Genomic DNA, 57,671 nt, shown 5'->3' with positions numbered 1-57,671 from the left:
CGCAACCTGGTGTGCAGCGGTACCAGCGACTTTGGTGATCTGGACGAGGCCTTCGCCCAGAGCGACATCGTCTTTGAGCGCACCTACAACAGCCAGGCCACGCAGACCGCGCCCATGGAGACTTTCCGCGCCTTCGCGACGACCGACGCGTTTGGGCGCATCTCGGTGACCACCTCTACGCAGGTGCCCTTCCACGTGCGCCGCATGGTCGCTCAGTCGCTCGATATTCCGCAGTCGCAGGTGCAGGTCATTAAGCCGCGCATCGGCGGCGGCTTTGGCTCCAAGCAGACGGGCTGCTGCGAGATCTTCGTGGCATTCGTTACCCAGCAGACCGGCCGTCCGAGCTATTGCTGCTACACCCGCGAGGAGACCATCACCGCGGGCAACTCGCGCCACCAGATGCAGATGACCGTTAAGCTGGGCGCCATGAACGACGGCACCATTACGGCCATCGATCTGCACACGCTGTCCAACGCCGGCGCGTACGGCGAGCACGCTACCACGACGATCGGCCTTTCGGGCCACAAGAGCCTGCCGATCTACAACCATGTGAAGGCGAGCCGCTTTAGGTGGGACGCCGTCTACACCAACACCAACCGCGGCGGCGCGTATCGCGGCTACGGTGCCACCCAGGGCCAGTTTGCCGTGGAGAGCGCCGTCAACGAGCTCGCCGACATGCTGCACATGGACCCCGCCGACCTGCGCCTTAAGAACATCGTGCGCGAGGGCGAGATCATGCCGCAGTACTACAACGAGAAGCTCAACGCCTGCGCGCTCGACCGCTGCCTGCTGCGCGCGATGGACATGATCGGTTGGCGCGACAAGCCGCTAGCCGTCGACCTGGGCGACCGTGTGCGTGCTCTGGGCTGTGCGCTCACCATGCAGGGCTCGGGCATCTCCAACGTGGATATCGCCGGCATCGACATGCGCTTGGAAGAGGACGGCTTCATTACCATCGGCACCGGCGCCACCGATAACGGCATGGGCGTCGACACGATCCTGGCGCAGATTGCCGCCGAGGAGCTGGGTGTGGAGAGCTCGCTCATTGTGGTGCGCGGCGTGGACACCGACGTGTCGCCGTTCGATGCCGGCTCGTACGCGAGCTCGGGTACGTACGTGACGGGCCTGGCAGCCAAGAACGCCGCGACCGAGCTGCGCGAGAAGATCTGCGCTAAGGCCGCCCAGATGTGGGACGTGGACGCCGCCGACGTGGTCTTTGATGGCCAGTACGTGCGCCTGTCCGACGAGCGTGCCGCGCGCGAGCAGAACCGCTACCTCACGCTGCGTGACTTTGCCAACCTGTGCGTCAAGAACATCGCGGGAGGCGACGCGCTGACCTCGCATGCCTCTGCCTGCCTGCCCGTTTCGCCTCCGCCGTTTATGGCCGGCATTGCCGAGGTCGAGGTCGACAAGGCCACCGGCAAGGTGACTGTGGTGGACTATGCGGCGGCCGTCGACTGCGGCACCGTGATCAACGAGGCGCTCGCGCGCGTCCAGGCCGAGGGCGGCATTGCCCAGGGCATCGGCCACGCGCTCTACGAGATTGTCGAGCACGACGACCGCGGCCGTCTGCGCACCGGCAACTTTATGAGCTACAAGCTGCCCACGCGCCTGGATATCGGCAGTATTCGCGTGGCCTTTGAGCCGAGCTACGAGCCTACGGGCCCGTTTGGCGCCAAGTCGATCGGCGAGGTCGTCATCAACACGCCGCTCGCCGCCGTGGCCTCGGCCGTGGCACACGCCACCGGCCACCAGGTGCGCTCGCTGCCCATCACACCGGAGAAGGCCCTGCTGGGGGAGTAGCGGGTCGGCGAACAAGTCGTAATGGGCGGGGCGGGGCAACTCGCCCCGCCTTTCGCACTCGTGGTGAGGTCGTGAGCCTGTAAAACGTGTGCGTGCGCTTGTCGTTCGTATCTGCTATCATTCCTAGTCTGTGCGCTCATGCGGGCGTGGCGGAATTGGTAGACGCGCCAGATTTAGGTTCTGGTGGGATTCCCGTGAAGGTTCGAGTCCTTTCGCCCGCACCAACGCATCTGCGTCGGCTTCGGCCGTCGCGACTCTTTGTTGCATAAAGGTACCAGCACCTCAGATAAGCTGGGCAGTATGAGGAGGAACGTGTTGAACATCACCGCTTCTGACGTCAAGGACGCCAAGCTCACCGCTACGGTCACCATCCCGGCCGCCGACGTCGACGCCGCGATCAAGAAGGCCTACAAGGACACCGCCAAGAAGTACCGCTTCCCGGGCTTCCGTGCCGGCAAGGCTCCCCGTCCGGTCATCGATTCCGCTCTTGGCGCCGAGGCTACCCTCGCTCAGGCCACCAACGACCTGATCGCCGCCAACGAGCCCGCCGTCCTCAACGAGCTGGACATCGTCCCCACCAAGAGCGGTGACTACAAGGAGCTCGACCTCGCCAAGGATCACGAGGACTACACCTACACCGTCGAGTTCTCCCTGCGTCCCGCCGCTGAGCTCTCCTCCTTCGACGCTGTCGAGATCGAGATGCCCCCTGCGGAGGTCACCGAGTCCGAGATCAACAACCAGGTCGAGATGCTCCTCAACTACCGTGCCACCTTCGAGGACGTCGAGGGCCGCGCTGTCGAGTCCGAGGACTACGTTACCGTCGACCTCAAGGCCGTCGAGAACGCCGACAACTTTGCCGCCGAGGGCCGTATGCTCATCGCCGGTAGCGACAGCAACCCCGCCGAGTTCAACGAGGCTCTGATCGGCGCCAACGTTGACGACGTCAAGTCCGTCACCTGGACCGACGAGGCCGAGGAGGGCGAGGAGGCCGAGACCCACACCGTCGAGGTCACCGTCAAGGGCATCAAGGTCCGCAACACCCCCGAGCTCACCGACGAGCTCGTCAAGTCTGACTTTGGCTTCGACAGCATCGACGCTATGCGCGACGCCATCAAGATCGAGATCGAGCAGGACAAGGCTTCCCGCCTCCCGGCCGAGAAGGAGAACCGCTGCGTCACCGCTCTCGCCGAGCGTCTGCAGCTCGAGGAGATGGACGCCGACTACGAGCAGTCCGTCTTTGAGGAGCTTGGCCAGAACTTCCTGTCCAACCTCGCTGCCCGCGGCATGACCCTGGACACTTGGCTGCCCGCTTCCGGTCTGACCATGGAGCAGTTCATCGGCGACCTGCACAAGCAGGCCAACGACGTTGCCCGTGAGTCCCTGGCTCTCGACGCCCTCGCACGTGAGCTCAAGATCGAGGTCACTGAGGATGACATCAACGCCGAGTTCGAGAAGGCCGGCGTCAAGGACGTCGAGGCTTCCAAGGCCGAGTTCATCGCCGATGGCCGCATGCCTGCCGTCCGCGAGTCCATCCGTCGCTCCAAGGCCGTCGACCACCTGGTCGAGAACGCCAAGGTGACCGAGGTCGACGAGACCGCCAAGGACGCCGAGTAATTCTCGCCACCTTGCCCGCGAGCGCATGTGTGCGCCCGTGATGGGGTAAAGTTATAAGCCGGTTATCCGGTTGCTTCGTACGGTGCCAGCCAATGCATAGCATGCGGGCACCGTACGTTTATCTAGAACCAATTTGGTCCGCAAGAGAGAAATGGAGATGCGTATGATCGCCAAGTTCGATTCCGCCCTCGTGCCATACGTTATCGAGCAGACGCCGCGCGGCGAGCGCAGCTACGATATCTATTCGCGCCTGCTCAACGACCGCATCATCTTCTTGGGCGAGGAGATCAACTCCGTCAGCGCCAACCTGGTCGTTGCCCAGCTGCTGCATCTTGAGAGCCAGGATGCCGAGAAGGATATCTCGCTCTACATCAATTCACCCGGTGGTGAGGTCTACTCCGGCCTGGCGATTCTGGACACCATGAACTTTATCAAGCCGCAGGTCTCCACCATTTGCGTGGGCATGGCCGCGTCCATGGCCGCCGTGCTGCTTTCGGCCGGCGCCAAGGGCAAGCGCTTCTGCCTGCCGCACTCCAAGGTCATGATTCACCAGCCCAGCGGTGGTGCCCAGGGTCAGCAGACCGAGATCGAGATCGTGGCCGAGGAGATCAAGAAGACTCGCCGCGAGCTCAACCAGATTCTGTCCGATGCCTCGGGCCAGCCGATCGAGAAGGTCCAGGTCGATACCGAGCGCGACAACTACCTGACCGCTGCCGAGGCCCTCGACTACGGCCTGATCGACCGTATCGTCACCTCGCGCGATCTCGCCGCGAAGGACGCCTAGGATGGCCGGTAACATGCAGGACAACTTTGACGAGAACGGCAACCCCATCCGCTGTTCCTTCTGCGGAAAAGAGCAGGGTCAGGTTCGCCGCCTTGTTAAGGGCCCGACCAACATCTTTATCTGTGACGAGTGCGTCGCCGCCTGCTCCGAAATCCTTGAGGAGTCGCTGGCTTCGGACTTTATGGACGCCGCCCGCAACGGCAAGCTGCCGGGTTTCCTCAACGATCACGGCCAGGCTGCGTCCCAGCCTGCCGTTGACCCCGAGGCCGAGGGCTTTGAGCTCGAGGACGACCGTCAGGTCATCACGCACGTGCCGACGCCGCACGAGATCTATGACGAGCTTTCGGCCTATGTTATGGGCCAGGAGGACGCCAAGCGCGCCATGTCGGTGGCCGTGTACAACCACTACCGTCGCGTGATCGAGGGCGGCGCCGCGCTTTCGGCCTTTGATGACGGCCTGGACTCGCAGCTCGACGACGATATGGACGAGGTAGAGCTCGCCAAGTCCAACATCCTGCTGCTCGGCCCCACCGGTACCGGTAAGACCCTGCTCGCCCAGACGCTCGCGCGCATCCTCGAGGTGCCGTTTGCCATCGCCGACGCCACCGCACTCACCGAAGCCGGTTACGTGGGCGAGGACGTGGAGAACATCCTGCTCAAGCTCATCAACGCCGCTGATGGCGATATTGAGCGCGCTCAGGTGGGCATTATCTACGTGGACGAGATTGACAAGATCGCCCGCAAGGCCGAGAACCTCTCCATCACCCGCGATGTTTCGGGCGAGGGCGTTCAGCAGGCACTGCTGAAGATTCTTGAGGGCACGGTGGCAAGCGTTCCGCCCACCGGCGGCCGCAAGCATCCCCAGCAGGAGCTGCTGCAGATCGACACGACGAACATCCTGTTCATCTGCGGCGGTGCCTTTGTGGGTCTGGACAAGATCATTGCCGATCGCGTGGGCAACAAGGGCGTGGGCTTTAACTCCGAGATCGCCGGCCCCACCTCGGTCGACGAGAACGACCTGCTGCGCCAGGTGCTCCCGCAGGACCTCAACGCCTTTGGCATGATCCCCGAGTTCGTGGGCCGTACGCCCGTCGTCACCCAGACGCAGGCGCTCGATGAGGACGACCTGGTGTCGATCCTGACCGAGCCCAAGAACGCCGTGGTGCGCCAGTACCGCAAGATGTTCCAGCTCGAGGATGTCGATCTTGAGTTTGAGGACGCGGCCCTGCACGAGATCGCCCGCATGGCGCTCGCCCGCAAGACCGGCGCCCGCGGCCTGCGCGCCATCTGCGAGGACGTGCTGCAGCAGACGATGTTCGACCTCCCCAGCGAGGAAGGCGTCACCAAGGTCATCGTAACCGAAGCCTCCGTAAAAGGCACCGAACAGCCCCAACGCATCTACGGGTAAACCAGCCTAAAACGTGTTTCTAAATAGCCTCCGACCATCCACGGTCGGAGGCTATTTTATATATACGCAATAACCCCAACTACCTGTGTTATTCTGTGTGTTTGTTTAAGCCTCAGCGAAGTCATTCAGACTGAAGTAATCGATACCTAAGGGGAGGAATGTAGGCCCGATTTTCGTAGATTCCGCACGAGCCGAAGACCACGTAATGTGGTCTTCGAGCGAGCCCAGGATCTGACCGAGCAAAAATCGGGCCTACATTCCTCCCCGGTGGGACAGGGAGAGATATATGGAAGAAATGCCCAAGAACTACGATCCGTCGACCAACGAGCCGGCGATTCTGCAGAAGTGGCTCGACGGCGGCTACTACAAGCGCCGTGAGGGCGTGGGCGACTGCACCGTCACCATTCCGCCTCCCAACGTGACCGGCAAGCTCCACATGGGTCACGCCACCGACGACTCCATCCAGGACGCCATCATCCGTATGGCTCGCATGCGCGGCAAGTCTACGCGCTGGGTGCTCGGTACCGATCACGCCGGTATCGCCACGCAGACCAAGGTCGACAAGAAGCTCAAGAGCGAGGGCATCAGCCGCCTGGAGATCGGTCGCGACAAGTTTGTCGACGCCTGCTGGGATTGGACCCACGAGTACGGCGGCATCATCGTCGAGCAGATCAAGCGCATGGGCTGCTCCGTCGACTTCGATAACGAGCGCTTCACCATGGACGAGGATTACGCCCAGGCCGTGCGTAAGGTCTTCTGCGACTGGTACCACGACGGCCTGATCTATCGCGGCAAGCGCATCGTCAACTGGTGTCCCAACTGCACCACCGCTATCTCGGACGACGAGGCCGAGTACAAGGACGAGAAGGGCCACCTGTGGCACCTGCGCTACCCGCTGACCGAGCCGGTTAACGGCCAGGACTACATCGTCGTCGCCACCACGCGCCCCGAGACCATGCTCGGCGATACGGGCGTCGCCGTCTCCCCGAAGGATCCCGAGAAGGCCGCCTTCGTGGGTAAGACCGTCAAGCTCCCCATCGTCGACCGCGAGATTCCCATCTTTGAGGATTGGCATGTCGACGCCAACTTTGGTTCCGGTTTTGTCAAGGTCACCCCGGCCCACGACCCCAACGATTACGCCATGGGTCAGGCTCATGACCTGCCGCAGATCAATATCTTTGATGAGCACGCGGTGGTCGTCGAGGGCTACGGCGAGTTTACCGGCATGAACCGCGACGAGTGCCGCGAGGCCGTCATCAAGTGGTTTGAGGAGCACGGCCTGCTCGACCACGTCGAGGAGCACGACCACTCCGTCATGCACTGCTACCGTTGCGACGCCGCGCTGGAGCCGTGGCTGTCCGAGCAGTGGTTTGTGGCCGTCGATAAGCTCAAGGGGCCGGCGCTCGACGCCGTCAATTCCGGCAAGGTCACCTTCCACCCCGCGCGCTGGACGCAGACCTACACCACTTGGATGGAGAACCTTAAGGACTGGTGCATCAGCCGTCAGCTGTGGTGGGGCCACCGCATCCCCGTGTTCTACTGCGAGGACTGCGGCTGGGAGGACGCCCTCACCGAGGACACCGACGTGTGCCCCAAGTGTGGCGGCCATCACGTGCATCAGGACGAGAACGTGCTGGACACTTGGTTCAGCTCGCAGCTGTGGACCTTCGCCACGCAGGGCTGGCCGCAAAAGCCGGAGCTGCTCGAGGGCCATCACCCCACGACGGCGCTCGTCACCGCACGCGACATCATCGCGCTGTGGGTCGCCCGCATGGTCATGAGTTCGCTGTACTTCCTGGACGAGGTGCCGTTTAAGGACGTCGTCATCTACCCGACGATTCTGGCCAAGGACGGCAGCCGCATGTCCAAGTCCAAGGGCAACGGTGTTGATCCCATGGACCTCATTGGCATGTACGGCGCCGACGCCATGCGCTTCAACCTGCTCACGCTGTGCACCAACAACCAGGACGTCAAGTTTGACGCGAACATCGACAAGAAGACCAAGAAGCTCATCGACAGCCCGCGTACCGACCAGGCCAAGAGCTTTGTGACCAAGATCTGGAACGCCAGCCGCTTCCTCCTCATGAACATGGAGGGCTACACGCCCGGCGAGCCCGTCGTGGAGATGCCGGCTGACGCCTGGATGTTCAGCCGCCTGGCCAAGGCCGTGAAGATGGTCACCGAGGGCATCGAGAACTACACCTTTGGCGACATGGCCCGCGGCGTGCAGCAGTTCTTCTGGAACGAGGTCTGCGACTGGTACGTCGAGGTCACCAAGGCTCGCCTGAAGGGCGAGGGCCGTCTGCAGGCGCAGCGCAACTTGATCTTTGTGCTCGACACCTCCATTCGCCTGATGCACCCGCTCATGCCGTTTGTCACCGAGGAGATCTGGGACAACATGCCGGCGAGCGTGCTCGACCTGGACGCCGAGGGCAACGTGGATCGCGCCGAGGCACTCATGATCGCCAAGTGGCCTGAGCCCGCCGACTACGCCAAGTACGTCGACGAGCCCGCCGAGCGCGCGTTTGAGCTGTGCCGTGCCGTCGTGTCTGCCGCCCGTGCCACCCGTTCGCGTTATCGCTTAAGCCCCAAGGCGGAGCTCGACGTTGTCGTGCGCGCCGGCGCCGAGGATATCGAGAAGCTCGAGAGCCTGCGCTCGACCATCGAGCCGCTGGCCAACACCGCCTCGCTGGTTATGGGTACCGACGTCGAGAAGCCGGCTGCGAGCATCGCCGTGGTCGATAGCGGTGTCGAGGTCTTTGTGGTGCTCGAGGGCAAGGTTGATCTTTCGGCCGAGAAGGCGCGCCTGGAGAAGGAGATCGCCGCTGCGCAGAAGGAGCTCGCCGGCTGCGAGAAGACCCTGGCCAACGAGGGCTTTGTGGCCAAGGCCGCGCCCGCGGTGGTCCAGAAGAAGAGGGACCGTGCAGCTGAGCTCAAGGAGATCCTTGCGGCGCTGACCTCGCAGGTTGCTGACTTCTCGTAGGGCTTACTGAGGGGTGCGTCCCGATGCTTTGCTCTCCGCTGCGGACACCTATTCCGCCGTTCTAACGAACGGCGGCTGACTCGACGCTGCAAACGCCTCTGATGGCCAATCTGCCGTTCAACTTCGGGCGCATGGGCATAAGCCCTATGCGCCCTTGTTTCACGGCACCTTGGCTCATCAGAGGCGTTTTCGCTGACTATCCTCAACCTATACTGTTTTATTTTTCTATGAATGGCGGTTTTAAAAATGCCTAAGCGTTCTGGCTTGTATACCGTTCCTTTTGAGTTTGATTTGCTTTCATTTGATGAGGCTGTTGGGCTGGCTGCTGATACGGGGCGGATTTCTGGGGATGCTGGGCCTCTGCTTGAGACGGTTGTCGATATGCTTGATGAGCTGGGACGTCCGGACGAGTATTTCGATTGCATTCAGGTCGCCGGTACCAATGGCAAGACTTCGACTACGCGTTTTTCGGCTGCCATTCTTCATGGTGAGGGGCTCAAGACCGCGCTGTATACGTCGCCACAGCTGGTACGCTATCCCGAGCGCATGGAAGTCGATGGATGCGTCGTGAGCGATGAGGCATTCGCCCGTGGCGTTTCGGCCGCTGTTGAGGCGGGGCATCGAGTGAATGCCCGTCGTGTGGCGGCGGGGGAGCGCGCCTATACCATCACGCCGTTTGACCTTTTGACGGCTGCTGCACTTGTGGTGTTTGCCGAGGCCGCGGTGGATGTTGCCGTGCTCGAGGTTGGCATGGGCGGGCGTTGGGACGCCACGAGCGCGACCGATCCCGTTGCCGTTGCCATTACGGGCATTGGGCTCGATCACACACGTATTTTGGGCGATACGCTCGAGGCCATTGCGGGGGAGAAGGCTGCGGTCATTAAGCCCGGACGCCTGGTTGTACTGGGCGAGGGCACGCATGAGGCGAGCGTTCAGCGCGTGATGGATGCCCGTTGTCGCGAGTGCGGCGTCGTGCCGCTGGTGGTGAACCATGCCACGACCAAGGTGCCGGCGCATGTGGGCGATACGGTTGAGTTTAGCTGCACTACGCCGCGTGCGATTTATACGTCGAGCATGGTCAAGCCGGCGTATCAGCCGCAGAATGCTGCGTGCGCGATTATGCTTTGCGAGGGGTATCTGGCTCGCGAGCTCGATCATGATGCGCTCGATGCTTCGCTTATGGGTTGCCCCACACCGGGTCGTTTTGACGTGCTGGGGACCGATCCGCTCAAGCTGATTGATGCCTGCCATAACCCCCAAAGCTGCGAGAACTTTGTGAGCGCACTGGACGAGATCGATTTGTGCGTAGAGAATCGCCCCACGCTGCTGTGCGCCGCGCTGGCCGATAAGGACGTGGCGGGTATCGTTGACGTTCTGGTTCCGGCGTTCCCCCACGCGGTCGTAACCCAGACCGATTCCGATCGCGCCCTGCCGGCAGAGGAGCTCGCTGCCCTGGTGGGTGCCGATAAGCTCGTGGGCGTATACCCGAGCGTGTCCGAGGCCCTCGCTGCCTTCGATGCCGCGGGCGAGTCCTTCGTTGCCGCCGGTACCATCACCCTAGCCGGCGAAGTAGCAGGCCTGTTGCGCTAACCCATCCCCTCATCAGTTGCGGTGAAATACGGACTGTTTTACAAGCCAGAAGCCTCAAACGGTCCGTATATCACTGCAGCTCAAAAGCAGTCAATTTGGGACGGGGCTTTTTGGCTGCCCTGTGCCCCGAGTTGACTCGCTTGCCACGAAATGGGCCTATCTACTACGTTTTAGCGAATACCCCCGACCACACCGAGAATTGCAAAATTAAAACCGCAGGTAGACGGCTTGCGGATTTTGCGAAAACGCGGGTATGGTCGCCCTATGCGGGTTAAACGTAGTAGATAGGCCGTTTTTGTGGCGCGGTATTGGTGGGATGCGGCAAAGGGACAGCGCCTTTGCCGCATTGCCTAGTCCAGACGGACCGGATCGTGGGGGTAGGCGTTGAGAATCTCGACGCCGTTCTCGGTCACCAGGGCCAGGTCCTCGATGCGGACGCCGGTGCGGCCGGGGAGGTAGATGCCCGGTTCGATGGAGAACGTCATGCCAGGCTCTACGACCTGCTCGTTGACGAGCGAGACGTCGCCCGGCTCGTGGTCCTGCAGACCAATCGAGTGGCCCAGGCGATGTGTGAAGTATTTGCCATAGCCTGCGTCCTCAATCACGTCGCGCGCGGCACGGTCCAGGTCGCACATGCGCACGCCCGGTGCGATGAGTGCTTCGGCGGCCTCGTTGGCACGGCGTACGATATCGTAGATGTGTGTTGTCTCCTCGTCCGGCTCGCCCCAAAAGAACGTGCGCGTCATGTCCGAGCAGTAGTTGCGATGCCGTCCGCCAATGTCGAACAGCACCACGTCGCCACGCTTGAGCACGGTATCGTCGGGTTCGTGATGCGGGTCGCCGGCGTTGGCACCAAAGCTCACGATCGGCGGAAAGCTAAAGCCCTCGCAGCCGTGCTTGCGATACAGGCCGAGCATTTGGTCAGCAATTTCGCGTTCCGTCACACCCCCGTGGACGAGCTTAATCGCGTCGGCCATCACGGCGTCGTTGGCGGCAGAGGACACGCGCATGAGCTCCTGTTCGGCGGCGTCTTTGTAGGTGCGCGCGGCAGTGACGGCAAAGTCACCCAGGAAAAACTCGCTTGCGGCGTGGCGCTCCATGAGCGGCATCAAAAAGCCGGAGCGCATGACGGTGTCGATGCCGAGCGGTTTGGTCGGTTCGACCTCGCGAGCGATGGCGTCGGCCACGACATCGGTATCGGTGTGATAGGCGACGCGGGCATTGTCGTACTCGGGCAGTTGATGCAGTGCGTTGACCAGGATCACCGGCTCGGCATCGCGCACGAGCAGCACGCCGCAAAAACGCTCGAACATATCGGCATAAAAGCCGGTCAGGTAATAGATCGACCATGGGTCGTTTACGAGCAGCTGTGCGCCGGGGTGCTGAGCCTCGAGCGCATCGAGCACGCGCGCCACACGCTGGTCATCGACATGTGCCATGAAACATCCTTTCGCTAGGTTGCCACCATGGTATCCCCAATGCCAGGGTAGTCAATTTGCGACGGGCTATTTTAGCTGCGTCCAACATGCGGAATGATAGGTAAAAGTAGCCATAAGAGGTCCGTCCCAAATGGGCTGGTTTCAAAACTATGGCGGATTACGGGGCTGGACCTGTATTGCTTGACCATGGGAAAAATTGCGAAATTAAAACCGCAGGTAGACGGCTTATCAAAAATCGAAAAATGCCTGTATGGATGGGGGTCTCCGAATCAGCCCCGTAAACCGGGGTAGTTTTGAAATGGCACAAATCCGATAGCAGCCAAGAGGGCGCTTTTGCAACCGAAAAGAAGGGAGCGGGGTAGCTAAAAGTGCCCCGTCCCAAATGAGCTACCTAGGCAGGGTCGATGTTCATGCTGGCGATAAGGTTGATGTTGGTGTCTAGGAGATTCTCCAGCACGACGTCGCCCATGCGGATGGGGGCCTCGACGACCACGCCGCGGATGAGGTTCATGGCTTGGGCGTGGAGTGCCAGCGGGATGGCATCGGCGGTGCGCACGGGCAGCAGGGCCTCATCGCCGCCGGAGACGGCCACGGTCGTCGTGAGCACGCGCATGGGACAGGTGAGCTCCTGATGTGCGAATTTATCACCGCGTGGGCAGTTGTTGCCGGTTACGGAGCGCACTTCCACCACGGCGCCATTGGCGTCGCGCTCGATTTCTACGGTCTGGAGGCACTCGGATGGGCAGGTGGTGCAGTTGAACTGCAGCGTTTCAATCGCGTTTGTGCTCATGACTCTACGCCTCCTCAACGGGGTCGACGGACAGGACAATCTCGCTAACACCCAAGTCGAGCGCATGCTGAATCACCTTTGCCGGCAGCGGGAAGCTTTCCATGACGCTCGGTTTAAACGGGCGGACCTTGCCGGCGAACAGTTCCTCGTCGCCTGCTAGAATGCGCACGCGGGCGGCGTCGACGGGTCGGCTCACGCGGAAGTTAAGTTTAGTGAGCCCGACGGTCGTAATGCGGCCCGGCAGTGCGTAGCCTGCGATGCCGGCGGGGGAGACCGTGAGCTCGCAGCCCGTGCCCGCAGCGCCCACTTCGTCATCCGCGCCGTTCCCCAGCGCGTACGCCGCCGCGGCTGCACCGGCGCGTTCGGACTCGGTCGTCACGTTGTCGGCCAGGTCGTGCACGTGCAGCACGTTGCCACAGGCAAAGATGCCCGGCACGCCCGTTTGCAGACTCTGGTCCACCACGGCGCCGCGCGTGTGCGGGTCAAGCTCAACGCCCGCGGCAACCGAAAGCTCGTTCTCGGGAATCAATCCCACCGAAAGCAGCAGCGTGTCGCACGGAACAATGCGCTCGGTCCCCGGAATGGGTGCCAGGTGCTCGTCGACCTGGCTTACCTCGACGGCCTCCACACGGTCGTGCCCGATCACGCGCGTGACGGTGGTGGACAGGTGCAGCGGAATACCAAAATCGTCCAGGCAATTCTTCACATTGCGGCGCAGTCCGTTGGCGTACGGCATGAGCTCGTACACGCCCTCGACGGAAATCCCCTCAAGCGTGCAGCGGCGCGCCATGATAAGCCCGATGTCTCCCGAGCCCAAAATGACGGTGCGCGAGCCGGGCTTGAGGTTTTCGATATTGATGTATCGCTGCGCCAGGCCGGCCGTAAACACGCCGGCGGGACGGCTGCCAGAGATCTTGATCTCGCTGCGCGTGCGCTCGCGACAGCCCATGGCAAGAACGACGGCGTGCCCGGTGAGCTGCAGCATGCCGGCGCGGCTCATGAGCGTGACGGTATGGACCGCGGTGCCTTCCGCAGGCTCGCCTGAATCAATCCCAAGCACCATGCTGTTCAGGAACAGCGCAATGTCGGTTGCGTGCACCTGGTCGATAAAGCGCTGCGCGTACTCGGGACCGGTGAGCTCCTGTTTAAAGTGCGACAGGCCAAAGCCGGGGTGGATGCACTGGCGGAGGATGCCGCCCAGATGCTGCTCGCGCTCCACGATGGCCACGCGTGCGCCGGCCTTGTGTGCGGCAAGCGCGGCCGCCATGCCGGCAGGTCCGCCTCCGATAACGACCGCGTCGAAGGCCTGCGTTTGCACGGGCGCTGAGGCTTCGACCTCTGCGGTTCGAGCCTCCGCGCGTTCGTCGCGCATATCAAACGTCGCCATCCTAGCGTACCCCCTTCAGCGGTCCCTGGACCAGCCAAGATCCGGCATCCTCCAACAACACCTCGCTGGGGTCGCAGCCCAGTTCGCGCGCCAGGATCGCTACCACGCGGCTCTGGCAAAAGCCGCTCTGGCACCGACCCATGCCGGCGCGGCAGCGGCGCTTGACGCCCTCGACCGAAACCGCGCTCGGGTGGCGTCGGATCGCGGCAACAATCTCGGCCTCGGGCACCGTTTCGCAGCGGCAGACGATTTGCCCCCAAGCGGGGTCGGATTCAATGAGCTCTTCCTTGCGCGCAAGCGGCACGCGGTCAAAGTCGTCCGGCGCGCGGCGAATCGGGTCCCAATCGGCCCTTTCGCGCAAAGCAACGCCCGCCTCGCGCATCACGCGCTCCATGCGCTCGGCAATGGCAGGCGCGCTCGCCACGCCTGGGGACTGAATGCCCGCCGCTTGGAAGAGCCCCGGCACCACGGCCGACTGTCCAATAAAGAAGTCGTTCGTTCCCCGAATGACCGGACGCCCGCCGGCAAACGCACGCACCACGCGGTGCGTCTCCAGGTCGGGCACCAGCTTGCGCGCGCCGTTCAGGAGCGCGTTTACATCGCTCGCATAGGTCTGCGTGTCGCCCGGCTCGCGCACGGCGGCCGTCGCGGTAATCACGGTGTTGCCGTGCACGGTTCCCGTGACGATAAAGCCCTTGGACACCGGCGTGGGAACGGGGTAGAGCGGCATGAGCGCCCGCGGCTCCTTGTCCAGCACCACGATGTTGCCCTGGCGCCAGACCATCTGAAACTCTTCGGCGCCCGCCATATGCGAGATGTCCGCGGCGCCGTTGCCCGCGGCGTTGATCAGGTAGCGGCAGCGCACCTCTCCGGCGGGCGTCGCCAGCGTAAAGCGCACAGCCCCGTCGGTAGCCTCGCCGCCAGCAACCTCAATCGCTTCCACCGGCGCAGACCGCATAAATGTCACGCCGTTGGCGACGGCGTTCTCCAGCGCGGCAATGGCGACCTCAAAGGGATCGACAAAGCCAGTCGAGGGGCACCATAGCGCGCACGTGGCCAGGGCACTCGCGCGCGGTTCCAGCTCGTGGATGCGCTCGGGGCCGATAATCGACAGCTCGGGAACGCCGTTGGCTATGCCATTCTGGCGCAGCTTCTCCAGATGCGTGCGGTCCTCGTCGCTAAAGCCCAGCACCATCGACCCGGTGCGACAGAACAGAAAGCCCAGCTCCTGCGCCCACGTACCGTACAACTCGCAGCCACGGGCGTTGACCTGCGCCTTTACGGTGCCCGGTGTCGGATCGTAGCCGGCGTGCACCAGGCCGCCGTTGGCCTTCGACGCTCCCAGCGCAATATCGTTAGCCGCCTCGACCACGCAAATGGACAGGTCAAACCGCGCGAGCTGCCGCGCGATGGCGCATCCGGTGATGCCCGCGCCCACAATCGCGATATCAAACGTTTCTGTCACGGCGCCTCCAAGACAAGTTGACAGGATGTCAATAAGACTATCCTACGGTCTGCACACCCCCAACGCGGCGGCAATGCGGCGAACAGCCCCGCAACACCCGCCAACGGCAGACGAGGGGAGACTCAGTAACGTCGATAACCTCGTCTGCCGCCCCTGGTGTCAGAGTTTTGTCTCGTTCTGTAACAGTAAGCAGAAGAGTTGGGTTCCAGATGTTACAGATCGAGACGTTTGCCAGGTGGGCCCTCTGTTTGTCTCGATCTGTAACAGTAAGAGGGGTTTTGGGACCCTAGATGTTACAGATCGAGATTGAAGTCGGGGAGGGACCCCTGTGTCTCGATCTGTAACATCTAGACCCGAATTCCGCCTCTACCTGTTACAGATTGAGATGTTTGTGTCCGCGCCGGCCCCGTACCCAGCCGTGGCCCCATATAAACAAACCCCGTGGTAAACTTGACCGAACTGTTAATATTCCGAAAGGTACACCCCAATGTCCAAGTACATCTCCGAGCTCATGTCGCCGCAGCTTATGGGCGTCGTCTATGCCTTCGTTGGCTTTATCATCGCCCTGTATGTGCTGTCGGTCGTCTATGTGTTCATCGACGCTCGCCGCCGCGGCGCCAGCGCCTACGTGGCATGGGGCATCATCGCCCTCATCCCGTTTGTAGGCCTCATTGCCTACCTGGTTCTGCGCCCGCACTCCTACGCGTCTGACCGCGAGGAGCAGGAGCTGGACATGGCCCTGCGCGAGCGCCAGCTTGCCCAGTACGGCACCTGCCCGCAGTGCGGTGCGCCCATCGAGAAGGACTTTGTGGTCTGCCCGGTGTGCGATACCCAGGTTCGCAACGTATGCCCCAGCTGCCATCGCCCGCTCGATGCGCACTGGAAGGTCTGCCCCTACTGCCGAACTCGCATCCAGTAACGCATCCATCGCCTGGCGGGCCGCAAGCCACGGGCACGCCGCAAGCCATGCGCGCCCCGCAACCCGCCCCCCACACGATGAAGCATGCGTAGAAAATCGCCCGCCGTGCCATTAAGGTGCGGCGGGCGCTTGTATACCAAGGCAACCTGCCTATAATGATGCAAGTTAAAACGCCGAGCGCATCGCACGCACTTGCATCAGGCATCCGAGAGGAGAAAACATACCCATGAAGGCACTCTACAATGACGGTTCGGTGGCCGAGCTCCCGCAGGACGAGGTCACGCACGTCATCCGCCACTCCGCCGCGCACATCATGGCGCAGGCCATCAAGCGTCTCTATCCCGAGGCCGACTTTGCCTATGGCCCCGCGACCGACAACGGCTTCTACTACGACGTCGACCTGCCCGAGGGCGTCAAGATCAGCGAGGACGACTTCCCCGCGATCGAGGCCGAGATGAAGAAGATCGTCAAGGAGAACCTCAAGTTCTCCGTGTACGAGAAGCCCCGCGCCGAGGCCATCGCCCTTATGGAGGAGCGCGGCGAGAAGTACAAGGTCGAGCACATCGGCGACCTGGACGACGACGCCCGCATCACCTTCTACCAGCAGGGCGACTACATCGACATGTGCGTCGGCCCCCACATCTGCTACACCAAGGCGCTGAAGGCCTTTAAGCTCACCGGCGTCTCGGGCGCCTACTGGAAGGGCGACAAGGACAACAAGATGCTCACCCGCATCAATGGCGTCGCCTTTGCCACCAAGGAAGAGCTCGACGAGCACATGCATATGCTGGAGGAGGCCAAGAAGCGCGACCACCGCAAGATCGGCCGCGAGATGGACCTCTTTATGATGCGCGACGAGGCCCCCGGCTTCCCGTTCTTCCTGCCCAACGGCATGATCCTTAAAAACACGCTGCTGGACTACTGGCGCGAGATCCACCACAAGGCCGGCTACGTGGAGATCTCCACGCCGCTCATCATGAACAAGCAGCTGTGGAAGACCTCGGGCCACTGGGACCACTACAAGGACAACATGTACTCCACCGTCATCGACGATGAAGAGTACTGCATTAAGCCCATGAACTGCCCGGGCGGCGTGCTGGTGTACGCCTCCAAGCCGCACTCCTATCGCGAGCTGCCCATTCGCGCCGGCGAGATTGGCCTGGTGCACCGCCACGAGCTGCGCGGCGCCCTGCACGGCCTGTTCCGCGTGCGCTGCTTTAACCAGGACGACGCCCACCTGTTTGTGCGTCCCGACCAGCTGACCGACGAGATCGTGGGCGTGGTCAACCTCATCGACTCCGTGTACCAAAAGTTTGGCTTTAAGTATCACGTTGAGCTTTCCACCCGCCCCGAGGACTCCATGGGTTCGGACGAGGACTGGGCGCGCGCCGAGGAGGGCCTGCGCACCGCTCTGGAGAAGCTGGGCATGGACTACGAGGTCAACGAGGGCGACGGCGCCTTCTACGGCCCCAAGATCGACTTCCACCTGGAGGACTCGCTCGGCCGTACCTGGCAGTGCGGTACCGTGCAGCTCGACTTCCAGATGCCGCTCAACTTTGACCTGGAGTATGTGGACGCCGATGGCACCAAGAAGCGCCCCATCATGCTGCATCGCGTGTGCTTTGGCTCCATCGAGCGCTTCATTGGTATTCTGATTGAGCACTTTGCGGGCAAGTTCCCCACCTGGTTGGCCCCCGTGCAGGTCAAGGCACTTCCGGTTTCCGAGAAGAGCCGTGACTATGCCCACGAGGTGTGCGCCAAGCTGGAGGAGGCCGGCATCCGCGTGGTCTGCGACGACCGCGACGAGAAAATCGGCTACAAGATTCGCGAGGCCCGCAGCATCGACCGCGTGCCCTACATGCTTATCCTTGGCGAGAAGGAGGTCGAGGCCGGCAACATCTCCGTCCGCGATCGCTCCAACGAGACCGTTCAGATGAGCGTTGACGAGTTTGTGGCCAAGGTGCTCGAGGAGATCAAGACTCGCGCCTAGCACAAACAATACAAGAATTAACAAAGGCGATCGTCCTCGCGGGCGGTCGCCTTTTTCTTACCAAAACAAGAAAAGCCGCTGGTTGAGCGGCTTTTTTTGTTGCACAAAAAGGTACAGGTTTTTGTATCTTTCGACAGATGACATTATACGAGCAATAAAACAGCGTTTGCCCAGATTACGCAAAATGTACTGCTAGTAGGTACATCTCCATACCCCTCTACAAAAACCTGTACTTTTGCGACTGCGCCTAGCTGCGAGCGAGAAGCCTGTTCTAATCGCCCCTGCATTTGCGTGCATCGCAAAGCAAAAAGAGGGGGCGAGAACATGGAGCAGACGGCACGGCGTCAAGAGCAGCTGCCGGGCGCATTTAACGGCGCCACCACCAACAGCCAACATGGCCGCGTCCGCTGGTATCTGGTCCATACACCCCATGGAAAAGAGCGCGAGACCTGCGAAAAGGTCCGCCGGATTATCCCGCACGAACTGATGCAGGACGCTTTTGTAATGCAAAAGGAGTTCTGGTTTAAGCGGGACGGCGCATGGTCGCTCCAAACCAAACCCATGTACAAGGAATATTTCTTCGTCGCCACGCACGATGCTGCCGCGCTCGATAGGGCTTTGGCCCAGTTGAGTTTTGGCTGTCGTATCGCCGGCAGTAGGGAGCGGGCGTACATGCCCATGCCGGACGATGCGCAGGACTGGTACCGCAGCGTGCTGGACGACGACGGCGTGGTGCGCAACAGCGTCGCGCGCATAGAAGACGGCGTGTTGCACATAGAGCAGGGCCCTTTTTTGGGGCAAGAGACCCGTGTAAAGAAGATAGACCGTCATAAGCGCTGGTGCCTGGTAGACGTGGGTGATGGCGATTCCGCTTTTAGAGAGCTGCTACCGCTCGACGTTCCTAGCAAAACGTAAGGGAGACGTTGTACCAGCGATTTATTTGGTTTTTGGATTCATAGATGGGGGGGGGTTCCTGGGGACAGGAACGTAAGTTTTATTGTGGCTGCTAATAAAGAAGTGACAGAGAGCAATGCTCCCGCGGGGGCAGCGCTGATTGCTCAGGCTATGGACCAGCGTGAATGCACCGGTCGATATAAGGCTGTGCAATCCATCATGGACTGGGACAACTCGCGCCTGGCCTACCGTGCCGTCAAGCGCGCGTTCGACATCGTGTTCAGCGGCTGCGTGCTGGCCGTCATTGCCGTGCCGAGTCTGGTGCTTGCCGCGGCAATCCGCCTGGAGAGCGAGGGCAACCCGTTCTACAGTCAAATTCGCGTGGGCCAGACCCACCGCGACGGCAGCCTGTCCACCTTCCGCATGTGGAAGTTCCGCAGCATGTACAGGGACGCCGACGAGCGCCTCGCCGAGCTCAAGGGGCAGAACGAGATCGCCGGCGCCATGTTCAAGATGAGGGAGGACCCCCGCGTCACCAAGATCGGCAGGTTCATCCGCAAGCATTCCATCGACGAGTTTCCGCAGTTCGTCAACGTGTTCCTGGGGCAGATGTCCGTCGTGGGCCCGCGCCCGCCGCTGCCTAACGAGGTGGCCGAGTACACAGAATTCGACCTGCAGCGTCTGGCCGTCAAGCCCGGCATCACCGGCTGGTGGCAGGTGACCGACCGCAATTCAACGGGTTTCGACGGAATGGTCCAGCGCGACCTTGAGTACATAGCCAAGCGCGGCGTCATCACGGATCTCAAGATCGTTCTACTCACTGTCGTCGAGGTAATTACGGGAAGCGGGGCGTGCTAGTGTCAGCCGGCAATCGTTATCCAATTCTGAACACGTATGTAAACGCCATCTCGCTTGACGAGACGGTGGATGAAATCGAGAAGATCATCGCGAGGGGCGTACCGACCCAGCATGTCGTAATCAACGCCTCCAAGGTCAACCTGATGGAGGCGGATCCCGAGCTCGCGTCAATCGTCAACGAATGCCCCCTGATCAACGCCGACGGCGCCTCGATCGTCTGGGCGGCGAAAAAGCTGGGGGTTCCTCTCGGGGAACGCGTCACGGGCATCGACCTGTTCCAGAGGCTTGTAGGGCTGGCGTCCGAGAAGGGCTACCGCATCTACCTCTTCGGGGCGAAGGAAGAGGTGGTCACCAAGGTCAAAGCGATTTTCGAGGACAGGTACCCGGGCATCCAGATCGCAGGGTATCGCAACGGCTACTTCACCGAGGCGGACGAGCCCCAGATCGTATCCGATATGGCCGCCTCGGGAGCCGACATGATGTTCGTCGCTTTCTCCTCTCCCAAGAAAGAGTACTGGGTCCACAAGTACATCGACCAGATCGGAATCCCCTTCGTCATGGGCGTCGGCGGCAGCTTCGATGTTGTTGCCGGCGTAACCGACCGAGCTCCGACGTGGATGCAGAAGCACGGCCTGGAGTGGTTCTACCGCTTCATCCAGGAGCCCGGAAGGCTGTGGAAACGCTACATCATCGGCAACCTAAAATTCGTCGCCCTCACGTATAAATACAAGTTCGCTAAGAAAGGTGAATAGCAATGGTTAACGTTATCGGTCTCGGCTACATCGGCCTGCCCACCGCCCTCATGATGGCATCCCACGGCGTGGAGGTCGTGGGCACGGATTACAATGAGGAGCTCGTCGCCACCCTCAACGCCGGCAAGACCACCTTCAAGGAGGAGGGCCTGGACGAGCTGTTCGCCGACGCCCTGAAGTCCGGCATTAAGTTCTCCACCGGCTACCAGGTCTGCGACACCTACATCGTCTCGGTCCCCACTCCCTACGACAAGCTAGACAAGAAGATCGACCCCTGCTACGTCGTGGCGGCCTGCAAGACCGTCCTCGAGGTCGCGCCCGAGGGCGCCGTGCTCGTAGTCGAGTCCACCGTCTCGCCCAACACCATCGACCGCTTCGTTCGCCCGCTACTCATAGAGGCCGGCCGCGAGGACGTCAGGCTCGTCCACGCCCCCGAGCGCATCATCCCGGGCAACATGGTCTACGAGCTGCTGCACAACAACCGCACCATCGGCGCCGACGACCCCGAGGTGGGCGAGGCCGTGGCGAAGGTCTACGCCAGCTTCTGCCAGGGCGAGATCTCCGTCACCGACATCCGCACCGCCGAGATGACCAAGGTCGTCGAGAACACCTTCCGCGCGGTGAACATCGCCTTCTCCAACGAGCTCGCCAAGATCTGCCGCATCGGCGGCATGGACGTCGCCGAGGTCATCCGCATCGCCAACAAGCACCCGCGCGTGAACATCCTCAACCCCGGCCCGGGCGTCGGCGGCCACTGCATCCCGGTCGACCCGTGGTTCCTGGTCGGCGACTACCCCGAGACGGCCAACTTCATCCGCCTCGCCCTGCAGACAAACGCCTCCATGCCCGAGTACGTCATGCACCGGGCCCACGAGGTCATGGTCGAGCGCGGCATCACGGACGCCTCGAAGGTCGGCATCTACGGCCTCACCTACAAGGAGAACGTCGACGACGTCCGCGAGTCCCCGACGCTGCAGATGCTCGAGTCCATGTCCGAGCACCTCTGCGCCGGCTCCGTCAAGGTCTACGACCCGTGGGTCGAGCGCGACGAGGTTCCCGGCCAGGTCCACTCTATGGATGAGTTCCTGGACGGACTGGAGATGGTGATCGTGATGGTCGGCCACTCCCAGGTCACGGACAACCCCGGCATCTTCGGCGAGCGCGTCCTCATCGACCCGCGCAACGTCTGCGGCGACGGAGAGAACGTCTACAAGCTGTAAGACCATGTGACTCTTCAGGAGAAATCGTTTTGAAGAAGGTAATGCTCGTCTTCGGCACCCGCCCGGAGGCAATCAAGATGTGCCCGCTCGTCAACGAGCTCAAGGCACGTACGGATGAGTTCGAGACCGTCGTGACTGTGACCGGCCAGCACCGCGAGATGCTGGACCAGGTTCTGCGCGTCTTCGATGTGACTCCCGACCACGACCTGGCGATCATGAAGCCGGGCCAGACGCTGTTCGACGTGACGTGCGACGTGCTGCTTAAGCTCAAGGCCGTCCTCGAGGACGAGACGCCCGACGTGGTCCTGGTCCACGGCGACACCACGACCAGCTTCGCCGCGGCGCTCGCGTGTTTCTACCTGCAGATCCCCGTGGGGCATGTGGAGGCCGGCCTGCGCACGCACGACATCTACAGCCCCTGGCCGGAGGAGTTCAACCGCCAGGCGGTCGACATCGTGAGCGAGTACTACTTCGCGCCCACGGAGGCGAGCAAGCAGAACCTGCTCGGCGAGGGCAAGCTCGAGTCCGGGATCTGGGTCACCGGCAACACCGGCATCGACGCACTGCGCACTACCGTGCGCGAGGGCTACTCCCACCCCGAGCTCGATTGGGCTGAGGGCTCCCGCCTCATCCTCATCACGGCGCATCGCCGCGAGAACTTGGGTGAGCCCATGCACCGCATGTTCCGCGCCATCCGCCGCGTGATGGAGGAGCATCCGGACACAAAGGCAATCTACCCCATCCACATGAACCCGCTCGTCCGCAAGGCCGCCCACGAGGAGCTCGACGGCTTCGACCGCCTGCACATCATCGACCCGCTCGAGGTGCTCGATTTCCACAACTTCATGGCCGCGAGCCACCTCATCCTCACCGATTCCGGCGGTATCCAGGAGGAGGCCCCGAGTCTGGGCAAGCCGGTGCTCGTCATGCGCGACACCACGGAGCGCCCCGAGGGCGTGGCGGCCGGCACGCTGAAGCTCGTCGGCACCGAGGAGGACGTGATCTACCGCGAGTTCAGCCGCCTGCTCAGCGATCAGGCCGAGTACGAGGTCATGAGTTATGCGTCGAATCCTTACGGTGACGGACATGCGAGTGAGCGAATTGCGGACGTTATTGGAGGTAAATAGTGAAGCTAAAAAAGAGGTTTACTCTTTCTCTTAAAAACAATCTGCGCTTCATTCCTGATGAGGCATATATGCGTCTCTACTTCAAAGCCAAACTTCATTACGAGCCTGATTTCGAGTGTCCTAAGACATTCAATGAGAAGCTGCAGTGGTACAAGCTTAACTACCATAATCCAGTTTTGACTCAGCTCGCAGATAAATATGGCGTGCGCTCTTTCGTCGAACAACGTATTGGGTCCGAGTATCTTGTGCCACTTTTCGGTGTTTTCAATGCAGCTGAAGAGATCGATCTCGATAAATTGCCGGAGAAGTTTGTGCTTAAATGTACTCACGACTCGCAGAGCACATTTGTTTGCACGGATAAGTCGAATTTTGATTTTGTTGAGGCCAAGAAACGTCTGAATGTTGCCTTGCATAGAAACTGGTATTGGCAGGGCAGGGAGTGGGCTTATCTCGGTATCACGCCTCGCATTGTGGCGGAAGCATTTCTTGATGAACCTGGAAGAGCGACTCCGACTGATTACAAATTCTATTGTTTTGACGGTAAGGCAGCTCTTGTTCAGACGGACGCCGATCGTTTCACTAATCATGAAATGCAGTACTTTTCTACTGAATGGGAGCAGCGTGGCGATATCGACCATGAGGTATCTGAGCATGAGCCTACTGTAAAGCCCGAGAACTACGAACTTATGCTTGAGCTTTCCGAGAAACTCTCTGATGGTTTCCCTCACGTGCGGGTTGACTGGTACAACATTAGCGGTAAACCTTACTTTGGCGAGATGACTTTCTATACCGGAGGCGGATACGATCCCTTCTATGCACTAGAGGAGCAACCCGATAGACTTGACCGAGAGCTTGGCGATTTGTTTGTTTTGCCAACTGTTTCCCATTTAGAAAAGTACTGCGATTGGTCTTGCCCTTCTTCTAAAAGATCTTTAGGTGCTGATAATGCCTAAAGTGTTGATGATTGGCCCGAGTCTTGATGCTATGGGTGGCATCTCCACGGTTGAAAACAACATTATGAAGTGGTCGAATCGTAACGAAGGTTCAATAGAATTCATTTCGACAACTGCTGAGGGCGGGAAGTTCAAGAAGCTCTCCATTGCCTTTGTGGCTTATATGAAATATCTCAGTAGGCTCAACGCGTGCGATCTCGTACATGTGCATATGGCGTCTCGTGGCAGCTATCGCCGAAAAAAGATCTTCATGAGGGCGGCCTTCTTTCGAAACAAACCCGTTCTTCTCCATCTGCATGGTAGCGAGTTCGGTGTTTGGTTTGACGAAGAATGTAGCGAGGCTGAGAGACGCGATATCTCGCATTCCTTTGAATGTTGCTCAAAGGTGGTCGTTCTGTCGGAGGAGTGGAAGGAATTCCTTCTAAAAAGGCACATCTGTTCCTTGGATCGTATCGTGGTGGTGCATAACGCCGTTGACGTTCCTGAGGTTAACGCTATTGATTATTCGTGCAATACGGTTTTGTTCATGGGGCGTCTTGATGCGCGCAAGAGTCCGGATTTACTTTTGCGCGCTGCTAAGCGCGTTCTTAAGACTCATCCCGATGCGCGTTTTGTCTTTGGCGGAGACGGGGATGTGCCAGCATATGAACAACTGGCGGATGAACTTGGAATTGGTGACAGGTGCAGCTTTATAGGCTGGGCTAAAGGTGAAAAAAAAGACGAAGCCTTTCGCAACAGTAGCATGTTCTGCCTTCCTTCGAAGAATGAGGGCATGCCTATGAGTGTGCTTGAGGCAATGTCGTACGGACTTGCTACCATTGCGACTCCTGTCGGGGGTATTCCACAAGTCATTACCGACGGCGTAGACGGAATTATGTTTCCAGTTGATGATGTTGATGCGTTGGCCACTAAGCTCGAGAATCTCATGAGCGATATCTCTTACAAGGAAATGATTGGAATTCAGGGACGAGCTCGCATAAAAGATGCCTTTTCCCTTACGGCGTTTATGAACCGGCTTGGCATGGTTTACGAAGATATTTGCCGGTGAGACTCGCTTTCTTGGGCGATATTGGAGACCCGTCAGACTCCGTTTCTTATTTCCAAGTTGCACATTTAGGAGCGTGACGATGGATAAGACTATTCATTACTGCTGGTTCGGAGGCAATCCGCTCTCTGAGACTGCTGTGAGGTCCTTGGCTTCGTGGGAGAAGTTTGCGCCTGGGTTTGAGGTCAAGCAGTGGAATGAGGATAACTTCGACTTCGCATCATGCTCTTGGTCAAGGGGCGCGTATGCGGCGGGTCTCTGGGCATTTGTGTCGGACTACGCTCGCTTTAAGGTCTTGTATGAGTACGGCGGCATCTATATGGATATCGGCAGCGAGCTCATACGAGACATATCGCCTCTCATGGAAAGCATTCCTTTCACTGCAATCGAAGAATCCTCGTTGACTGCCACCACCGGCTTGATTGTTGCTGTTGAGCCTCATGACCCTGTAATTCGCGCATGCGTGGAACGATATGAGTCGATGGAGTTCTCCTGTGATCCTGATTTTCTCGACAAGATCACGGTGAATGAGGTATTCACTGCTGAGCTTCAAAAAATCGGCTTTGAACGCGTGAATAAAGAGCAGCATTTCGGTGGCTGGCTTGCCTTGGACTCCAAAGCGTTCAACCCCGTTTACGGTTTCGGCGGTTATCACATCAAGCGTGAAACCTACAGCATCCATCGCTCTTCGGGAAGCTGGGTTGAGCCCAAATATCGCATCAAGCGGAAGGTTGTGCGTAAGTGTTCCCCTTTCATTGGGCGAAGGCTTTCGCAGATTTTGGGTCGAATTCTCATGGAGCTTAGTGACGGTGGCTTGGTTGTAGGAACTAAGAGAATCTTTGGCGTTGTTCGCGAAAAGATTGCTAGAGGAGAGAGAAGTTAGAGTGGACGTATTCGCTAAAGATACTTATCACTATTTCGGTACGCAAGGCGTAAAGCTCGGCCGGTTATTAGGTGATTTTGGCTACCGCTATGTTTTCTATCTAAGGATGTGTCAGGCAGGAGGTTTGCGAAAACTCCTCTTCACGCTTCCGAGGAAACATCTTTCCAGGAAGTGTGGACTCGAGATTTCGCCATCAACTCAAATTGGTGAAGGCTTCTACATTGGTCACCCTTACGGCATTACTGTAAACGCCGGCGCGAAGTTCGGCCGTAACGTGAACATCCATAAGGGATGCACCATCGGCCAAGAAAACCGTGGCCATAGAAAGGGCGTCCCTACGATTGGTGACCGCGTATATCTCGGTATTAACTCGACGGTTGCAGGTAATGTGACCATTGGAAACGATGTCTTTATTGCCTCCAATACCTTTGTTAACCAGGATATTCCCGATCATTCGATAGTCATTGGCAACCCGTGCAAGATTATCGAAACCGATAACGCTACTGAAGGTTACATCATCAATTTGGTTTAACGAGCTTGCGAATAGTTAGGCGGTAAGATATTGAAACGCATAGGCATCCTCACATTTTCGAATACCGTAAATTATGGTGCTTCGCTACAAGCATGTGCTCTGCGCAGGACAGTGATGTCGTTGGGCTGCGACTGCGAAGTGCTCAATTACAGCAATAAGGAACTCGATGATCGAGAGTTGGGTACGTGCTTCTCGTTCAATCCTTCGGATGCCGTTCGCTATTTCCTTCGCAGGGGTTTTGAGCGCCAGAGGCTTAATTCGTTCAGTCGATTTGCTAAGCGCAATCTAAGCCCTACGGGAAAGCTGGATAAGCAAGCTCTTATTGATAGAGCCAAGAGCCTCGACTGCGTCCTCATTGGCAGCGATCAGGTTTTCAATCCTCGGGTTAATGGGCATGATCCAGTCTTCTTGGGTGAAGGCATCGCTGAAGTTACAAAGGTCGCGTCTTATGCTGCCAGTCTGGGAGATGCGACGGCGGAATCCATTTTGGCATGCGATGAAGGCGCGGCCGACAGGCTGGCAAAGTTCACTGGTCTTTCCGTTAGGGAACCGAGCTCTATGGAGGTCCTTAGCGAGATGGGGCTCGAATCTGTATTTATGCCTGATCCGACCCTGCTTCTTACGGGCGATGACTGGTCGGCGTTAGCCTCAGATGACGGCTTGGATACGATACCTCAATCCTATGTTCTGCTTTATACGCTTAACTCTGAGCAAAAACTCGTGGATCGAGCTAGGAAGATCGCCAGCGAGCTCGGCGTTCCTGTCGTCTGCATTCATTACAACACGAAGAAATTCCCCGGCATGATTAACGTGAGGGGTATCGGTCCGGCTGCTTTCTTGAAGCTTGTTAGTGAGGCGTCGTTTGTTTGCACGGACTCCTTCCACGGCGCCTGCTTCTCCATGAATTTCAATAAGTCGTTTGTCGTTAAAACGTCGGACTCCGCCGTTCAGAGTAACGTCAGGATTACAGACCTGCTCGCACGTTATGGAATTGAGGGTTGTCTGTATCGAGACGAGGTCGTTACTTCGGCTGTTGACTATGGTCATGCAAACCAGACCCTCTCACATGACCGTGATACAGCGCGTGCCTTTATCGCTCGCTGCATTGGATTGTAGGTGTCGTTTCTGGCTTATGTTTGCAAAGAATACTTTTTGGAACTTGGTCTACCAGTTGACCGCTATCGTTGCCGGCTTCCTCGTCCCAAGGGCGATTATTGGCGTATATGGATCCGAGGTTAACGGTCTGGTGACCTCTCTAACTCAGTTTATTGGTTATTTCGCACTTGTCGAAGCTGGTATTTCTGGTGCGGCGACCTTCGCTCTATATAAGCCTATTGCTAAGGGCGACTGGGATGGGATTAACGTCGTGGCTTCGGCCTCGAAGGTCTTTTATCAGAAGTCGGGCATGTTGTTTCTTGTCTTGCTGGTTGGCCTTTCGGTCGTTTATCCCATATTTGTCTCGGTAGGTTCGCTTGCGCCTTGGGAGATCATGGTGCTTACCTTCCTGTTGGGTGCCAAGATCGTCGTGGATTTCTTTTCCCTCGCCAAGTACCAAGTTTTCCTTACCGCCGATCAAAAGAACTGGCTCATTCAACTCGCATCGACGGTCTTCACGCTGGTTAACACGGCCGTCATTTTCTTGTTTGCCTATCTCCATGCTCCTGTTGTCGCTGTCTATGCGTTGGCTCTCTCTGCGGTTTTTGCGCGCAGCCTGATTCTCGCTCTGTATACACGCCGCCATTATCCGAAGCTCAATTGCAAGGTTGATTACGGTGACTATCAGCTACCCCAGAGATGGGATGCGTTGTTTCTCCAAATCTTGGGAGCCGTTCAGTCGGGCGCGCCCGTTATTTTGGCGACCTTCCTCTGTGGGAGTATGAGTGAAGTTAGCGTTCTTGCTGTTTACATGCTCGTATCTACGGGGCTACAGATGATTCCGAATGTCCTTGGTACAGGGCTTCAGGCGCTCTTTGGTCGACAGATTGCTGAGGGAGACTACGAGGGTCTTCGGTCTTCCTATAAGCCATATCGAGCGCTTGTGTACGCAGTCTCCGCTGTGGCATGTGGATGTGCTTTTTCATTGATTATGCCGTTTGTTGATTTGTATGCAGGCGGGTTTCACGATGCAAATTACCACAATGTCCTGCTCGGTTTCCTCGTCGTCCTAAATGTTTTTCTCTATCATGGCAAGTCGTCCCAGGGCCTACTTGTAATTGCTGCTGGCATGTACCGTGAGACTAGGGCGCAGACCTGCTTGCAGGCTGCAATCATTATCGTCTTGGGTATCCCACTCACAATGCGTTTTGGGGTCGTCGGCACAATTGCTGCGTCCTGCGTATCCAATCTATACCGCGTGATTGACCTTTTGCTCTACGAGCCTCGTAAAATCTCGAAGGACTCTCTTTCGAGTTCGTTTTGGTCGTTTGGCGTGTATGTATTACAGACCGTTCTCGTGGCCATGCCTGGCTATCTACTGTCTTGCTTCGCTGGAAGTTGGACAGGATGGATTGCGGTCGCCATCGGTCTTGTCATTTGGGGCGCAGTCGCCGCATGCGCGACGCTCTATTTCTTCGACAGGCCTAGCTATAGTTCGATTATTGGTCGTTTTATGAGGATTAAATAGGATGAATTATTTCAGCGCGTCTAGGGCCGGTGTTGAGTCTTGCTCTGAGTTAGAGCGACGCTTTTCCCTAAATGATGGGTCCATGGTGTTCATTCCACTGCTCTTTTACGCCTTTTTCTGCCAATCGCTCGCTGCTTCTGCGCTTGCACTCGATGTCTGCCTCCTGCTATCTGCTACGGCGTTTCTCCTGCATTTTGTGACTAACAGAAGATTTGCTTGCAAAAGATTTGGCCTTGAGCTGGCTTGGGCACCTTTCTTTGTGCTGTTCTTTATTCATAGTTTGATATACGGTGTGGCTAATTTAACCCTGCTCGTAGTTTATACGCTTCTATTTCTGTGCATGTATGTTGCGGCAGGCGAGCGATCCTGGGTCACTTCATGCCTTAGGGTTCTTGTCGCCTTTGCAGCATTTCATGCGTTCTGCACCATCGTCTTCTGGCTAGTCCCTGCACTTTATCTGCCAGTTAAATCTGCCTTCTTTTCAGGTAGCTATATGGCTAGGGACTATCGCTCTGGCTTCACGGCGCACTACAGCACTAATTCGATTTATTTGAGTTTGGGTCTCGTCTCTTGGGCCTGTGGTCTTGCTGGTAGCAGGGAAAAGGTTCGGATTAAAGATTTGATGCTGAGCCTGATGCTCTTGCTTGCGCTTTTTCTGACTACTAAGCGGGGTCCTTTGGTTGCATCCGTTGCTGCTATCGTCATCTCGTATCTGTTCGTAAATAGAAAGAAGCTTACCGGGACGTTGCTCAAGACCTTGGTTGTTGCTGCAATCGCTGTAATAGCTGTCGGCGTTCTTGCTACGTTTGTTCCCGCTGTTCAGGCGACTCTTGAGAGGTTTATTGAGCTTTCAGATGATGAAACGGGCAATGGCAGAAGCTATTTGTACGATTGCGCTTGGAGTATGTTTTATGCAAAACCCTTACTTGGTTGTGGTTGGGGGGCTTATTCCAAGTATGTTGCCACTACCTCCCTTGGTGCAATGTACAGCAATCTTGGCTTTTCGTCGATGAGTGCTCACAACGTATACCTTCAGTTGCTTGCCGAGACGGGTGTGATTGGCCTTGCGGCTTTTGTTGTGCCTGCGTTTCTCTCCATCCTTGCAGCCATGCATCGATCTGAATCTCTTTTAGAGGAAGGTCCTTATGGGGACTCCTTTTGCTTGTGGGCCTGTTTGGGTGTTCAGATTTTCTTTCTAATTTATTGCTTTTCAGGCAACCCTTTATACGATCCGCAGTGCTACATACCGTATTTCATTTCATGTGTGGCGGCGTTTGCTATTTGCGGCTCAGACAAGATGATTCTTAACGATAGGGAGGGATTCCATGGATATCTGCAAAGATAGTCAACGCTGTACCGGGTGCTCTGCGTGTCTGTCTGTGTGTCCTCGATCGGCGATTCAGATTGTAGAAGACTCTCATGGGTTTTACCGTCCGAAGATTGACGAATCAAAATGTGTTGAGTGCGGTTTGTGCCAGAGGGTATGTCCGGCTAATGGTTTGACGAGCGACGATCTGAAGATGAACTCTCGTCGGGTATTGGCTTATCAGGCTGACGACGCCGAACGCGCAAAAAGTTCCTCGGGTGCCGCGTTTTGGACCTTGGCTACTTACGTCCTAAATAATGGCGGCGTCGTTTACGGCGCTTGCTTCGATGAAGATTTCCGCGTTGTTCAGCGGCGTTGTGCCTCTGTTGACGACGCGCAATCTTGTCGAGGCTCAAAATACTCACAGGGCTTCGTTGGCTCTTCATATGTCGAAGCATATAACGACTTGAAACAAGGTCTTGACGTGCTCTACAGCGGAACCCCATGCCAAATTGCGGGTCTTAGGAGTTTTCTGTCTAAGAAAAACTATTCCGGACAGTTGGTTACCTGCGATTTAATCTGCCATGGCACACCTAGTAATCGTATGTTCCGCGAATACATTTCCTTTTTGGAAAAAAAGTCCGGAAAGAAGGTCATCAATTATTTTCATCGCCCCAAGGACAGAGGTTGGGGAGTCCATGTCGAGAAGGCTCTCTTGGACGACGGCACTGCTCTCTATGACACGATTGAATCTAATACTTGGCGAGATGTGTTCTATAGCAATAACGCTTTAAATTCCAGCTGTTATAACTGCGCCTATACCGACGTCAACAGGGTTTCCGACTTTACTCTTGCTGATTTTCTTGGCGTCGATCGAGTTCGCAAAGGTTTTAATGATCATAAGGGACTTTCTGTTGTTATGGTTAATAGTGAGCTAGCCGAGCGTATTGTCGCATCTGGTGTATTTGAGCCCGGCGTAACAGATATATCTCTTGAAGAGGTGCTGCCCGGTAATCCGATGCTGGAGAGGTCGTCCTCTCCGCAGGGTAACGTTGATGGTTTCTGGAAGGCTTATGAGCATAAGGGGTTCGAGGGCACTGCTCGGTTTGTTGGCGCCTACGGCTTCGTGAAATCTCTCAAGACTCTTGTGAAACAGCTTATTAAAAGGAAATAGTTACTAGGGGCGTTTCTCTTGAATTTAATGGACTTTGTTGAGCATGTGGCGACCTGGATTTATGTCCGGGGTAAGTTGGCGTTTCTTGCAGGGAGATTCCCTGGCCAGATAACCATGACGAAGGCTTTCAGGCGACCGTTTTATTGTCGCGTATCGGATAAAGGCGTTATTAGCGTCGGTGAACGAACGTCTTTCAATTACGGTTGCGTCCTGATTGCTCATGAACGAATTGAGATTGGTAGAGGCTGCCTATTTGGTCCAAACGTCCATGTGTATGACTTCGACCACGGTATGTCGCAGGATGGGATCATGTATCGGGACCAGCCGACTACGACAGCGCCCGTGCATATTGGCGACAACGTCTGGCTTGGCGCGAATGTCGTGGTGCTTAAAGGTGTAGCCATTGGCGATAATGCGGTCATCGCTGCGAATAGCGTTGTTTCTAAAGATGTACCCGCGAATATGCTATTTCACGAAAAACGGGATCTAGTTTACAGAGAGCTTCGATAGGTTGCTGGATTGGCTTTCAATTCACGATGTACGCTGATCCGATAAAGCAGTATTGATAATGGCTTAATTGGATTAAAGCGTGCTTGCATTAGGGGTATCGGCTTGGGTCGATACCCCTTTTTAACCGGTTTGAAACCGCATCACTGGTAACGTCAAGTTTTTTGGAAATTGACAACCACATGACGGAGCACGGTCCGCGCTCTGTCATGTGGTCTCTGGCGGCTAAGCAGCGAATCACAGACGAATGGGATACGTGCCGAATTTGCGAACATCGTAACGGTCGACGAGGAACTGCTGTGCAAGGAAATGAAGACTCCTCCGAGGAAGACCATCGAGGAGGCGCCCAGCGCGCTGCTCGATGAGGAAGCTAATGGGAGATGGTGCTGTCGGTTGCGCTGGTCGCGCTGACGGGGGCGGCGTTGTTGTCTCTTTTGACATCTACTGCGGAATCACTTGAGTCGGTGGTGTTTGAGCTTGTGGTCCCTTCGGCCTTGTCAGTATCGCTTATTGCTGTCTTAGTTTGTGCCTGTTGCGCGGCTGTTGCTTGAGGCCGCATGGCTTCTGCGATGACCGCCATGGGTATTGGTGCGCTTGCCATGGACATGCGCGCGATTGCACATGGTGGGCGATGGGGGGCGTAGCGGAGCCTCTCTGGGAGCAGGCGATAGGGTCCAAAAGAAGCACCGGGCTAGCATGCCGCGCATATTTTGTTGGGGTTTTCGGAAACACCAGTAAACATCAGCGAGCTTTCTGTGTTAGCGATGGAATAATTTAGCCAAATATAGTCGGCCGAGATTGACCAATCCCGGCCGACCCATTTTAGCCAGCACGCCCGCATCTATGACTTTCCTATCGCATTCCTACATCCCCTCGGGCTGGATCCCCCTCACCTTCACCGCCTGGGGGACGGCATCCGCCGAGCAGGTGTCGAGCCCCTGCCGCGGTTCAGCTGCTGCTCGACGTCATCTCGACCTTCGACTCGGCAGATAGATAGTCTTTGTTTCCAGCGGTCTTCCGGTCTATTTGATTCATCGCATACGCAACAATCCCATTCTGAATTCCCGAGATGCTCGGCGGGAAAGACTGATTATCGGCATCAATGGAAAATCTTTCTTCCCTGGTATCCAGTTGCTGCTGAATGCGGTCGGCATACTTCTCCGCCCATTCATCGGCCTTGTCATTTCGCACAAAGTAATTGTTGGATAGGTCTGTCGAGCGGTAGGCGTAGAAGTCCTTCTGATAGTTTGCCGCGTGGTCGGAGTGGGCGATTGCCATGAGCTCGTCGGTCAGGCCAAAGTACAGATGGCGCTGGTCCAGGTCTCCGTACCAGTTGTCGCTGGTGTCGTCCCAGGTTAGGTCCATCTGGCACCATTTACCGTCGATCTTTACGGCGTTCCAGGTGTGGCCGTTGCCGGTGATGCGGCCGTTGGCGATGCCCGCTGCGTTAAGGAGCTTGGAGTAGATGCGCTGGTAGCTCTCGCAGGTGCCCTGGTGGCGCGCGAGGCCGCTCTCGGCCGAGCACCAGTTGAGGCTGTGGTCGTACTCCAGCTGCTCGAGCGTCCAGTCATGGAGCCACAGGGCGCGGGCGTAGTCGGACCCGTCGGTATCGGCGCTGCATTTGTCGACTGCGGACTTCACGATGGCGCTGACCGCCGGATAGGCGTCGTCGTTCGCGCTCGCAAACACGTTTGAGCGCAGATAGTACACGCCGGCCGCCTTATCCATCAGGTAAAAGCGCAGGTAATAGGTGCCGCTAGCGGTCATTTCGAACTGGTAGTCGTGCGATGTGCATTCGCCGGTGTATTGCTGCCACTGGTTACGGCTGGGGTCGGCAACGCTTTCGCTGCTACCGTCGGGATCCATATACGTCGGTGCGTCCATGCGGAATTGGTACGCACCGCTTCCGCCCGTCGCAGTCACATGGAACGTGGTCTCCTGGCCGAGCCTCGGGTCGTTCCATTGGACGGTGAGCGTGATGTCGCCGCTTTGCGCGGTGGTGCTGTGCTGGTAGTTCGCGGCCGCGTTCGCCGGTTTGATTTCAAATGGGATCGCGCAGGTGCCGCTGTAGTTCTGGTCGTCGGCGGTCACAACGGCGGTCGCCTGACCGATGGCTACGTTGTTCTCGTAGGCGACAGTGTACTGGTCGCTCGGCACGGTCGACGACGTGACGGTGGGCATCACGGGATTGCCCGTGTAGCGAATGTCGGTGTCCTCGATACTGAACATGCTGGCGTCGATCGGCTGCGTTGCGTTGGCCGTTACATTGGTGCCGGAGGCGGCGCTGATTTGATCGTTTGCCCGGGCTTGGCCCGACGTGGTTTCGGCTGGGCTCTCGTTAGGTTTGCCGGCGCTTTGCGCGGCGGGTTCTGGCGCACTGGCGATTTCGGCAAGCGCGGGTGACGGGATAAAACCAACCGTCATTACGAGCGAGAGCGCGATGGAAAGGACGCAGGAGGCAGGCTTACGCATGACGGCCCCTTTTCTGTAATCGGAACAGGTACGATTCTGCAAGCGTACCGGCATTTAATATGAGCAGGACATTGTCAAGAGGCAAAATCGGGCCTGGCCCCAACGATATGGGGTCAGGCCCTCTCCCTATATCAACCCGTCCGCGGCGACCTCGGCGTGTCTTCCCGACGCTCGTCTTTGCAGTTTAATATCCGCCCGTGGCGATCTCTCGCTGGGCAATCCGTTGCTACGGCTGAGGCTTCTTCGTCGAACCGACAGTCTGTGCACGCGTGTGGCGCCCTGGGCGCTCGCAGAAAAGGGACCTGAGGTTCGCCTCAACGGCTTCGGATCGAACCGCTTCCGGGGTGATCGGCTTATGTGCGGGGGACCGGCCCCCTACGCCTCCTCGGCCATGAGGCCGACCGCCCACACCCAGCAGGCGAGCTCGCGCGCCGTGGCCACGTTCGCCTTGTTGCCGTGGACCCCGCGCGCGAGCAGCGCCTCCCGCCTCTCGACCAGCCTCCGCACGCCCTTGGCGGCATGCCTCCGGGCGCCCCGGTCCGGGGCCTGGCCCTTGGCGAGGTCCTTCGGCCGCCCCGAGCACGTCAGGTAGTGCCACGCGGCCTCGACCAGCGTCTTCCTCAGGTGCTTGTTGCCGGTCTTGGTGATCGCGCCCCTGCGGTCGCTCTCCCCGCTGGAGTGCTCGGAGGGCGTCAGGCCGACCCACGCGGCGAACGAGCGGGCGTTCCTGAACCTGGAGAACTCGCCGGCCTCGAACACGAGGTCGGCGGCGGAAGCGGTGTCGACGCCCTTGAGGCAGCGCAGGGAGTCGACCCTCCTCCTCCACCTGGGCTTGCGGGCCTCGCCCTCGACGAGCCCCTCGAGCCTCGCCTTCTCCTCCGCCGCCCGCCTGACCGCGTCGACGTAGTAGGCGAGCACCTCCTCGTCGGCCCCCTCCGCGAACCTTATCGACTCGATCCAGGACCAGTGCGCCCGGGTCCAGTTGCCCTTCCTGCGGCCGGTGGGCGTCCTCTCGTCGAAGACGAGCCCGTGCCTGAGCAGGAACTTGGAGAGCCGCTGCTTCGAGCGCGAGAGGTCGTCCCTCGCGTCCTCGAGCGCCCTGGTCAGGTCGCGGGCGGCCTCGCACTCGTCGTCGGGGACCCACACCTCGACCACGTTGCCGACCGACAGCATGCGGGCGAGGAACTCGGCGTCGTTGCGGTCGTTCTTCCTGCGCCTGTCCGCGCTGGGCTTGATCATCTTCGAGACGGCGCCGACCACGCAGTCGACCCCCAGGCCGGAGAGCCTCTTCTGCAGGTCGAAGCCCGTGACCCCGGACTCGTACACGCACCTGGCCCCGGGGTCCACGGAGCGGACCCACTCCGCGACGGCGCCGGCGTCGTAGCCGAAGGTCGCGGCGCGCACCTCCCCGGTCATGACGTCGAGGGAGACGGCCTTTATCGAGCGGGCGTGGACGTCGAGGCCGACGAAGGTGGTAGTATCGAGCATGGGAGCCCCTTCCATGAATGCGGCGTGGCCGCCGCGGCTGAATTAGACACTCACCATTGTCGGCCTAATCCGCGGTCCTTCATGCAGCAGGGGCTCTCAATGTTTTTATGTCCTGCTCATATCGTCTGTAATCGGAACAGGTACGATTCTGCAAGCGTACCGGCATTTCAACGATTGCAGTATAAACGAAAAACCGCAGGTTGTAGACGAGTTTGGCGTGTTTCAAGGGCGCGGTAAGCATTTGCCGTTCCAAGCGATGTTGCGAACGCAGACTGGTGATTGCTTGCTGGCTTGTGGTGGTGTTTGGGTTGCTAAGCGAGGGCTGCTTGTTGCGTGGGTTGGTTTTATTGGTGTGGGTTTGGACACTGTATGGAGATGACGATGGCTGGAGCGGGGTAGGGAGTTGTGACGCGGATTGGGGATGCTGGGTGGCTGGCCGATTGCGTGCAACGGCCTAACGCGTTGTTTGCGGTGCACGGCCAATAGATCTCTGTAGGGGGCCTACCCAACGTAAGGCGTCTGAAGGCATTTCCCTGGAAGCTCGGGCTTCCTGGATATCTTGGCGATTAAGATGCGCCCCATGCTCAGCCGGCATATAGAATGGACTGTGGACGTGACGATTGCCTGCTGCTGACATGTTGGTTAATCGACGATGATGGCAGCGACGGAGATTGATTGGGGCAGTCGGCATGTTCGCGAGCGAAAAGGCGGCCCTGCTCGGCGATGTGCCGACTTTTATTGTAGCGAAGGCGTTGGTGACGCCGAGAGGCGGCAAGGCCGACAAAACTATTGCGAAGGCAAGGGATCAACATGGCATTTGAAGCACGTCAGAGTACGGTTGGAAAGCTGCTTAATGACTCAATCTATAGAATCCCTCGCAATCAGCGCGCTTACGTGTGGGATGAGCATAACTGGAAAGATCTATTCGAAGACATCAAGCTTGTGACAGAGGAAGTTGCTACGTCGCATTTCATCGGTTCGATAGTGCTGATGGAGGAAGAAGAAGAAGACAGCCTCGGGGTTTTTACAATAATTGATGGTCAACAAAGAGTTATTACCCTAACGCTCTTGCTGTCTAGCCTCATGTTCGCTTTCAAGAAAAGGAATATGATTAACCACGCTAATGGCACAAAAAAATATCTAGTGGCGATAGATACTAAGGATGTTGAGCACGCGATCGTCGCTCCGGAGAATCATTTATCATTAACGAGGATCGTCGAAGGAGTAATTGCTATCTCTCCTGAAGATGCGGCTGCCATGTCTGCTGTGGCTTTCTCGAAGAGCAAACGCGCGTCCGGATCAAAAGACGAACTGATCGTTAAAGCCTTCCAATATTTCAGTGCAAGTTTCGCCAAGATGAAGGATGAGGAGTTGCTGGCCTTCAGGGATGCGGTCATTTCTGTCGCATATGTAAACATCAAATCATCGTCTGAGGAAGATTCGTACACAATATTCGAAATATTGAATGCGCGAGGTATCGAGCTTGAGGACCATGAGCTTCTGAAGAACTATATTATGCGCTATATCCATCCTATAGAAAAGCGCGATGATGCAAAACAGGTATGGTCGGAAATTGAAGCAACAGTCGGCTCGAACATGAAAGCTTTTTTGCGTCACTACGCAATTCAAAAATATCGCCTAGGACAAGGCGACAAGGATGGAGCATATAAGAAAATAAGGGATTTTACGGATCCAAAGAAGGCTGCTGATCTTCTCTATGATTTAAGGCTAAAAGCCGGATATTATGCAGAGATTGTCGAGCCAACCAGCGATGACAGAAATGCGGAAATCTTGAGTTTCTTAAGAACACACAATGTCCGCGTCTTCAGGCCGCTTCTTATGAGTTTAATGCACGCTCGCGAAATAGAGCAGCTAACGAGCGAGCAGTATGATGATGCGATTGGATTTATTTACCGGTTCTATATTTGCTATAAGATAATCGGGGGAATGGAGTCGAACCACCTATCGGATTCGATCGTGAAACACTCATACGCAATCGAGTTGAACTGCACCCAGCAAGTGTTAGATGAGTGGAAAAATAGTTTTAACGAAAAACTGCCTTCAGAAGAAACATTTCGAATTAATCTCCTTTCGCTTGGATGGTCTCATTCGTGGCCGTTGTATAGCGAAACAAAGTTGAAGGATCGCTGCAAGTTGGTCCTTGCCTTGCTCGAGGAGCTTAAGTCTGGTGTTAGGGTTTCTGAGGCATTCACAATAGAGCACATTCTTCCGGATTCGCAGGCTCAGGAAAACTCGATTATTGGGAACTTGCTCATGCTAGAAGAGCGACTTAACGCGAAATGTAAAGACAAATCGCTTAAGGAAAAGCTGCCCATATACGCTGAATCGCGTTATGCCACTACAAGAGCTTTTGCTAAACGCTATGCGAATGGTTGTTTTGACGTTAAGAAGCGCGTTGATTTTATCGCGAAAGATTTGTTTGAAATGGTCATCCACTAGCTTGCACCGCGCGGCCGCGGCGCTTGAGCTCGTCAAGAAGTGCATCGACCCGGCGATAAGGCGGCAGGCCGAAGGGTTCGAATGGGATCCGAAAGCGCTGGAGTAGGCTCTCGCCTGGCCATAGGAAAGGTAAGGGTGGAAACCGATGGCGGACAAGGAGCGACCAAGGTGAACGAGGATGACATCATCGGCGTCGTGAGGGAGTACATCGAGGACAAGGAGAACTCGTACGCCCTCATGCTTACCGGGGAATGGGGATGCGGGAAAACCTACTTTGTCGAGCACGCACTGACCGAGAAGCTGGAGGAGGATGAGAGCCGGCATCCCGTCGTGGTGGCGTCCGCCTACGGCGCCAAGGACTTAGCGGAGCTCTGCGGGGCGATTGAGTCTGGTTTCATCTCGAAATACGCCATAGGGTGCGCGGCCGGCGGGGAGAGGGGCAGGTGGGATTCACTCGTCGGGTTCGCCAAGGACACGGGAATATCGTTCCTCGGGAAAAAGATCAGGGAGCTGGAGAAGAAGGCGGGCGTCGATCTCAAGATGGCGCCGCTGAATGCCGTGAACCTCATCATCGGCCCCGAGACCCTCCTCGTCATAGACGACGTGGAGAGGTGCGACATGGGCATTCGCGAGCTGCTCGGGGCGGTCGACCACCTCGTCGTTGGTTGCAGGAAGAAGGTCCTCCTCGTCTGCAACGAGGATGAGTGGAGGAAAGGGCTAGGACCGAAGGGGGAGAAGGGGACGACCAGGGAGTACGAGAGCCTCATCGAGAAGACCGTCTGGCGGAAGTGCCGGTTCAGGCCCTCGGTCGGCTCGGTTGTGGAACGCGTTCTGGGAGGCGTGCTGGGCGGCATCTACCCAGGCGCGCTCGAGGACGCCGTTTCGGCGATTGAAGGAAGCGAATCGCCGAACTTGCGATCCCTCAGCAAGATGCGCCCCGTGCTGGTCGGGATGAAGGAATCCGGGTTCTTCGCTGAACCCACCGACCCGGAGTCTGCCAGGGCAGTTTTCAAAGAGGCTTTCGGCTTTGCAGCGGGGGCGGCGAAGGGGATGCGCATCGGGCCTCCGTCAAGCCGGGAGGATTCCATCCTTAGGGGTGGCATTTTCGAGTCGCGCCGGCTCAAATACGCCGCTCTGGACTTCATCCCCCGCTTTTTCGAGAGGTGTGAGGGGGTCGATTCCAAGCATGTTCGTTCCTGCCTGGAAGATTACCTTGCGACCTTTCATCCCGACGGGCCGGCCGCGCGGAAAGCTATTGAATGTATCGAAGGCATCAGACACGCCACTTTCCGCGATGCCGATGTCCTTGGCATGGTGGAGACTTTAGTCGCCGGGATTGTCCCCGGGGACGGGAGCCGCGGCTTGTCGTTCGACGTCTATCCCGACGTCCTGCGTGCCGTCAAAGGCATTGCGGGGGAATTTGCTGACGCCTTTCCCGAAGGGGTCGCGCCGCTCGTCAAGGCGATGGAATCCTCCATTGGACGGGATCCCGAGTCTGCAGTGAGGTCAATCGGAAAGAATCGAGTCGAATGGCAGGAGATCCCTTTCGACTCGAGCGAAGCGCATGAGATTCCGGCTTTGGAGGAGGTCGACAGGCTGAGGGAGCTCGCCTTGACGACGCTACGCGAACGGGAGTCGGAGTCTCTTGGCAACGTCCTGATAAACGCCCCCGACCAATTCGCGACGAAGCTCTATCTGGCTTTCTCGAAATCAGATGACTGGTCGGAACCCATCCTGTCGCTCATTTCCCTCGACACTTCCCTCCTCGCGAGGGCGATGGAGAAGATGCCTCCCGAAGATATTCGGCTTGTGCACAGTGTCCTTTTTCCGGGCGACCACATGAGGTCGTGCACGGCCTCGCTCGAGGGCGAGGACAGGAAGGCCCTCGTAGCTTGGGCCAAGAGGCTCGGATCGGAGATCGGCAAGGTCGAGACCATGGAGTATTACCAAAGGATCTATTTCGACGCCATATTCAAGAGTCTCGAATGTCTTGCCGATATCTAGGATCCGCAGCTGTTGCCAAGTTGAAACGTGGCTTGGGATTTGCAGAAGATCTTCTAATGGCAGTCTTACGACAAGGACGAGGATGCCCTAATGCCTTGCCCAGGCTCCATCCAGCTCCGCCGCGCAGCTCTCGAACACGCACCTAACGGCGGCCATTTCCGACGGGGTCACGCGCCCTCCGCTCGCCTTATCCGAGGGCCTATGCGGCGGGGCTTGACTTCGAGGACGTCGTCGACTCGTCCCTCGAGCTTGTAAGGCTTGCTGAGGTAGGCGGACTAGAGTAAGAAAAGAGAAATCAAAAGGCGAATTTATCGCGAGGAGCAAAATGTCCCAAATAAATCAGATCCAAGAAGAGCTAAGGCAGATCGAAGGCGGGCGTTTTCAAACACTAGCAAATCAGTATCTATATAGGAGATATTCGCTTAACAACATCATTGAATTAGGATCCCAATGCGGCACGGATAAAACCACGACCGGAGTGCCAGACATGTACTCCGTAGGAGAGAATGGACACTACCTCTTCGCGGCATACACAACCTCTAAATCCGACATCCGCAATAAGCTGCTAAATGATGCTAAAGACTGCCTCGACAGGAGCAAAACCGGAATCAATCCGCAACTCATAGATCGAATCATCCTGTGCCACACATACTTTCGCCTTTCACCTCTGGTACTCGAGGAGGTCCGTGCCATCGATCCACGGATAGAAATAATCGGGCCAGAGACAATTGCGAGCGACCTTGATGGAAAATACCCTGCGCTAGCGCATACGGTATTGGGCGTTCCACTCGGAAAGGGATCATTCATCGCCCCAGACCGCTTCATCGAGCGAAGCCTGAACGACCGTTTCTCAACCGACCTGTCGAAGCTCCTCATGCACAGGGATTCCGAGTTTTCAGTCATCGTCGAATCGATAGAGCAAAACAAGGCAGTGGTGATTCAGGGGCAGTCTGGATCGGGGAAAACCAAGATCGCCCTCGACGCATGCCTCTCATTCAGCAAACGGCATCAATGGGATCTTCTTATCTTGGACTCTAGGTATTCATCGCATCTCGACGATGATATCGAGCTGATTTTGTCGGAGTCGGAAAACATTATCCTTCTAGTCGATGATGCAAACGGCAACCTGTCACTTGAGCACTTGCTGGGAATCTGTTTGGAAAACAAAAAGCTAAAGATTGTCCTCACCTGCAGGAAGATGCACCGAAGCGAGTTGACCGCAAAAATCGGCAGTTATCTAAATTTCAGAGAAATAGAGCTGGAGCCTCTAACCGCGGAAAATATAGAAGCGATACTCGAGACCGAATACAACATAAAAAACATAGCACTGAGGGAGAGAGTATCGGCAATCGCAAACGGAAACCTGCGCTTGGCTATCATGGCAGCAAGCCCCATAGCAGACGGCAATTTCGAAGCCATCCAAGAGCCATACGATCTTTTGAACATCTATATGAATTCTGCTTTAGCTGGGTACTCCAGCAGGGAGCAGCGTCTCGCAGAGAACCTTGCAATCTACGACTGCTGCGATCTTATTGAAGGAGACCCTTGTTACGAGGAGCTCTTGGGGCTGGGGTACGACGACGCCGAGATTCGGGATTTTGCATCCAGATTGAACGACCAGGAAATTGTCACGATCCTTACCTCCGCCGATGGCGTGCTAGCCATAAGAATGGAAGAGCAGAATCTTCGCGACTTCTTGATATGCCGCCACTTCGCAAAAGAAGGGAACGGCAGTTTTGCGGATTTCATTCTGCATACCGCAGAAATGCCGAACGCGCCGTATCTCAAAGCCGCCAAGTCAATGGCTGAAGTGTGCGGAAGTGCGAGCGTGTACGACTACCTTCGAAGGGAATGCGAGAAAGCTTGGGATGAAATAAAGAATCGGGATGCGCGAATTGCCGATCAGTTCATAGTCACATTCAATCAATTCCTCCCCATACAGGCGCTCGCCTTTGCCTCAAACCGCATCGAAAACGCTGATTGCGCTGACGTATCGGAAGAAATTCTCGGCATGAATTCGACATCCGACGGATCTATGCCCCTGCAAATTTCTGTATCCCTGATGAACTCAAGCGAGTATTCGCAAACAGCCTCCGAGTTGTTCGTGAAGTGTGTAGAAAGAGGCACCGAGCGAGCGGCCGAGTACAACTGGGCATGCGGGCCGGACGGCGCTTTCGCTTACGATGTCGATCGTACGGGATTCGATTTGGAAAACAGCAAACTCGATGCCCTCGCTCAAAAATATCAACAATCGCATTCCCGTAATGTTGCAGCATGTCTGATCGTCTTGACGAGTTCATACCTCTCTTCAAGGGCCCAGCGCGTTTGTCAAAACGGCATAACGTACACATACAACACTTTGACCTTCAATTTCACATCAGAGCTGGCCGAGCTCCACGCCCATTGCTTCCGGGCGCTCTCCGTTCTGGTCGAAACCGAATTCAGCAGGCAAGTTAAATCCACTTTTCGGCAGCACTTCTCGTTCTATGGCAAAGAACCTGAAGCGGAGTACGCAGAAAACATGTATTCGGTGCTCTCGAGGATTGAAGAGCTATTCCCCAAATATATAACCGAAGACTCGACAATCGATCTCTTATGCAGCTTAAGCATCAACCAGATTTACGAAACATGCGCGCAGAATCCCCCTCTGAGCCTCGATGGGTTCCGCCAGAGCGCATTCGACGCACTTGGTCTGGAGAACTCCGAGTCTCTCGTAGAGAAAGAACCGAGGATATCCGCGGAAGAGTTACCGCTAGAACGACTGACCGAAGCCCTGGGAAAGCTAGCCGAAGATTATGAGATTTCCGATAAAGAGTGGGAGTCGGGCAGGGCTATCGGAAAAGTCCTTCTGGAAATCGCCAAAAGGACCCCAGATACTGCCTCAAGCATAATCGCACGCAATATCGCTTCGTCGCCCTCGACGATCCCTGTCCCGTACGAAGCACTTGATCATCTTGCTGAAACCATCGGCAGGAAGGTCCTTAGAAACGAGCTGGGCGCGGTGATCGACGTGAGTGACCATCCGGCCCTGTTTGACTATCTTGATTTGCTAGCAATAAAGAACGGGCCCGACAAGGAGGAGCTCGACGAAATTCTCGCAAGACTCGATGACGGCAGAACGCATCTCTGCTTGGAAGATTTGGAGATAGTCGAGCCAAAGCATCCTGGCTATATCCTCAAATATGCTTCTTGGCTTTCCGAACATATACACAATGATGGGGTTTGGCGGTTTTTCGGCAACTGCGGAGACGAAAAGCGCGTCTCCGCTCTAGATTCGTACTTCGAATCCAATCCCTCACCGGCCGTCAACCTGTATTTTCTCGCACTTGAAGGATATCCTACTTTCGACTATAACCTCGCTTTCCTACGCTGCCTTTTACGCCTTGACAGCTCAATGATTGACCGTTTTTTGGAGTACGTTGCCAACCTCGACTACCGACAAAGGCACGATCTCCTGCGAAGAATCAGCTCGTTTTGGACCGTCCAGGATGATCATGCCTGGAATCTGCTGAAAGCAATGATCGATGAAGCGCTGAGCGAACCACTCGGCAGGCTTGAAATAGCCGTTTTGTTTCCCGTTCATGACGCAAATGCGCTCTCGAGCGATATTTTTTGGGAGCGCTTGGAATATACCATCCGCGAAAGGATCGCCGACGCAAATAGCCTCGATAGAATTAGCTGGGCCTTGTCCGATTGCAATGACGAGACGAGGATTAGGGCTATCACCCTCATTCTGACGCTCGATAAAGACGGGATATCGATCAACCATTTGGATCTCCGTCGATCTTCAATGAGCGGGTCCCCTGAAAAAGGCTTTATTCCAGCAAAGCTCAAGGAGATTGAGGCGATTGACTCGATTGCTGCTCAGCTGCCCGCAGGTGTTGCATATTTAAAACACAGAGAATGGCTGTCAAAAGTGAAGTCATCAATTGAAAGAGACATCGAAGACGAAAAGTGGAGGCTATTCCACGGCAGGCAGTAATCGACTTTAACACCTAGAATTAGGAAAAGCCTCGGGGCTCCTGCCTAGCCCTTCGACCTGCACTGCGTGCAGAAGACGGTCGAGGGCGAACCGTGGTGCAGCTCCATGAGCTCGAGCTGCATCGCCCTGAACAGGTCCTCGGGCTTGTTCAGCAGCCGCTCGTCGATGTTTGTGTCAACGGCCTACTGAATACTGTTCAGTTTTACGCTACCACTGACAGCGAGGTCGAAGTGGCTCGTTGCTATTTCGAAGCCGCGCGCGCGGCGCGGAAGGGCGGCGTGGACCCCGAGGCCACTGCCTACAAGCTCGACAAGATGATTTGGTTGCTCTGCACAAGCGACTTTTACCTCGAAGGGGGTCTAAAGCTCTTTTCAACCAATGCACTTGTTGAATCGAACCTGAGCGCTTATTCGGGGGATGGCATTTAAATCGGAGCCACTTTCAGAAAAGCGGCGCTGCAAACGCATGCCAAAACTGGCAAATTATTATGAAAGGTAATCTTATGGCAAACGCAGAGGAATCAACTAAGGCCGGTCTATCGCGCTTGCAAGACGACGCAAGGCCGACTATTTGCAGCGACTCTCTCGAACTTATTTCGAATATCGCAGAGGTTGGCCTGGACGAAATTCTCCAAAACGAGTTCTTGAAGGACATCCCCGTCATCTCAAGCCTAGTGAGCATCTACAAAATCGGAAACAATATCCACAATGCGCATCTGCTGAAGAAGTATGCGTGTTTCCTCGATGAGTTCAACCGCGACTCTTTTGAAAATGGCTCATGGAACAAGTACAAGCAATACTTTGAAGAGTCAAATAGGAAGCGCGATATTGAGTACCTGCTTATCCTGCTCGAAAGATACATTGAGGAGGACAAAGCGCGGCGACTAGCAAAGATTTATGAGGCCTACCTAGATAAAGAAATTAGCTGGGACGATCTTCGTTTGTTTGCAGAGACTTTGGACAGATTTCTACCTGGAGACTACGAAATGCTTCGAGAAAAGGAAACTTTTCAGACGCTCAGAGGCAGAGATGCAGAAGTTCTTCTTCGATTAACCGGACTGGGATTGCTGATTGAGGATATCCATCGGCAGCAGTGGGACGTAGTAGATATGACGCTCATCTTCGACGATCCCGACGAAATTGAGAAAGAAGAAAGGGTTTATCGTAGGACCGAATTTGGAAACAGGATGGTATCTATACTTGGCTAGCTACTGCAGACAGCAATCTGAGCGCGCTCTTGTCGTCTTGGTTAAACTGCTCGGATCTACCAGTGATTTTTACTGCATTAGGCATTCGTAAAGGGAATCGGTTCTTCACGATTCGCATCCTTTCTAGTGCTGCCTTTATTTAATGATCGAGATATGCTCGGCGACTGCGGTGTTCTGCCCCTTAGGTTACAGACGGTTGTTTCTATTGAGCTTCCAGAGGAAATACATGGGGTTCTCTTTTGCCTTGGCTTCTCGCAAGAAATCTGCGGATTGAGATGCAACGGCCCCTATGCCGGCAGCCCCGAGGAAGGCCATGGCATCAGAAGGTGATGCGATTCCGTATTGCCCCAATGTAAAGCTCGCAATTCCGATAGCGGCTTCAATGACTGCGGAGGTGACTAATCGGGATCGCTCGTTTTTCATCACTAAAGATATCTTGTGAAGCTCGGGCTCAATTAGGTCGTTCTTCAGGTCAGCTAATGTCGAGGTGTCGATGGGCCTTTCGCTCAGGCCTTTGGACAAGGTATCCCTAAACACAAGAAACGACTCTTCGTTTCTAATGCGGCAATCAAGGATGCTACGCAACGTTGCATTTTCAGCAATGGGGAGGGGGCAAGATAACCGGCGAATGGGTATGGTCTGATCTTTTCGAGGATAAAGGGTGGAAGTTGCGGACTCGAGGAACTCAATCTGAGCTGGACGAGTGGTTAAATACGAGCTATTCGAAAAATAGGGATTGACGAGGGCTTGAAAGCAATCGTCCAACAATGGCAGTAGGATAGTCAAGATGCCGCCTTTCTCCAGCATGTCTCTATCCAATCGCGTTTCGCCTTGGCTTGCATAGAGCGATTCGTATTCAGACGGGATTACCAGGAAATCGACATCCATCTCATCATGGGACCCATATGCATCCATTCCCTCAATCGCTACATACAGATTCCCATCTGGTGCTTGTTTTAAAGTGCACGAGGTAGAGGAACAGAATTGTCGTACGAGTTCATCCCAATAACTCGATATCAATCCTTTTGCTTTTGATTCTCTTTCGATTTGTCGCGCTAGGCAATCTTTGCAAAGAGGAATGTAATTGCTCGAAAATCCGAGTATTCCAGCTTTGACTATGTCTTCGACTCGCATGGTCAAATAGATCCCGAATGCAAGTTCATCGACTGAGACATAATCATCGTGCCCCATTTCGAATGCCGATTCTATAGGGCAATGAATCAGTGTTTTATCTGCATACAATGCTGAGAACTTTGCCAAATGGTAAATGTTTTGCTCTCGACAGGCATAGTCAGTGCAGGGGAATTTGCCTCCTTCAAGGGTGGAGTCAACAGAAAAATTGAACAGGGATTGATTTTCGATTTTTTCGATTGGGATAAGGGGTGCAAGGCCCCTAATAAAGGCGTCGAACCTCCTTTGCCCCAGTTCTTCTAGGTACGCAATTATTTCGGCAAGAGAGCTGTTCTTGAATGCGGCTAGATAAGAATAAAGGTCATCGTATGCATGAGTCGCCATTTCGCTCACCTACACTTTCGGAAAGAGTTTTGCGTCGTTATTTCCGAGGCGTCGTTGGGCTCGCAATCGACTCTAGTGTGCAGCTGTTTCTCGACGTACTCCCTCATGTTCTGCCTCCACATGTAACTAATTGATTTGCTATGTGCCATTATGAATGGTATATAGCAAATCAATTAGTTACATTTAATGGAGCATTGCGAGCGTGGCGCGCGCAAAGAAGAGTCGTTGTATGGAGGCTTCCGGCAACGGCCTTTTGTACGTCCGTGACTGTTGGGTGCTATCGCGGATGACGTCATTGTTGCCTGCACTCTCGATCCAAGGATGTAATTACGGAAGTGCGGGGAAAATCGAGAACCTTCGAGCACAACGCGATTTTTAGCACCAAAACCGCAGTTCGCGGAAGCGAAAACTGGGGCCTGGTTAGCATTTCTTCGATTTTCCCCGCACTTCCGAATTTGACCCCTTGCCGCACCTTGATCACGTCTTCAAGTGGCTGGTTCATCGCTAATGGAGTTTTCTGCGGTGCTTGAATTGCGGTGTTGTGATTAGGGCAAAAGGCTCTTGGCTCCGGGGAGGCTCATCGCACGAAAATTCAAGTTGCTGCTGAAGTAGGGCTTGCTTCGGCAGCGCTAACAATAAGGGCGGCTCTGCTAGTCTCGGGAGACCGCGGCATTCGGCGGGCCTGCCGAATGCCGCGATCAGTAGCGGTCAGTAGCGGTCAGTATATTCTTCGGAGCCGTTTCTCTGGGCTTCGGCGGACTTGCCAACTCGCGCTTGGGCACTACTCAGTAGATTACTCAGCAGTGCCCAGTAGATTACTCAGTAGTGCCCAGCAGGGGGAGGGCAGCAAACGCAATGGGCCTGTTTCCCGGCTAGGACCTGCAGCCTCAAACTTCGCTTGGCATCCTGTAGAACTGGTGCGGGTCTTTCGGGCTTTTCCCTACCCATTCCAACAGGCCTCGCCCGGCAAGGTCTTTCAGAGTCTTCGAGGCCGTTTTCCTACCGACATTGGACTCCCGCGCGAGGTCGGAGGTCGTGATTTTCCCCTGAGCGGCGGCAATTGCCATCGCTGCTCGTTCGCGCTCGCTGAGGAGCGGTCGGTTGTCGGCCGCGGTTCTCCTGAAGGCCGCTTTCTGTAACCCAGGACGCTCGAAGACGACGACGGTGCTGTTGACGGTCTGCTCGAAGCGGAACCTCACGCCGGCTGCCTCGCAGGCCTCCTTGATGCGCGGTATGCCCGTGCCGTACTGCTCGATGACGCCGGCGCGGAACAGGGTGCGCGCGATCGCGGGGTTTCGGAGGCCGAACTCGCTCGCGGTACCGTCTAGGTGCTCTTGCGGCGAGTCGCCCTCGGGGAACAGGCCCGGGCTCACGATCTGGACGGTGTCCATGAACACGTTGACCTCGACGGCGGTGCCGGTGGTGTAGTCGCGGTGGCACAGCGCGTTGGCAACCGCCTCGCGGATGGCCTCGGCCGGGATCTCGGGGATCTCCTTGCGGTACATGCCCGTCTCGCCGATGACGAACTCGCGCCTGATGTTCGACGTCACGAAGTACTCGGCGAAGTCGAGCAGCTTGAGCATGGTGCCGCACTCGCGGCGCAGGTCGAGGATCTTGGCCTTGGTGTTGCCGCCCAGAAGCCCCAGCTTCATCCTGGGGTAGGTGTCGGATCCCTCGCAGAACAGCTCCACCGCGGCGTTTCTTAGGCTGCCGTCGGGCGCGACGAGGTCGAGCCTTGCCAAGGTGTCCTCCACGCCGGCGAACCCGCCGCCCACGCGTCCGGCCCTGCCGCCGCGCGCGACGAAGTCGCGCACCGCCTGCTCGTCGGCGTCGGAGACGGGCCTGCCGGACGGCAGCGAGTCCCACGGGCTACGGGCGCGCTCACGCTTGACGACCATGGCGCTCAGCTCCGAGGCCGACAGCGCTTTGTTCGAAGTCCCCACGCGGGTGAAGTAGCGTCCGTCGGCGGAGTAGGGGGCGTCGGCACCTGAGAAGGCAATTTTGATGTATCGCAGCCCATCATCGGCGTCGAGGCACTCGACCGTCGGGAACACCGCGGGCTCGATCTTGTCGGACACCCACGACGTCACCTGGCGCAGCGTTGCGTCGCTGACATCCTGGCCGATGACATCGCCGTTGTCCTTCACGCCGAAGTAGAGCTCGCCGCGGCCGTGCTTGTTCAGCATGGCGCTGATGGCCTGCAGTGCTTCTTTATGCTCGCCAGTGGACTTCTTGAACTCGACGGTCTCGCTCTCGCTGCCCAGGTTCATCCGCGCTGCCTTTCCCGTTCGTTGCTTGTCTCGTTGGATTATACCGTGGTCACCATGGGCGAAAACGTGGAAGCGCGCTTGCTTGCCTCTACCATGTTCTCATGCGCCTTAATGCCCTTTGTGAAGAATCATCCCATTGGGAAACGGGTCCCTATGGAACGATTTTGGTATCAGGCATAGGGGGGGCGCTATCGTGGATGTCGTCACCATTGCCTGCGCCCTCGATCCAGAGATGTAATTACAGAAGTGCGGGGAAAAATCGAAAACCTTCGAGCACAACGCGGTTTTTTTGTATCAAAACCGCAGGTCGCGGAAGCCTAAACGGGGGTCTGGTCAGCATTCCTTTGGTTTTCCCCGCACTTCCGAATTTGGCCTCTCGCCACATCCCGATTACGTCTTAAAGTGGCGCAAAAGCCGTGTGCTCTGCTTGATTTTGCTCAGGAATTATGCCTGAGGGGTAGTGGATTCGCCTTTCTCCGCCGTGCAGCGGCACGTGTAGGGCTCTCTGGCTCAGGCGCGAGTCGCTTCCCGTCTGAAAAAGTTCTTAAAACAGCTTTAAAGTTGCCTTTGGCCTACATTGACAGCGTACAATACGCATGTTTACCATGGCAAAAGCTAAATTTGGGGAGGGGGAGCGCACGGTGGAAGTGCTGGTTGTTGGCAATACCGCGTATGTCGATGACGACTTTTGTGCCAAGGCGTTTCCCGGTGACCATGTTCAGGTCGTGGCGGCCAACGAGGCGCGCCGCGACGGGTCGTCGCTCCATGCGTCTTGGAAAGAGCTGCTGCAGCACCTGGACCAGGCTTACGAATTCGACCGTGTGGTCTACCTCTCTACCTATCTCACGCCGCATACCGAGGCCGTTGGCGACATCGAGCTGCTGCGCTCCGTCTTTCGAGCTTGCATGGGTCGCCAGATTCAGCTGCTGTTTGTGACTGGTCCCATGGGAGCGGACGGTGCGGTGGACGTTGCGGGGCAAAACGGCAAGGGCATCATTGCCCGTGCGGCCAACGACCTGTGCCGCTACTATGCGGTCCGCGACGGCATTCAGGCCAAGATCTTGCGCGTGCCGTATCTGTACACCGCCTCGCCCACGCTGGAAGACCCGATTTTGACCCCGCTGTTCGAGGCGTGCTCGCAAGGCTCTGCTGTCATGAGGGCTGGGGCGGACTCACCGCTCGGTGCCCTCTGCGCCGAGGAGCTGGCCGTTCTGGTGCGTCGCATCTTCGACAGCTGGGATGCCACATTCGAGGAACTCGAGGTTCCGGATAGCTTTGCCCACACCGTGGGAGACCTGGGCGAGGCGCTCAAGGGCTTGTTCCCGGGGCTCGACATTACCTACGACGGGGACGCCGTCGTCTCCATTGCTCCGAGCGATACCGTCCGCACGCGCTACGGGTGGTTCCAGCGCTATGACGTGCTGCGCGATCTTTCGACCATACACGCCCGCTGGGAGCAGACCCTCGCGGGCAAGCGCCATCCGCTGCGTGCCGCCATCGACCGCATGCGCGGGCGGACACTGCCCATCAAATGCCTGGAGACCGCGCTGGCCTGGGTGCTCTTTGAGGGCCTGGAGCTGGTGTTTTCGCAGTCTGCTCAGCTTAACGTGCTCGACTACCGCCTGCTGTACGTGGTACTGATCGGCACGCTGTATGGGCTCGATTTTGGCCTGGTTGCGGCGCTGCTGGCGTCGGTGGGTTTGGCCGCGAGCTACTTTACTCAGTACGGTTATACCTTCCAGGGTCTCTTTTACGAGCCGTCCAACTGGCTGCCGTTTATTGCGTACTTTGTGGTGGGTGCCGTGTGCGGCTATGTGCAGCTGCGCAACAGCGAAGCCATTAGGGCGGAGCGCGATCAAAACGAGCTCGTGCGTAATCGCAATACGTTCCTCACACAGCTTTACCACGACGCGATCGAGGACAAGCGCGCGTACAGGCGCCAGATTGTGGGTCGCCACGACAGCTTTGGCAAGATCTTTGCCGTGACGCAGGAGCTCGACGTACTCAACCCACGCGACATCTATCGCAAGTGCTGCGAGCTTCTGGGCGAGATCCTCGAGAACGATTCGGTGGCGATCTACCATGTTTCGGGCGGGGCATTTGCACGCCTGGTGGCGGCAAGTCCCGCGATTGCCGAAGATGCCGCACGCTCGCTCACGCTCGAGCAGCTTGCACCTCTTTTGGGCGACGGGGGTCGTTCGAACCTGTGGGTGAACCGCGAGCTGACGCCGGGGCTTCCCATGTTTGGATACACGATCGAGCGCGACGGGGCACCCGCCGTGTTGATCTTTGTGCGTAGTGCGGCCGAAAACCAAATGACCCTCTATTATCAAAATCTGTTCCGCATCTTGTGCGGGCTGGTCGAAAGCGCGCTGGGCCGTGCCTTTGACTATGAGGCGGTGGCGCAGGATAAACGCTGCGTTGACGGCACTTGCGTGCTCAAGCAGGCGGCCTTTGGCCAAGAGCTCGCGGCGGAGCAGGCGCTGGCAGATAGCAAGATGGGGAGTTTTTTGCTCCTGCGCGTGGTACCGGGCATGGAGCCTGTCGGCGAGCTGGTGGGCGCAATTGGGTCGGCAATCCGCGAGAGCGACGCGGCGGGCTTGGTCGACGGCAACGTGCTCTACCTGCTTATGCGCCAGGCAAAGGCGTGTGATCTTCCCATTATCCGCGAGCGCCTGAGCGCAAAGCAGATTGCGGTGGAGCCCGTCGATGGCGAGGACATCGTGGCGTTGCTGCAGCACATCTCTTACACCGGTGACGGTGAGGGGGGTGCCGCTTGATCTCGCTTGTCGTTGCTGCCGTCTTGCTGCTGATTCATGCGCTGGTTTGCCTGATGCTGTGGACGCTCATGAAGCTGGGCCTGCTGCCGGCGCGCGGGCACATGCTGGCTGTGATAGTGTTGGTGCCGCTGTGGGGCCCGTTGCTGGTGGTTCTGCTATCGGTCCGCAGCGCGGTGTTTGGCGAGGGACTGAAAGAGTCTGCGCTGGAGTCGCTGCGCTTCAACGACGACCTGCATCGCAGCATCCTAGTGTACGAACGTGATGCCGATGCAGGCGTAGTGCCGCTCGAGGAGGCGCTCATCGTCAACGACCCGGCATACCGGCGCCGCCTAATGCTTTCCATGCTCACCGAGGAGCCCGACGCGTACCTGGCGCAGCTGCAGGCGGCTAAGCTTAACGACGACGTTGAGGTGGCGCACTATGCCGCGACGGCGGTGGCGCAGATCTCCAAGGAGTCTGACCTTAAACTGCAGCAGCTGGAGCGTGCCTTTAAGACGGACCCGAGCGCGCAAAACCTCAACGAATACTGCGATTATCTTGGTGAATACTTGGGCTCGGGCTTGGCTGAGGGGCATGTGGCTCAGATTCAGCGCCAACAGTACGCGCGCCTGCTTGCGCGTCGCTACGAACGCGAGGATACCCTTAAGCTGCGCATTCGATACGCGACGGCGCTGGCCGATGTCGGACAGATCGACGAGGCGCAGACCGTGACCGACCAGCTGGTGCTCGACGTGCCCGAGGAGCAGGAGGTTTGGATGCTTTGCCTGCGCCTGGCCGTGATGCGCCGCGACGGTGACGAGGTCCACCGTGTGATCGACGCGATCGACAATCAGCATGTGTATTTGAGTGCCGCCAACCGCGAACAGTTGGCGTTTTGGCGCGACGGGGAGGAGGCCAGATGAGCGTGGTGCAACATATCCGCGACCGTGCAGACCGCTTTCGTTGGATGGGGCTGCTCGTAGTGTGGGCTGTTTTTATCGTCATGGCCGCCGTGCTGCTGATCGAACGCGCCGGCGTGCAGTACAGCGCTGGACAGCACAAGCTGGGCATGCTCGCCGCCAACGACGCGGTGCCGGCCTCCTCGGCAATCTTTGGCCAAAAGCCCACGTGCCTGGTCATTACCGATTCCGATCAAGCTGGCGTCGAGGACGTAAAGGAACAGTTCGACCAGATCCTGCTCGACATGAAGATCGCGCACCGCGACGTGGACCTTGTCCTGGATGGTGCGGATGCCATTCCCTCGCTGACCTCCTTCGATCGCGTGATCTTGCTCATGCCGTCGCTCGATGGGCTCGGTACGCACCTGAGCGACATTATGAGTTGGGTGAGTGCCGGCGGTTCGCTTATGCTCGCCATGCCGCCGGATAACTCGAGCTATCTGCAAGTGATTGCCTCCAAGCTTGGCATTGAATCGGCCGGATATGACTATGTAAAAGCCGAAAGCATTGTGCCGAGCGAGGACTTTATGTTGGGCGGGGGAGAGCGCTACGAGCTCTCGGACCCCTTTGATTCGTCGCTTTCGGTTTCGCTGCGCGAGACGGCGCACGTTTGGGCCAAGACCGGCGATGCGGGCGCCCCGCTCATTTGGTCGAATGACTGCGGTAGCGGGCGCACCGTGGTATGTAATATCGGTATCTATGACAAGGTCATGCGCGGCTTTTACGCCGCGGCGATCAGCCTGCTGGGCGATGCCACGGCATATCCGGTTATCAACAGCGCTGTCTTTTATCTGGACGACTTTCCTAGCCCCGTGCCCTCGGGCGATGGTACTTATATCAAGCGTGACTACGGCCTTTCCATTGCCGATTTTTACACCAAGGTCTGGTGGCCCGATCTGCAAAAGCTCGCGCAAAAATACGGCATTCGCTATACCGGCGTGATGATCGAAAACTACGAGGACGCGGTCAACCAGACCGAGCCCGCGCGCCAACCCGATACCACGCAGTTTCGATATTTTGGCGGCATGCTGCTGCAGATGGGCGGCGAGCTGGGCTTTCACGGCTACAATCATCAGCCGCTTGCGCTCTGGGACACCGACTACGGTACGTTGTACGTCTACAAGACCTGGAAGAACAAAGAGACGCTCGTCGCTTCGCTCAACGAACTTATCGCGTTTCAGGACGAGGTCCTGCCCAATGCTCGTGGCTCGGTTTACGTGCCGCCGTCGAATATCCTTTCGGCCCGCGCGCGCAAGCTTATCGGTACCGATGTTCCGCGCATTAAGACCATTGCCAGTACGTATTTTGAGGATGGCACCGACCTGCCGTACGTGCAGGAGTTTGGCGTGGCGAGCGATGGCATTGTGGAGCAGCCACGTATTGTTTCGGGCGGCATGGTCGACGATTCCTATATGCGCCTGGCAGCCGTGTCCGAGCTCAACATGCACTACGTGAGCACGCACTTTATGCACCCGGACGACCTTTTGGACCCCGATCGCGGAGCCAAGGAGGGCTGGGGGGTCTACAAGGGCGGCCTGGTCGACTTCCTGGAGTGGCTTACCAAATCCGCGCCCGATCTGCGGCACCAGACGGCGTCGGAGTGCTCCGGTGCCATCCAGCGCTTTTCGTCGGTTACGGTGAGCGTGGATACCAGCGCGGATGCCTGGGCGCTCAGCCTGGGCAATTTCCACGACGAGGCGTGGCTCATGTTCCGCGCCAATAATGGCGAGCCGGGTGCGGTGACGGGTGGCGAACTGACGCACCTTACGGGCAGTCTGTATCTGCTCAAGGCCACGGACAAGACGGTGACCATTGCGCGCAAGGAGGGTGGCGATAAATGAGAATCTGCTTGGTACTCGAGGGTTGCTACCCCTATGTGCACGGCGGCGTATCTACCTGGATGCATGGCTATATCCAGGCCATGCCCGAGCACGAGTTCGTGCTTTGGGTAATCGGCGCGCATGCTGCCGACCGCGGCAAGTTTGTCTACGAGCTGCCCGGCAACGTGGTCGAGGTGCGCGAGGTGTTCCTGGACGATGCCCTGCGGCTTTCGGGCGAGCAACATGAAGCCAGTTTTAACGACCGTGAGCGCGAGGCGCTACGCCGTCTGGTGTCGCTTTCCAATCCGGACTGGGACGTGTTATTCGATATCTTCCACCGCCGTCGCGTGCATCCGCTATCGTTTTTGCAGAGCCGCACGTTTATGGATATCTTTCGCGACGTGTGCCTGGCCGAGTATCCCTACACGCCCTTTGCCGATGCATTTCACACCATGCGCTCCATGTTGCTGCCCGTGCTCTACCTGTTGGGCAGCGAGGTGCCGGTGGCCGATGTGTACCATGCCATCTCGACCGGCTACGGCGGCCTGCTCGCCTGTCTGGGCTCGAGCGTTCACCATGCGCCGGTGCTGCTAACCGAACACGGCATCTATACCCGTGAGCGCGAGGAAGAGATCATTCGCGCCGACTGGGTGGTGCCCTCGTTTAAGGACCGCTGGATTCGCTTTTTCTACCTGCTTTCGGAGGAGATCTACCGCCGCGCCTTCCGCGTGACCAGCCTATTCCACAACGCCCGCAAGACGCAGATCGATATGGGCTGCGATGCGGACAAATGCCTGGTCATTCCCAACGGCATCCAGTTCGATCGCTTTAAGGATATTCCCTTAAAGACCGATGACGGCTGGGTGGACATTGGCGCGGTGGTGCGCCTGGCGCCCATCAAGGATGTCAAGACCATGATTTATGCCTTCTTTGAGCTGCACGAGCGCCTGCCCAAGGTGCGCCTGCACATCATGGGCGGCGTGGACGACGAGGAGTACGGCGCCGAGTGCCACGCGCTGGTCGAAACCCTGGGCGTGCGCGACCTGATCTTTACCGGCCGCGTCAACGTGGTCGAGTACATGGAAAAGCTCGACTTTACCATTTTGACGAGCATCTCCGAGGGCCAGCCGCTCAGCGTGCTGGAGTCGCTTGCAGCGCGCCGTCCCTGCGTGACGACTGAGGTGGGCTGCTGTCGCGAGCTGCTCGAAGGCGCCCCGGGAGACGACTTTGGCGTGGCGGGTTTTGTGACGCCGCCCATGTATCGCAAGGGCTTGGCCGATGCCATGGAACGCATGTGCACAAGCCGCGCTCGTCGCATTGAGATGGGGGAGCGCGGCCAGCGTCGCGTTGCCACGTACTTCTTGCACGAGCAGATGCTTGCCAACTATCGCGCGCTGTACGACGAGACGGCGCGTGCGTTTGACCTGCCCAGAGAGGGGGAGTAGCCGGTGGCCGGAATAGGTTTTGAGCTCAAGCGCCTGTTTAGGCGCAAGGGCCTGTTTGCCACGATGCGCGCTTACGGCTACGCCGGCATTGTGTGCACGGGCCCCATGCTGCTGGGCGTGCTGCTTCAGGTGGGTATCTTGGTGCTGTGCGGTCTGTGGGGCGTAGGGCGTGCCAACCAGGATCTGCTGGTGTGCATGGTGACCTACACACTGCTGGCCTCGCTTACGCTCACGAGCTTTTTCTCCATGTCGGTCACGCGTTTTTTGGCTGATATGTTGTTTGCCGAGCGCGAGGACGAGATTCTTCCCTCGTTTTGGGGCTCCAATGCTGTCATGCTCGTTGCGGGCACGGTGCTCTACGGCGTCTTTTTGCTGTTCTCGGGCGCCACGCTGCTGCAGGGGCTGCTGTGCCTGTGGCTGTTCAACATTATGATCGTCAACTGGAACGGCATGAGTTACCTCACTGCCATCAAGGATTACCGCGGTATCCTATGCAGCTTTGCGGCTGCCATTGGCGTGGCGTGCCTGTGCGCCCTGGCCGCGCTGGCGCTGGGACTGCCGCCGGTCGAGGGCCTGTTGGCGTCAATTGCTCTGGGCTACGGCGTTATGCTCGCCTGCGACGTGGTGCTGCTGTACCGGTATTTTCCGCAGAGCGAACGCAGCCCCTGGCTCTTTTTACGGTGGCTTGATCAGTTTATGCCGTTGGCGCTCACGGGCTTGTTCACCAACCTGGGCCTCTTTGCGCACTTGGTGATAATTTGGGCCGGTCCCATTGGCGTGCTGGTCAAGGGCTTGTTTTATGGTGCGCCCTACCACGATGTGCCGGCGCTCATCGCGTTTTTGACGATCCTGGTCACGTCCGTCAACTTTGTGGTCTCAGTCGAGGTCAACTTTTATCCGCGTTACCGCGACTACTACAGCCTGTTCAACGACGGTGGCGTGGTGGGCGACATTGTGGTGGCCGAGGAGGAAATGCTTGCCACGCTCAACCGAGAACTACGGTTTTGTGCGCTCAAGCAGCTGTTTGTGACGGCGGCGGTCATTTCGCTCGAGACCACGGTGCTCTCGGCCCTGCCGCTGGGCTTTAACAACCTGATGCACGGGTATTTTCGCACGCTGTGCGTGGGCTATGGCCTGTATGCCGTGGGCAATACGTTGTTGCTCATCTTGCTGTACTTCACCGACTGGTACCGTCAAGATTCTTTCGCAAATTGATCGAGGCGGCCTCGGCCCCGCCTTGCTCT

General features: G+C 57.4%; 39 protein-coding genes, 1 tRNA gene and 1 pseudogene (1 of these 41 running past the window's edge). 33 read left to right on the top strand and 8 right to left on the bottom strand.

Going from position 1 to position 57,671, the window contains the following annotated elements:
- The 7 genes from DW870_RS02385 to DW870_RS02355 all read left to right on the top strand — a co-directional run.
- On the top strand, window positions 1–1,803 hold the 3' portion of the coding sequence (locus tag DW870_RS02385) for a xanthine dehydrogenase family protein molybdopterin-binding subunit (protein ID WP_369831637.1). Its footprint begins 408 nt before the window's first position; the window shows 1,803 of its 2,211 coding nt (coding positions 409–2,211); its start codon lies off the left edge, out of view; its stop codon occupies window positions 1,801–1,803.
- Between the two features lie 140 nt (window positions 1,804–1,943).
- Window positions 1,944–2,027 (top strand) — tRNA-Leu (locus DW870_RS02380).
- Between the two features lie 88 nt (window positions 2,028–2,115).
- Window positions 2,116–3,417: a trigger factor gene (gene tig, locus DW870_RS02375; RefSeq protein WP_233547382.1), complete on the top strand. Its 1,302-nt coding sequence runs from the start codon at window positions 2,116–2,118 to the stop codon at window positions 3,415–3,417.
- 163 nt (window positions 3,418–3,580) lie between these two features.
- Window positions 3,581–4,201: an ATP-dependent Clp protease proteolytic subunit gene (locus tag DW870_RS02370; RefSeq protein WP_117876820.1), complete on the top strand. Its 621-nt coding sequence runs from the start codon at window positions 3,581–3,583 to the stop codon at window positions 4,199–4,201.
- Window position 4,202: 1 nt separating this feature from the next.
- Window positions 4,203–5,609: an ATP-dependent Clp protease ATP-binding subunit ClpX gene (gene clpX / locus DW870_RS02365; protein WP_117876818.1), complete on the top strand. Its 1,407-nt coding sequence runs from the start codon at window positions 4,203–4,205 to the stop codon at window positions 5,607–5,609.
- A 286-nt stretch (window positions 5,610–5,895) separates the two neighbouring features.
- On the top strand, window positions 5,896–8,592 hold the full coding sequence (locus DW870_RS02360) for a valine--tRNA ligase (protein WP_117876816.1): 2,697 nt from the start codon (window positions 5,896–5,898) through the stop codon (window positions 8,590–8,592).
- A 246-nt stretch (window positions 8,593–8,838) separates the two neighbouring features.
- Window positions 8,839–10,182: a folylpolyglutamate synthase/dihydrofolate synthase family protein gene (locus DW870_RS02355; RefSeq protein WP_117876814.1), complete on the top strand. Its 1,344-nt coding sequence runs from the start codon at window positions 8,839–8,841 to the stop codon at window positions 10,180–10,182.
- 350 nt (window positions 10,183–10,532) lie between these two features.
- On the opposite strand, the gene DW870_RS02350 is transcribed toward DW870_RS02355, so the two are convergent.
- The 4 genes from DW870_RS02350 to DW870_RS02335 form a co-directional block, all read right to left on the bottom strand.
- Window positions 10,533–11,621: a Xaa-Pro peptidase family protein gene (locus DW870_RS02350; protein WP_117876812.1), complete on the bottom strand. Its 1,089-nt coding sequence runs from the start codon at window positions 11,619–11,621 to the stop codon at window positions 10,533–10,535.
- Between the two features lie 391 nt (window positions 11,622–12,012).
- Window positions 12,013–12,411 (bottom strand): DUF1667 domain-containing protein, encoded by a 399-nt coding sequence (locus tag DW870_RS02345; protein ID WP_117876810.1) that lies wholly within the window; start codon window positions 12,409–12,411, stop codon window positions 12,013–12,015.
- 4 nt (window positions 12,412–12,415) lie between these two features.
- On the bottom strand, window positions 12,416–13,798 hold the full coding sequence (locus DW870_RS02340; RefSeq protein ID WP_233547381.1) for an NAD(P)/FAD-dependent oxidoreductase: 1,383 nt from the start codon (window positions 13,796–13,798) through the stop codon (window positions 12,416–12,418).
- A gap of 1 nt (window position 13,799) precedes the next feature.
- Complete coding sequence (locus tag DW870_RS02335) at window positions 13,800–15,263, bottom strand: NAD(P)/FAD-dependent oxidoreductase (RefSeq protein ID WP_117876808.1); 1,464 nt, start codon at window positions 15,261–15,263, stop codon at window positions 13,800–13,802.
- Window positions 15,264–15,750: 487 nt separating this feature from the next.
- Here DW870_RS02335 and DW870_RS02330 point away from each other — a divergent pair, with 487 nt between their 5' ends.
- The 16 genes and pseudogenes from DW870_RS02330 to DW870_RS09580 all read left to right on the top strand — a co-directional run.
- Window positions 15,751–16,182, top strand: coding sequence for a zinc ribbon domain-containing protein (locus tag DW870_RS02330; protein WP_055251579.1), 432 nt, complete (start codon window positions 15,751–15,753; stop codon window positions 16,180–16,182).
- A 226-nt stretch (window positions 16,183–16,408) separates the two neighbouring features.
- Complete coding sequence (gene thrS / locus DW870_RS02325; RefSeq protein ID WP_117584100.1) at window positions 16,409–18,172, top strand: threonine--tRNA ligase; 1,764 nt, start codon at window positions 16,409–16,411, stop codon at window positions 18,170–18,172.
- 324 nt (window positions 18,173–18,496) lie between these two features.
- Complete coding sequence (locus DW870_RS02320) at window positions 18,497–19,087, top strand: hypothetical protein (RefSeq protein ID WP_117876807.1); 591 nt, start codon at window positions 18,497–18,499, stop codon at window positions 19,085–19,087.
- An 84-nt stretch (window positions 19,088–19,171) separates the two neighbouring features.
- Window positions 19,172–19,924, top strand: coding sequence for a sugar transferase (locus DW870_RS02315; RefSeq protein WP_233547380.1), 753 nt, complete (start codon window positions 19,172–19,174; stop codon window positions 19,922–19,924).
- Entirely contained in the window at window positions 19,924–20,676 is a 753-nt protein-coding gene (locus DW870_RS02310) for a WecB/TagA/CpsF family glycosyltransferase (protein ID WP_199411514.1), read from the top strand. Before DW870_RS02315 ends, DW870_RS02310 begins: the two co-directional genes overlap by 1 nt.
- 2 nt (window positions 20,677–20,678) lie before the next feature.
- Window positions 20,679–21,896: a nucleotide sugar dehydrogenase gene (locus DW870_RS02305; protein ID WP_117876805.1), complete on the top strand. Its 1,218-nt coding sequence runs from the start codon at window positions 20,679–20,681 to the stop codon at window positions 21,894–21,896.
- A gap of 29 nt (window positions 21,897–21,925) precedes the next feature.
- The gene (gene wecB / locus DW870_RS02300) at window positions 21,926–23,023 is read left to right on the top strand and encodes a non-hydrolyzing UDP-N-acetylglucosamine 2-epimerase (RefSeq protein ID WP_117876803.1); all 1,098 of its coding nucleotides are present in this window, start codon (window positions 21,926–21,928) and stop codon (window positions 23,021–23,023) included.
- Window positions 23,023–23,976, top strand: coding sequence for an ATP-grasp fold amidoligase family protein (locus DW870_RS02295; RefSeq protein WP_117773585.1), 954 nt, complete (start codon window positions 23,023–23,025; stop codon window positions 23,974–23,976). The genes wecB and DW870_RS02295 overlap by 1 nt, the downstream gene beginning before the upstream one ends.
- Window positions 23,969–25,024, top strand: coding sequence for a glycosyltransferase family 4 protein (locus DW870_RS02290; protein WP_117876801.1), 1,056 nt, complete (start codon window positions 23,969–23,971; stop codon window positions 25,022–25,024). The genes DW870_RS02295 and DW870_RS02290 overlap by 8 nt, the downstream gene beginning before the upstream one ends.
- A 79-nt stretch (window positions 25,025–25,103) precedes the next feature.
- Window positions 25,104–25,904 (top strand): glycosyltransferase family 32 protein, encoded by an 801-nt coding sequence (locus tag DW870_RS02285; protein ID WP_117773583.1) that lies wholly within the window; start codon window positions 25,104–25,106, stop codon window positions 25,902–25,904.
- A gap of 1 nt (window position 25,905) precedes the next feature.
- Window positions 25,906–26,436, top strand: a complete 531-nt coding sequence (locus tag DW870_RS02280) for a serine O-acetyltransferase (protein WP_197032159.1) — start codon at window positions 25,906–25,908, stop codon at window positions 26,434–26,436.
- Between the two features lie 30 nt (window positions 26,437–26,466).
- Entirely contained in the window at window positions 26,467–27,552 is a 1,086-nt protein-coding gene (locus DW870_RS02275; RefSeq protein ID WP_158549245.1) for a polysaccharide pyruvyl transferase family protein, read from the top strand.
- A gap of 16 nt (window positions 27,553–27,568) precedes the next feature.
- Window positions 27,569–29,059: a lipopolysaccharide biosynthesis protein gene (locus tag DW870_RS02270; protein ID WP_117639269.1), complete on the top strand. Its 1,491-nt coding sequence runs from the start codon at window positions 27,569–27,571 to the stop codon at window positions 29,057–29,059.
- A 1-nt stretch (window position 29,060) separates the two neighbouring features.
- A complete protein-coding gene (locus DW870_RS02265) occupies window positions 29,061–30,404 on the top strand; it encodes an O-antigen ligase (protein WP_117876799.1) in 1,344 nt (447 codons plus the stop codon).
- Window positions 30,385–31,539 (top strand): Coenzyme F420 hydrogenase/dehydrogenase, beta subunit C-terminal domain, encoded by a 1,155-nt coding sequence (locus tag DW870_RS02260; RefSeq protein ID WP_117876797.1) that lies wholly within the window; start codon window positions 30,385–30,387, stop codon window positions 31,537–31,539. The genes DW870_RS02265 and DW870_RS02260 overlap by 20 nt, the downstream gene beginning before the upstream one ends.
- A gap of 348 nt (window positions 31,540–31,887) precedes the next feature.
- A pseudogene (locus DW870_RS09580) lies at window positions 31,888–31,992 on the top strand (DapH/DapD/GlmU-related protein); the annotation flags it as partial.
- A 1,002-nt stretch (window positions 31,993–32,994) separates the two neighbouring features.
- Here DW870_RS09580 and DW870_RS02250 read toward each other — a convergent pair.
- Together DW870_RS02250 and DW870_RS02245 are read right to left on the bottom strand one after the other, a co-directional pair.
- Window positions 32,995–34,518 carry a transglutaminase domain-containing protein gene (locus tag DW870_RS02250; protein WP_117876795.1) on the bottom strand — a complete coding sequence of 508 codons (1,524 nt, stop codon included), beginning with the start codon at window positions 34,516–34,518 and terminating at the stop codon, window positions 32,995–32,997.
- A gap of 375 nt (window positions 34,519–34,893) precedes the next feature.
- Entirely contained in the window at window positions 34,894–36,006 is a 1,113-nt protein-coding gene (locus DW870_RS02245) for an IS110 family transposase (RefSeq protein ID WP_233547379.1), read from the bottom strand.
- An 810-nt stretch (window positions 36,007–36,816) separates the two neighbouring features.
- Between DW870_RS02245 and DW870_RS02240 the strand changes: the two genes are divergently transcribed.
- The 5 genes from DW870_RS02240 (at window position 36,817) to DW870_RS02220 (ending at window position 45,659) form a co-directional block, all read left to right on the top strand.
- The gene (locus DW870_RS02240; RefSeq protein ID WP_117820302.1) at window positions 36,817–38,466 is read left to right on the top strand and encodes a DUF262 domain-containing protein; all 1,650 of its coding nucleotides are present in this window, start codon (window positions 36,817–36,819) and stop codon (window positions 38,464–38,466) included.
- 168 nt (window positions 38,467–38,634) lie between these two features.
- Window positions 38,635–40,470 carry a P-loop NTPase fold protein gene (locus DW870_RS02235; protein WP_158565178.1) on the top strand — a complete coding sequence of 612 codons (1,836 nt, stop codon included), beginning with the start codon at window positions 38,635–38,637 and terminating at the stop codon, window positions 40,468–40,470.
- Between the two features lie 325 nt (window positions 40,471–40,795).
- The gene (locus tag DW870_RS02230) at window positions 40,796–44,452 is read left to right on the top strand and encodes a hypothetical protein (RefSeq protein WP_117876789.1); all 3,657 of its coding nucleotides are present in this window, start codon (window positions 40,796–40,798) and stop codon (window positions 44,450–44,452) included.
- Window positions 44,453–44,544: 92 nt separating this feature from the next.
- On the top strand, window positions 44,545–44,880 hold the full coding sequence (locus DW870_RS02225; protein WP_117774269.1) for a hypothetical protein: 336 nt from the start codon (window positions 44,545–44,547) through the stop codon (window positions 44,878–44,880).
- Window positions 44,881–44,954: 74 nt separating this feature from the next.
- On the top strand, window positions 44,955–45,659 hold the full coding sequence (locus DW870_RS02220) for a hypothetical protein (protein WP_117876788.1): 705 nt from the start codon (window positions 44,955–44,957) through the stop codon (window positions 45,657–45,659).
- Between the two features lie 186 nt (window positions 45,660–45,845).
- Here the strand turns inward: DW870_RS02220 and DW870_RS02215 are convergent, their stop codons facing one another.
- Window positions 45,846–47,174: a hypothetical protein gene (locus DW870_RS02215; RefSeq protein ID WP_117876786.1), complete on the bottom strand. Its 1,329-nt coding sequence runs from the start codon at window positions 47,172–47,174 to the stop codon at window positions 45,846–45,848.
- Window positions 47,175–48,061: 887 nt separating this feature from the next.
- Window positions 48,062–49,444: an RNA-binding domain-containing protein gene (locus DW870_RS02210; protein WP_117774272.1), complete on the bottom strand. Its 1,383-nt coding sequence runs from the start codon at window positions 49,442–49,444 to the stop codon at window positions 48,062–48,064.
- A 641-nt stretch (window positions 49,445–50,085) separates the two neighbouring features.
- Between DW870_RS02210 and DW870_RS02205 the strand changes: the two genes are divergently transcribed.
- From DW870_RS02205 to pelG, 5 genes are read left to right on the top strand one after another with little or no spacing between them, the layout of a single operon-like run.
- Window positions 50,086–52,224, top strand: a complete 2,139-nt coding sequence (locus DW870_RS02205) for a DUF4118 domain-containing protein (RefSeq protein WP_117876784.1) — start codon at window positions 50,086–50,088, stop codon at window positions 52,222–52,224.
- The gene (locus DW870_RS02200; RefSeq protein WP_117876782.1) at window positions 52,221–53,126 is read left to right on the top strand and encodes a hypothetical protein; all 906 of its coding nucleotides are present in this window, start codon (window positions 52,221–52,223) and stop codon (window positions 53,124–53,126) included. The genes DW870_RS02205 and DW870_RS02200 overlap by 4 nt, the downstream gene beginning before the upstream one ends.
- A complete protein-coding gene (locus DW870_RS02195) occupies window positions 53,123–55,003 on the top strand; it encodes a DUF2194 domain-containing protein (protein WP_117876780.1) in 1,881 nt (626 codons plus the stop codon). The genes DW870_RS02200 and DW870_RS02195 overlap by 4 nt, the downstream gene beginning before the upstream one ends.
- Window positions 55,000–56,427, top strand: a complete 1,428-nt coding sequence (pelF, locus tag DW870_RS02190; RefSeq protein WP_117876778.1) for a GT4 family glycosyltransferase PelF — start codon at window positions 55,000–55,002, stop codon at window positions 56,425–56,427. The genes DW870_RS02195 and pelF overlap by 4 nt, the downstream gene beginning before the upstream one ends.
- A 3-nt stretch (window positions 56,428–56,430) precedes the next feature.
- Window positions 56,431–57,642 carry an exopolysaccharide Pel transporter PelG gene (gene pelG, locus DW870_RS02185; RefSeq protein ID WP_233547378.1) on the top strand — a complete coding sequence of 404 codons (1,212 nt, stop codon included), beginning with the start codon at window positions 56,431–56,433 and terminating at the stop codon, window positions 57,640–57,642.
- The last annotated feature ends 29 nt before the right edge of the window (window positions 57,643–57,671 follow it).

Origin of the sequence: Collinsella sp. AM38-1BH (assembly GCF_003467545.1) — a bacterium.
Taxonomy (GTDB): domain Bacteria; phylum Actinomycetota; class Coriobacteriia; order Coriobacteriales; family Coriobacteriaceae; genus Collinsella.
The sequence above is the reverse complement of the archived record's forward strand: the minus strand, read 5'-3'. Positions and strand labels throughout refer to the sequence as shown.

Bases quoted from the DNA above. Each gene is read 5' to 3' on its own strand.
- DW870_RS02355 (WP_117876814.1), top strand. From the start codon at position 8,839: ATGCCTAAGCGTTCTGGCTTGTATACCGTTCCTTTTGAGTTTGATTTG.
- DW870_RS02285 (WP_117773583.1), top strand. From the start codon at position 25,104: ATGGATAAGACTATTCATTACTGCTGGTTCGGAGGCAATCCGCTCTCT.
- DW870_RS02195 (WP_117876780.1), top strand. From the start codon at position 53,123: ATGAGCGTGGTGCAACATATCCGCGACCGTGCAGACCGCTTTCGTTGG.
- DW870_RS02370 (WP_117876820.1), top strand. From the start codon at position 3,581: ATGATCGCCAAGTTCGATTCCGCCCTCGTGCCATACGTTATCGAGCAG.
- thrS (WP_117584100.1), top strand. From the start codon at position 16,409: ATGAAGGCACTCTACAATGACGGTTCGGTGGCCGAGCTCCCGCAGGAC.
- DW870_RS02340 (WP_233547381.1), bottom strand. From the start codon at position 13,798: ATGGCGACGTTTGATATGCGCGACGAACGCGCGGAGGCTCGAACCGCA.
- DW870_RS02305 (WP_117876805.1), top strand. From the start codon at position 20,679: ATGGTTAACGTTATCGGTCTCGGCTACATCGGCCTGCCCACCGCCCTC.
- DW870_RS02345 (WP_117876810.1), bottom strand. From the start codon at position 12,411: ATGAGCACAAACGCGATTGAAACGCTGCAGTTCAACTGCACCACCTGC.
- DW870_RS02240 (WP_117820302.1), top strand. From the start codon at position 36,817: ATGGCATTTGAAGCACGTCAGAGTACGGTTGGAAAGCTGCTTAATGAC.
- DW870_RS02245 (WP_233547379.1), bottom strand. From the start codon at position 36,006: ATGCTCGATACTACCACCTTCGTCGGCCTCGACGTCCACGCCCGCTCG.
- DW870_RS02360 (WP_117876816.1), top strand. From the start codon at position 5,896: ATGGAAGAAATGCCCAAGAACTACGATCCGTCGACCAACGAGCCGGCG.
- clpX (WP_117876818.1), top strand. From the start codon at position 4,203: ATGGCCGGTAACATGCAGGACAACTTTGACGAGAACGGCAACCCCATC.
- DW870_RS02265 (WP_117876799.1), top strand. From the start codon at position 29,061: ATGAATTATTTCAGCGCGTCTAGGGCCGGTGTTGAGTCTTGCTCTGAG.
- DW870_RS02320 (WP_117876807.1), top strand. From the start codon at position 18,497: ATGGAGCAGACGGCACGGCGTCAAGAGCAGCTGCCGGGCGCATTTAAC.
- DW870_RS02210 (WP_117774272.1), bottom strand. From the start codon at position 49,444: ATGAACCTGGGCAGCGAGAGCGAGACCGTCGAGTTCAAGAAGTCCACT.
- DW870_RS02230 (WP_117876789.1), top strand. From the start codon at position 40,796: ATGTCCCAAATAAATCAGATCCAAGAAGAGCTAAGGCAGATCGAAGGC.
- DW870_RS02330 (WP_055251579.1), top strand. From the start codon at position 15,751: ATGTCCAAGTACATCTCCGAGCTCATGTCGCCGCAGCTTATGGGCGTC.
- DW870_RS02260 (WP_117876797.1), top strand. From the start codon at position 30,385: ATGGATATCTGCAAAGATAGTCAACGCTGTACCGGGTGCTCTGCGTGT.
- DW870_RS02290 (WP_117876801.1), top strand. From the start codon at position 23,969: ATGCCTAAAGTGTTGATGATTGGCCCGAGTCTTGATGCTATGGGTGGC.
- DW870_RS02270 (WP_117639269.1), top strand. From the start codon at position 27,569: ATGTTTGCAAAGAATACTTTTTGGAACTTGGTCTACCAGTTGACCGCT.
- DW870_RS02215 (WP_117876786.1), bottom strand. From the start codon at position 47,174: ATGGCGACTCATGCATACGATGACCTTTATTCTTATCTAGCCGCATTC.
- DW870_RS02220 (WP_117876788.1), top strand. From the start codon at position 44,955: ATGGCAAACGCAGAGGAATCAACTAAGGCCGGTCTATCGCGCTTGCAA.
- pelF (WP_117876778.1), top strand. From the start codon at position 55,000: ATGAGAATCTGCTTGGTACTCGAGGGTTGCTACCCCTATGTGCACGGC.
- DW870_RS02250 (WP_117876795.1), bottom strand. From the start codon at position 34,518: ATGCGTAAGCCTGCCTCCTGCGTCCTTTCCATCGCGCTCTCGCTCGTA.
- DW870_RS02350 (WP_117876812.1), bottom strand. From the start codon at position 11,621: ATGGCACATGTCGATGACCAGCGTGTGGCGCGCGTGCTCGATGCGCTC.